Origin of the sequence: Pseudomonas sp. Au-Pse12, assembly GCF_021341665.1 — a bacterium.
Taxonomy (GTDB): Bacteria; Pseudomonadota; Gammaproteobacteria; order Pseudomonadales; family Pseudomonadaceae; genus Aquipseudomonas.
In genome coordinates, this window is record NZ_JAJTTH010000002.1 from 170,696 (window position 1) to 225,153 (window position 54,458).

The 54,458-nt window shown below is 64.9% G+C and carries 55 protein-coding genes and 1 pseudogene (2 of these 56 running past the window's edge); 17 read left to right on the forward strand and 39 right to left on the reverse strand.

From position 1 onward, the window contains the following. A protein-coding gene (locus LXM55_RS05325) for an AraC family transcriptional regulator (protein ID WP_233319325.1) crosses the window boundary here: on the forward strand, positions 1–551 show its 3' portion. The gene continues 226 nt to the left of window position 1, outside the view; only the last 551 of its 777 coding nucleotides appear in the window; its start codon lies beyond the left edge, outside the window; it ends in the stop codon at positions 549–551. A 7-nt stretch (positions 552–558) separates the two neighbouring features. On the opposite strand, the gene LXM55_RS05330 is transcribed toward LXM55_RS05325, so the two are convergent. The 8 genes from LXM55_RS05330 to LXM55_RS05365 all read right to left on the reverse strand — a co-directional run bounded on the left by LXM55_RS05330 (position 559) and on the right by LXM55_RS05365 (position 7,738). Beyond that, a complete protein-coding gene (locus LXM55_RS05330) occupies positions 559–1,332 on the reverse strand; it encodes a GNAT family N-acetyltransferase (RefSeq protein ID WP_233319328.1) in 774 nt (257 codons plus the stop codon). 209 nt (positions 1,333–1,541) lie between these two features. Further along, a complete protein-coding gene (locus LXM55_RS05335; protein ID WP_233319330.1) occupies positions 1,542–2,627 on the reverse strand; it encodes a type I restriction endonuclease in 1,086 nt (361 codons plus the stop codon). A 303-nt stretch (positions 2,628–2,930) separates the two neighbouring features. After that, positions 2,931–3,452, reverse strand: a complete 522-nt coding sequence (locus tag LXM55_RS05340; protein WP_233319332.1) for a DUF4142 domain-containing protein — start codon at positions 3,450–3,452, stop codon at positions 2,931–2,933. Between the two features lie 168 nt (positions 3,453–3,620). Next, entirely contained in the window at positions 3,621–4,970 is a 1,350-nt protein-coding gene (locus LXM55_RS05345) for a sensor domain-containing protein (protein WP_233319334.1), read from the reverse strand. Between the two features lie 104 nt (positions 4,971–5,074). Continuing rightward, positions 5,075–5,713, reverse strand: coding sequence for a LysE family translocator (locus LXM55_RS05350; protein WP_233319336.1), 639 nt, complete (start codon positions 5,711–5,713; stop codon positions 5,075–5,077). A gap of 125 nt (positions 5,714–5,838) precedes the next feature. Then, positions 5,839–6,255 (reverse strand): fosfomycin resistance glutathione transferase, encoded by a 417-nt coding sequence (gene fos / locus LXM55_RS05355; RefSeq protein WP_233319338.1) that lies wholly within the window; start codon positions 6,253–6,255, stop codon positions 5,839–5,841. 3 nt (positions 6,256–6,258) lie between these two features. Beyond that, positions 6,259–6,990: a hypothetical protein gene (locus LXM55_RS05360; RefSeq protein WP_233319339.1), complete on the reverse strand. Its 732-nt coding sequence runs from the start codon at positions 6,988–6,990 to the stop codon at positions 6,259–6,261. A gap of 10 nt (positions 6,991–7,000) precedes the next feature. Beyond that, positions 7,001–7,738 carry a hypothetical protein gene (locus LXM55_RS05365; protein ID WP_233319341.1) on the reverse strand — a complete coding sequence of 246 codons (738 nt, stop codon included), beginning with the start codon at positions 7,736–7,738 and terminating at the stop codon, positions 7,001–7,003. Between the two features lie 200 nt (positions 7,739–7,938). Here LXM55_RS05365 and relB point away from each other — a divergent pair, with 200 nt between their 5' ends. Beyond that, positions 7,939–8,178, forward strand: coding sequence for a type II toxin-antitoxin system RelB family antitoxin (gene relB / locus LXM55_RS05370; RefSeq protein WP_233319343.1), 240 nt, complete (start codon positions 7,939–7,941; stop codon positions 8,176–8,178). Beyond that, a pseudogene (locus tag LXM55_RS05375) lies at positions 8,168–8,451 on the forward strand (type II toxin-antitoxin system RelE/ParE family toxin). The gene relB and the pseudogene LXM55_RS05375 overlap by 11 nt, the downstream one beginning before the upstream one ends. A gap of 75 nt (positions 8,452–8,526) precedes the next feature. Here the strand turns inward: LXM55_RS05375 and yiaY are convergent. Then, positions 8,527–9,675, reverse strand: coding sequence for an L-threonine dehydrogenase (gene yiaY, locus LXM55_RS05380; RefSeq protein WP_233319345.1), 1,149 nt, complete (start codon positions 9,673–9,675; stop codon positions 8,527–8,529). A gap of 158 nt (positions 9,676–9,833) precedes the next feature. On the opposite strand from yiaY, the gene LXM55_RS05385 reads away from it, so the two are divergent. Next, positions 9,834–10,853 carry a DUF4917 family protein gene (locus tag LXM55_RS05385; protein WP_233319947.1) on the forward strand — a complete coding sequence of 340 codons (1,020 nt, stop codon included), beginning with the start codon at positions 9,834–9,836 and terminating at the stop codon, positions 10,851–10,853. Between the two features lie 88 nt (positions 10,854–10,941). On the opposite strand, the gene LXM55_RS05390 is transcribed toward LXM55_RS05385, so the two are convergent. Continuing rightward, positions 10,942–11,484: a helix-turn-helix domain-containing protein gene (locus tag LXM55_RS05390; RefSeq protein ID WP_233319349.1), complete on the reverse strand. Its 543-nt coding sequence runs from the start codon at positions 11,482–11,484 to the stop codon at positions 10,942–10,944. Positions 11,485–11,645: 161 nt separating this feature from the next. Between LXM55_RS05390 and LXM55_RS05395 the strand changes: the two genes are divergently transcribed. Then, complete coding sequence (locus LXM55_RS05395) at positions 11,646–12,428, forward strand: aldolase (protein WP_233319351.1); 783 nt, start codon at positions 11,646–11,648, stop codon at positions 12,426–12,428. A gap of 31 nt (positions 12,429–12,459) precedes the next feature. Then, positions 12,460–13,347 (forward strand): dihydrodipicolinate synthase family protein, encoded by an 888-nt coding sequence (locus tag LXM55_RS05400; RefSeq protein WP_233319353.1) that lies wholly within the window; start codon positions 12,460–12,462, stop codon positions 13,345–13,347. Positions 13,348–13,415: 68 nt separating this feature from the next. On the opposite strand, the gene LXM55_RS05405 is transcribed toward LXM55_RS05400, so the two are convergent. From LXM55_RS05405 to LXM55_RS05455, 11 genes are all read right to left on the reverse strand, one after another. After that, entirely contained in the window at positions 13,416–13,949 is a 534-nt protein-coding gene (locus LXM55_RS05405) for a hypothetical protein (RefSeq protein ID WP_233319356.1), read from the reverse strand. After that, positions 13,949–14,593 (reverse strand): hypothetical protein, encoded by a 645-nt coding sequence (locus tag LXM55_RS05410; protein WP_233319358.1) that lies wholly within the window; start codon positions 14,591–14,593, stop codon positions 13,949–13,951. Before LXM55_RS05410 ends, LXM55_RS05405 begins: the two co-directional genes overlap by 1 nt. Positions 14,594–14,854: 261 nt before the next feature. Further along, positions 14,855–15,193: a YegP family protein gene (locus LXM55_RS05415; RefSeq protein WP_233319360.1), complete on the reverse strand. Its 339-nt coding sequence runs from the start codon at positions 15,191–15,193 to the stop codon at positions 14,855–14,857. Positions 15,194–15,270: 77 nt separating this feature from the next. After that, entirely contained in the window at positions 15,271–16,623 is a 1,353-nt protein-coding gene (locus LXM55_RS05420) for an LLM class flavin-dependent oxidoreductase (protein WP_233319362.1), read from the reverse strand. Beyond that, on the reverse strand, positions 16,616–18,043 hold the full coding sequence (locus tag LXM55_RS05425; RefSeq protein ID WP_233319363.1) for an MFS transporter: 1,428 nt from the start codon (positions 18,041–18,043) through the stop codon (positions 16,616–16,618). Before LXM55_RS05425 ends, LXM55_RS05420 begins: the two co-directional genes overlap by 8 nt. Before the next feature lie 123 nt (positions 18,044–18,166). Beyond that, positions 18,167–18,916, reverse strand: a complete 750-nt coding sequence (locus tag LXM55_RS05430) for a tRNA-dependent cyclodipeptide synthase (RefSeq protein ID WP_233319365.1) — start codon at positions 18,914–18,916, stop codon at positions 18,167–18,169. A gap of 4 nt (positions 18,917–18,920) precedes the next feature. Further along, a complete protein-coding gene (locus LXM55_RS05435) occupies positions 18,921–19,697 on the reverse strand; it encodes a 2OG-Fe(II) oxygenase (RefSeq protein WP_233319367.1) in 777 nt (258 codons plus the stop codon). A gap of 291 nt (positions 19,698–19,988) precedes the next feature. Further along, positions 19,989–20,975: an aliphatic sulfonate ABC transporter substrate-binding protein gene (locus LXM55_RS05440; RefSeq protein WP_233319368.1), complete on the reverse strand. Its 987-nt coding sequence runs from the start codon at positions 20,973–20,975 to the stop codon at positions 19,989–19,991. Between the two features lie 3 nt (positions 20,976–20,978). Continuing rightward, on the reverse strand, positions 20,979–23,447 hold the full coding sequence (locus LXM55_RS05445; protein WP_233319369.1) for a TonB-dependent receptor plug domain-containing protein: 2,469 nt from the start codon (positions 23,445–23,447) through the stop codon (positions 20,979–20,981). A 25-nt stretch (positions 23,448–23,472) separates the two neighbouring features. Beyond that, positions 23,473–23,970, reverse strand: a complete 498-nt coding sequence (locus tag LXM55_RS05450) for a RidA family protein (protein WP_233319371.1) — start codon at positions 23,968–23,970, stop codon at positions 23,473–23,475. Between the two features lie 223 nt (positions 23,971–24,193). Continuing rightward, positions 24,194–25,771 carry a flavin monoamine oxidase family protein gene (locus LXM55_RS05455; protein WP_233319373.1) on the reverse strand — a complete coding sequence of 526 codons (1,578 nt, stop codon included), beginning with the start codon at positions 25,769–25,771 and terminating at the stop codon, positions 24,194–24,196. 323 nt (positions 25,772–26,094) lie between these two features. On the opposite strand from LXM55_RS05455, the gene LXM55_RS05460 reads away from it, so the two are divergent. Together LXM55_RS05460 and LXM55_RS05465 are read left to right on the forward strand one after the other, a co-directional pair. Then, entirely contained in the window at positions 26,095–27,114 is a 1,020-nt protein-coding gene (locus tag LXM55_RS05460) for a MarR family transcriptional regulator (RefSeq protein ID WP_233319375.1), read from the forward strand. After that, entirely contained in the window at positions 27,108–27,860 is a 753-nt protein-coding gene (locus tag LXM55_RS05465) for a hypothetical protein (RefSeq protein WP_233319377.1), read from the forward strand. The genes LXM55_RS05460 and LXM55_RS05465 overlap by 7 nt, the downstream gene beginning before the upstream one ends. Positions 27,861–27,873: 13 nt before the next feature. Here LXM55_RS05465 and LXM55_RS05470 read toward each other — a convergent pair whose 3' ends face one another. From LXM55_RS05470 to LXM55_RS05505, 8 genes are all read right to left on the reverse strand, one after another. After that, a complete protein-coding gene (locus LXM55_RS05470; RefSeq protein ID WP_233319379.1) occupies positions 27,874–29,067 on the reverse strand; it encodes a dipeptidase in 1,194 nt (397 codons plus the stop codon). 94 nt (positions 29,068–29,161) lie between these two features. Next, complete coding sequence (locus LXM55_RS05475; RefSeq protein WP_233319381.1) at positions 29,162–30,124, reverse strand: ABC transporter substrate-binding protein; 963 nt, start codon at positions 30,122–30,124, stop codon at positions 29,162–29,164. A gap of 12 nt (positions 30,125–30,136) precedes the next feature. Then, complete coding sequence (locus LXM55_RS05480; protein ID WP_233319383.1) at positions 30,137–30,946, reverse strand: class II aldolase/adducin family protein; 810 nt, start codon at positions 30,944–30,946, stop codon at positions 30,137–30,139. Positions 30,947–31,281: 335 nt separating this feature from the next. Continuing rightward, positions 31,282–32,220, reverse strand: a complete 939-nt coding sequence (locus LXM55_RS05485) for a D-isomer specific 2-hydroxyacid dehydrogenase family protein (RefSeq protein ID WP_233319385.1) — start codon at positions 32,218–32,220, stop codon at positions 31,282–31,284. Beyond that, a complete protein-coding gene (locus LXM55_RS05490) occupies positions 32,217–33,422 on the reverse strand; it encodes an acyl-CoA dehydrogenase family protein (RefSeq protein WP_233319386.1) in 1,206 nt (401 codons plus the stop codon). Before LXM55_RS05490 ends, LXM55_RS05485 begins: the two co-directional genes overlap by 4 nt. After that, positions 33,419–34,198 carry an ABC transporter ATP-binding protein gene (locus tag LXM55_RS05495; RefSeq protein ID WP_233319387.1) on the reverse strand — a complete coding sequence of 260 codons (780 nt, stop codon included), beginning with the start codon at positions 34,196–34,198 and terminating at the stop codon, positions 33,419–33,421. Before LXM55_RS05495 ends, LXM55_RS05490 begins: the two co-directional genes overlap by 4 nt. Before the next feature lie 3 nt (positions 34,199–34,201). Beyond that, positions 34,202–35,023: an ABC transporter permease gene (locus LXM55_RS05500; protein WP_233319389.1), complete on the reverse strand. Its 822-nt coding sequence runs from the start codon at positions 35,021–35,023 to the stop codon at positions 34,202–34,204. A gap of 201 nt (positions 35,024–35,224) precedes the next feature. Further along, positions 35,225–36,124, reverse strand: a complete 900-nt coding sequence (locus LXM55_RS05505) for a LysR family transcriptional regulator (RefSeq protein WP_233319391.1) — start codon at positions 36,122–36,124, stop codon at positions 35,225–35,227. A gap of 106 nt (positions 36,125–36,230) precedes the next feature. Here LXM55_RS05505 and LXM55_RS05510 point away from each other — a divergent pair, with 106 nt between their 5' ends. The 7 genes from LXM55_RS05510 to LXM55_RS05540 all read left to right on the forward strand — a co-directional run bounded on the left by LXM55_RS05510 (position 36,231) and on the right by LXM55_RS05540 (position 44,016). Continuing rightward, a complete protein-coding gene (locus tag LXM55_RS05510) occupies positions 36,231–36,860 on the forward strand; it encodes a cysteine dioxygenase (RefSeq protein WP_233319393.1) in 630 nt (209 codons plus the stop codon). Then, positions 36,857–38,440, forward strand: coding sequence for a rhodanese-related sulfurtransferase (locus LXM55_RS05515; RefSeq protein WP_233319394.1), 1,584 nt, complete (start codon positions 36,857–36,859; stop codon positions 38,438–38,440). The genes LXM55_RS05510 and LXM55_RS05515 overlap by 4 nt, the downstream gene beginning before the upstream one ends. Positions 38,441–38,694: 254 nt before the next feature. Next, complete coding sequence (locus LXM55_RS05520) at positions 38,695–39,243, forward strand: RNA polymerase sigma factor (protein ID WP_233319396.1); 549 nt, start codon at positions 38,695–38,697, stop codon at positions 39,241–39,243. Further along, the gene (locus LXM55_RS05525) at positions 39,240–40,202 is read left to right on the forward strand and encodes a FecR family protein (RefSeq protein ID WP_233319398.1); all 963 of its coding nucleotides are present in this window, start codon (positions 39,240–39,242) and stop codon (positions 40,200–40,202) included. Before LXM55_RS05520 ends, LXM55_RS05525 begins: the two co-directional genes overlap by 4 nt. A 121-nt stretch (positions 40,203–40,323) precedes the next feature. Beyond that, a complete protein-coding gene (locus tag LXM55_RS05530) occupies positions 40,324–42,885 on the forward strand; it encodes a TonB-dependent receptor (protein ID WP_233319400.1) in 2,562 nt (853 codons plus the stop codon). 210 nt (positions 42,886–43,095) lie between these two features. Next, the gene (locus tag LXM55_RS05535; RefSeq protein ID WP_233319402.1) at positions 43,096–43,386 is read left to right on the forward strand and encodes a hypothetical protein; all 291 of its coding nucleotides are present in this window, start codon (positions 43,096–43,098) and stop codon (positions 43,384–43,386) included. A gap of 9 nt (positions 43,387–43,395) precedes the next feature. After that, a complete protein-coding gene (locus LXM55_RS05540; RefSeq protein ID WP_233319403.1) occupies positions 43,396–44,016 on the forward strand; it encodes a hypothetical protein in 621 nt (206 codons plus the stop codon). A 3-nt stretch (positions 44,017–44,019) separates the two neighbouring features. On the opposite strand, the gene LXM55_RS05545 is transcribed toward LXM55_RS05540, so the two are convergent. The 8 genes from LXM55_RS05545 to LXM55_RS05580 all read right to left on the reverse strand — a co-directional run bounded on the left by LXM55_RS05545 (position 44,020) and on the right by LXM55_RS05580 (position 51,820). Next, positions 44,020–45,228 carry an ABC transporter substrate-binding protein gene (locus LXM55_RS05545; RefSeq protein WP_233319405.1) on the reverse strand — a complete coding sequence of 403 codons (1,209 nt, stop codon included), beginning with the start codon at positions 45,226–45,228 and terminating at the stop codon, positions 44,020–44,022. Then, a complete protein-coding gene (locus tag LXM55_RS05550; RefSeq protein WP_233319408.1) occupies positions 45,228–46,235 on the reverse strand; it encodes a CobW family GTP-binding protein in 1,008 nt (335 codons plus the stop codon). The genes LXM55_RS05545 and LXM55_RS05550 overlap by 1 nt, the downstream gene beginning before the upstream one ends. After that, entirely contained in the window at positions 46,232–46,531 is a 300-nt protein-coding gene (locus tag LXM55_RS05555; protein ID WP_103739597.1) for a hypothetical protein, read from the reverse strand. The genes LXM55_RS05550 and LXM55_RS05555 overlap by 4 nt, the downstream gene beginning before the upstream one ends. A gap of 13 nt (positions 46,532–46,544) precedes the next feature. Then, on the reverse strand, positions 46,545–47,294 hold the full coding sequence (locus LXM55_RS05560; protein ID WP_233319410.1) for an SDR family NAD(P)-dependent oxidoreductase: 750 nt from the start codon (positions 47,292–47,294) through the stop codon (positions 46,545–46,547). A 97-nt stretch (positions 47,295–47,391) separates the two neighbouring features. Further along, positions 47,392–48,153: an SDR family NAD(P)-dependent oxidoreductase gene (locus LXM55_RS05565; protein ID WP_233319412.1), complete on the reverse strand. Its 762-nt coding sequence runs from the start codon at positions 48,151–48,153 to the stop codon at positions 47,392–47,394. Positions 48,154–48,165: 12 nt separating this feature from the next. Beyond that, complete coding sequence (locus LXM55_RS05570) at positions 48,166–49,506, reverse strand: MFS transporter (protein ID WP_233319413.1); 1,341 nt, start codon at positions 49,504–49,506, stop codon at positions 48,166–48,168. A 27-nt stretch (positions 49,507–49,533) separates the two neighbouring features. Continuing rightward, entirely contained in the window at positions 49,534–50,415 is an 882-nt protein-coding gene (locus LXM55_RS05575) for a polysaccharide deacetylase family protein (protein WP_060837914.1), read from the reverse strand. 46 nt (positions 50,416–50,461) lie between these two features. Continuing rightward, positions 50,462–51,820, reverse strand: a complete 1,359-nt coding sequence (locus LXM55_RS05580) for an amidase (protein ID WP_233319415.1) — start codon at positions 51,818–51,820, stop codon at positions 50,462–50,464. Positions 51,821–52,186: 366 nt separating this feature from the next. Here LXM55_RS05580 and LXM55_RS05585 point away from each other — a divergent pair, with 366 nt between their 5' ends. After that, positions 52,187–53,188: a GntR family transcriptional regulator gene (locus LXM55_RS05585; RefSeq protein ID WP_233319419.1), complete on the forward strand. Its 1,002-nt coding sequence runs from the start codon at positions 52,187–52,189 to the stop codon at positions 53,186–53,188. A gap of 44 nt (positions 53,189–53,232) precedes the next feature. Here the strand turns inward: LXM55_RS05585 and LXM55_RS05590 are convergent, their stop codons facing one another. Beyond that, positions 53,233–53,538, reverse strand: coding sequence for a ribbon-helix-helix domain-containing protein (locus tag LXM55_RS05590; RefSeq protein ID WP_233319422.1), 306 nt, complete (start codon positions 53,536–53,538; stop codon positions 53,233–53,235). A 14-nt stretch (positions 53,539–53,552) separates the two neighbouring features. After that, complete coding sequence (locus tag LXM55_RS05595; protein WP_233319423.1) at positions 53,553–54,134, reverse strand: DJ-1/PfpI family protein; 582 nt, start codon at positions 54,132–54,134, stop codon at positions 53,553–53,555. 268 nt (positions 54,135–54,402) lie between these two features. On the opposite strand from LXM55_RS05595, the gene LXM55_RS05600 reads away from it, so the two are divergent. Next, positions 54,403–54,458: the beginning of a DMT family transporter gene (locus LXM55_RS05600; protein ID WP_233319425.1), read on the forward strand. 844 nt of this gene lie beyond the right edge of the window; the window shows 56 of its 900 coding nt (coding positions 1–56); its start codon is at positions 54,403–54,405; the stop codon falls past the right edge of the window.

The following is a 54,458-nucleotide window of genomic DNA, read 5'->3' on the forward strand; positions in this document are numbered from 1 at the left end:
CCTCCGCCGAAGTCTTTCCGGCGGTGCTCGGCCCGGTCTACACCGAGCAGGACCAGCGCGTGCTGCGCCAGGGCATCACCATCAAGGGCCAGCTGGAACTGCACCTGTATGGCAGCCGCGAACCCGGCTGGTGCCTGACCCACAAACTGCCGTTGTACGGGCATGACGGGCAGATCATCGGCATGGCCGGGATCTCCCTGGACCTGCAGGCGGCCCATGACACCCATCCCGCCTATGAACGCCTGGCGGCGGTGGACCGGCATATCCGCGAACACTACAGCGAGACCATCCGCCTGCAGGACCTGACCCGCATCGCCAACCTGTCCATCGCCCAGCTGGAGCGCTACTGCAAGCGCATCTTCCACCTCACGCCGCGGCAGATGATCCACAAGGTCCGCCTGGAACACGCCTCGCAGTTGCTGCTCACCGAAGAACCCATCACCGAGGTGGCGCTGCAATGCGGCTACACCGACCACAGCGCCTTCAGCCGCCAGTTCCGGGCGCTGACCGGGCTCAGCCCGCGCCAGTTCCGGCAGAACGCTGCCCGCTAGCGCGGGCTCATTCCTGGCAGAAGGCGCGGTAGTCGAACAAGCGCTCGAAACCGGCCTTGCGATAGATCGACAAGCCATCGAGCGAAGCTTCCAGCACGCAGATCCTGGCGCCCTGGGCCCGAGCGAACGCCAGCGCCGAGTGGATCAGCGCCGTGGCGTAACCCTGCCCCTGGTATTCCGGCACCGTGCCGATGTCGTCCAGACGCGCCAGCCCCGCCCCGAGGGACAGGGTCAGGGCGCTCACCGGGCGCTGCTCGACATACAGGGTGAAATGCCGCAGGCCGCTGCCGGCCGCCAGCGCCGCCCGATGCCGCGCCAGGTACTGCTCGATCCCCGCGCCGCCAGACTCGAACGCGCTCTGTACCGGCTGCGCCCAATCCTCCAGGCGCTGATCGGTGCAACGTATATCCGCCGCCGGAACCGGCGCCGGCACTGCGCCGTGGCGCGCCAGATCGAGAACCATGCACGTGGTCTTGTCCGCCGGCAGCAGGTGCTGCTGACGCAACGGCTCACTGACCCGGGGCACCTGCGCTTCGGGCACCACCACACAGAACGGCATCCCGGTGCGCTGCAGGAACGCCACGCCTTCGGCCAACTGCCCCGGCTGGTCGGCGCCGCACTCGCGCATCATCAACAGGTTCAGGCTGCTGGCTTCGACTCCCGTGCAATAGGCGCTCAGGCCGCTGCCGAAACGGCGATAGAACTGCGAGATGGAAACGAAGAAATGGTCTTCGGCCTGGTGATACAGGTCGATGATCGAAGCATGGGTAGCGGCTGGCATCGGCGGCCTCCTTGAGCGTCGCGGCGCCTCCATCCGGCGCCTGGTCCGGGCCACGTTAAGCCCGGCACCGCCGCGGCTCCAGCACAATCCTGTTTTATTCTGCGAAGGCATGTTTGCAGTTGTAAGCAGACAGCCAATTGCCTTGCTCCAGCGGCCAGGAAGCCCGGTGCTTCCTGCCGCCTTTGCTGATTGCACTGCGGGCAGATCACCTACTCATAAAAGCCAACGGTCTTCTTCAGGTGGTCAGAGTATTCGTAGATCTCGTCGACGGAGCTGATCGGGTGGCGAGTCTCAACCTTGTCCTGGTCGAAAATGCCGATGTACTTCTGTGATCGATTGAAATGCAAACGGCAAATCGGCTTGCGATTGTTATCGTCAAGCAGGATGCCGAAATAGCTCTGGGTATCGCGTTGCACAATGCGCTTGGCATCGACCACCGAACGCACTACCGCTCGTACGATGTGATACCCCTCAAGCTCTTCCAGCGTGGTGAAGATTTTCTCATCCGAACGTTCCCCCTCATCAACGTCCGCATCATCGTTGAGTGGAGCCGAATGCTGAGCAATCAGTACCTGATTGGTACCACTCATGGCTGACTTCAGGCGGTCATTGATCTGGTCGTTGAGAAACTGCCCAATGGCTTTGCGCGTCAGCTCGTAAAACTGATCCCGGACTTTTTGCGTGATAACGCCTTCATAGACTCGCGATGCGAAGACTTTCACAAAGTCGTCGTCGGGCTTGCTGACTTGGGAAGCGATGACCTTCTTGATCTGGCTGACGTACTTCAACTCGCCCGCTGCGCTGAGAATTGAATCGACGTCAAACGCTGACTTGGTCAGTTTGATCAGCTCCGGCACCGAGTACTCATCGATGTCCAGCAGATCAAGTTCAAGAAAGGGTTTCTCATCCATCTTGTTCGGCGCATCCAGGTCAGTGAAGAACTTGTAGACCTGACCATTGGTGAGGATGGATATGCGTGCGCTGGTCACATGAAAGTAACGAAACAGCTGGGACGCATGGTTGATATGCAGCGGCTCACCGATTTTCTTGCACTCGATAAGCATCTGTACCTCACCGTCCTTGATGATTGCGTAGTCGATCTTTTCGCCTTTCTTGGTCCCGACATCACAGACAAATTCCGGAGTCACCTCCATGGGATCGAAAACGTCGTAGCCCAAGACCGTACTGATAAAGGGCATGACAAACGCGTTCTTGGTCGCCTCTTCGGTTTGGATGGCCGCGCCTTGTAAACGTACCTTGGCAGCGAGACTGGTTAATTTTTCAAGAAATTCCATAAGAGACCTCTGACAGATTCCGATCCGTGAATTAGCGTGATGGCACTTTGAACGCCATTGATACTAGCCACAAACCGGTACAAAGACAGACATCCCCATCAACTCAAGCGCGCGACGCTGCTCAGCATCGGAGTAAAGAAAAAAACACTTCTCATCTACCGCACTCATTTCACGCTGAACGGATGAAATAACACCTACGCCACAACGCCGCTGCCGCCCCACAACGAATGCGGGCGGGTACTGCACGGCCACGACAGCGAGCCGCTGATCATCCATTTCAATCCGTACCGCGAGCGAAACGGCTCAACCGTCCAGGCGATCGGAGCGCCCGGCCTGCAGGGCCTTGGCCATCTGCAGGTGGTTTTGCAGCTTGGGCAGCGTCTCTTCGGCAAACGCCTTGAGCTCCGGCACCTCGCTGGCCTGCGCTTGCTGCTGGATCTGCTGGATGGCCTCTTCGGTGGCCTTGACCTGGCTCGCGGCGTAGGCACGGTCGAAATCTTCACCTTCGGGCACGGAAGGCATCAAGCGCCTGGCCTGGTCCATCACCTGTTCCCGGGGGGCGACAGGCAAGTCCAGTTGCTTGGCGATCTTGGCCAGGTGCTGGTTGGCCGTGGTGCGGTCGTTGATGACCTGGATGGTGTATTCCTTGACCGCCTTGGACGAGGTTTGCTGGTGCGCCAGGCGGCTGGCTTCGATATCGGCCATGCCCTTGGCCGAAGCGTCATCGATGAAATCCGCAGGGGACTGGGCCAGGGCGCGGGTGGCGCCAAGGCCCAGGAGCAGTGCCAGTCCGGCACCACGCATGACAGTGGCGATGGGATTCATGAGGTGGCTCTCCGCGTGCAAATGGATCTGCCGGGAGCCGCGGCTCCCGTCTGCATAGGGAAAAGCCCGGAGCGCAAAGGTTTAGAAAAACCGTCGCCGGCACGACGAACGGTGAATGCCGGCAACAACACAACAGCCTGGCCGGGCCCCTCTGCGCGGCTTGCCGGATCAGGCCCTGGAGCGGCTTTTCTGCGCGCGCTTGACCGCGTACATCGCATCATCAGCGTGCTTGAACAACTGTTTTTCCTCCAGGCCGTGCTCGGGATACAGGCCGATGCCGATGCTGGGCAGGATGTTCAATGAATGGCCGTCCAGGCGCAGCGGCTCGCCCAGCGCCCGATGGATTTTCTCCGCCACCCGCTGGGCATCCTCGCTGTGCTGCACGCTCTCCAGCAAGATCACGAACTCGTCGCCGCCCATCCGCGCCACGGTGTCGACTTCCCGCACGCAGCCCTTGAGCCGGTTGGCCACCGCTTGCAGCAGCATGTCGCCCACCGCGTGCCCGCAGGTGTCATTGACCTCCTTGAACCTGTCCAGGTCGACATACAGCAAGGCCATGCGCCCCGAGTCGCGTCGGGCCCGCGCCAGGGCAGAGCGCAGGCGCTCACGCAGCAGTTCGCGGTTCGGCAGGTGGGTCAGTTGATCGTATTCGGCCATGTAGTGCAGCCGCGCATGCAATTGCTTGCGTTCGATGGCCGTCGCCAGTTGCGCGCTGACGTATTGCAACAGCTCCTGGTCCTGTTCGCTGTAGCTTTCGGTGCCCGGAGCGCTCTTGACCATCAGCACGCCGATGGTGCCCTTTTGCGAATTCAGGGGGACGCCGAGCCAGCAGCGCGAGCCCTGGATAGCCGCGAATTCGCTCCAGAGCTTGCGGTTCATCGGACATTCCGGCGCCAGCAGCAAGGGCTGGCCACGTTGCAGCACTTCGACGCAGAAGCGCTCGATCAAGGTTCCCGGCAGCTCAGGGCTGCCCTCGCAATCATCGACGTGATAGGGAAAGCTCAGGTTCTCGTTCCGCTCGTCATACAGCGCCAGGGAACAGTTCAGGGCCGGCAACCATTCGCCGATGATCCGGTGCACCCGGCGGAACAGCGCCAGCAAGTCTTCGGTGGCATGGGCCGCCTCGGAAATCGCGTACAACGCCGCCTGCCGGGATTCCGCCTGCTTGCGCTCGGTGATGTCCCGGGCCACGGCGATGCGCAACTGATCCACTTCCGACCAGCGCGCCGACCAGAGGATGTGCGCCACGCGCCCATCCTTGCGCAGGTAACGGTTCTCGAAATTCGGCTTGGGCACGCCGCCCATGATTTCCCGGGCCGCCTGCAAGGTGCGCTCGCGATCGGCCGGGTGCACCAGCTCGATCATCGGGCGGCCGATCAGTTCGTCGGCGGTGTAGCCGAAGACCCGCTCACAGGCGGCGCTGACGAAGACGAAGCGACCCTCGACATCCACGGCGCACACGGCGTCCAGGAGCAGGTCGATGAAACTGGCCAGAGGCGCGGAGTTCTTGGTTGCCATCAGAGAAAGCTGCTACCCATAAAAAATGCACTGAGTACCCATCCCTTGAGCCCGGTCGCAGGTCCAAGCCCGCGACAGCACACCGTCGCAACCCGCGCGGCATGTCACGCCTTGTTGCTGACCAGCCCTGGCACTGCATGCGCCAGGGCGTTGATTGCGAAACCGATGAACATCACCCCGCAAACCCGGGTAATCGCCAGTTCGTGGCGCTGGTACCAATGACGCACCTTACGCGCGCCAACGATGCCGATGAGAATAGCGTATGCACCGAGGCCACCAAGGAAACTCAGGGCAATCAGCCCCGGGAGCATTGACCAGGTCAGCAGTTCGGCGCGGCTGGAGAGCAGCGCAGTGAAGGTCGCCACCGCCACCGGGTAGGCCTTGGGGTTGGTCAGGCCGAACAGGATCCCGTGCCAGAACGGGTTGCGCGCCGGCCCCTGGGGCTCATCGCCGTTGCGCCGCTGGCTGCGGATCGCCCGCAGGCCGAGCCAGAACAGGTACAGGCCGCTGAGCACACCGAGGATATTGAACGCATCGCTGCCGATCTCCCGGGCACCGACAATCGCCACCAGGGCCGTGCTGCACCAGACCACGTCACCCAGCATGTGCCCGCAGAGAAACCCGGCCCCCGCCTGCCGCCCGCGGGACGCGCCGATGCCGAACACCGCCAGCACTCCGGGCCCGGGGGTGATCGCGTAAATGAAACCCGAGGCGATTACGGCCAGCAACAGCGATGAGGTCATCAGCAAGACTCCAGAACGATGTGCCTGACAAAAACGCCAGGCACGGGACGAATGTGGCGGATTCTGCACGATCAAGGCACCTTGCCACCAGCCGCTTTCGTCAGCTGCTTCCAGGCAGCGCAACCTCAGTCGGTGGGGTAAAAGCGCATTCGCGCGTAGGGATGTTCGCGGCAGGCGCGTAATCGCGAGACCAAGTCACCGACATGAACCTCCAGTCGATGGCCATCGGGATCGAGAAAATAAAACGACTCGCCCTCGCTGCGGTTGTCGCGCCACTCCTGCACCCGTGCCTCCCGCAGGCGCTGGACCAGCGATGGAAAATCCGCAGCACCGACGCCAAAGGCGTAATGGGTGTAATCGGCAGCGGCCGGCGCCTGCCGTTGCGGGTCCAGGGACAGGCACAACCACAGCCCCGGCAACGACAGGTAGGCTCCGGCTTCCCAGGTGGCCTCCAGACGCAGTTGCAACAGCGCGTGATAGAAGGCCAGGCTACGGGGCAAGTCGCTGACCGCCAAGGTCAGGTGGTTGAGACCAGTGAGCATGGATCACACGCCTTTCAGGGCTTTGGGCAAAGGGTATTGCCGACCGTCATAGTGCAGGGTCACCTGGGTGTTCCTGGGCGGCAGGTCACGGCTTTCACAACCATCGCGGCCCTTGAAATGCTCGGTGCTGACTTCACGGGTACGCACGATCAGATCGGCGTAAGCATTGCGCTGGCCGCTGCCGACTTCCAGGGTCCGGTGCAGGGTCCGGGAGCGGCCCACGCACTCGCCGCCCCAGCCAAACTCGCCGTTGCTTTCGTCCATCACCAATCCTTCCAGCAGCGGCAGGACTTCCTTGTCTTCACGTCGGTACAGGGTCAGCACGCTCTTCTCGTAGGGCATGGCGCTGGAGCTGTGATGGTACAGGACCCGCAGACCAAAGGCCCGCTGCTCTTGGTTCAAGCGGTAGCGCCCGGTATCGATCTGCAACCCTTGCAGAGCCACGGCATCGGAAAACAGCGCGGAATCCTTGTAGTTGCTGGCCAGGGTCCAACCAGAGTCGATGTCCTGCAACGATACGTCCAGGCTGTAGCTGCTGACGTCGCCAGCCTGGCTCCCGGGCATGGGCGTCGCCCGGGCACTGATGCTCAGCTCCGGCTCCGCGGGCCAGGGCTTGCAGACATAGAACTCTCCGGGGGTATCCGTCGTGTTGTCGCACCGTGCCTGCGCCGCCGTGACAACCCCCAGCCAGGCACAAAGCGCCAGGCCCAGGCCGCATGGTTCAAACCACTTCATCAACACTCCTTCAGATACCGCTGTAGCCATTGGGCAGGACATAACGCTGGCCGTCGTAATGCAAAGTGACGAGCACCGGCTTGGCGGTCACCGACTTGGACCGGCACTCCTCGCCGACTTTTTCGCTTCGGGTACTGACGCTGACCGAACGCACGATCAGGTCGGCATAACCGTGGCTGCGGGTCTTGGCGATCTCCAGGGTACGGGTGGTTTTCGTCCACTCCCCGGCACACAGGCCGTCCCATTCACCGTTGTAGGAATGAGCCAGGAACTTCTCCAGCACCGGGCGCAGGGTACTGCCCTCTCGCACATACAGGCTGAGCCAGACCTGACTGAAGGGGTTGACCCGGGACGAGCCCTCGAACCCGGCCCGGACCCCAAACGCCCGCACCTGTGGCGTCAGTTGAAAGCGCCCGGTGTCGAGCTTCACGCTCTCCAGGCGAACCGCGTCGGAAACAAAGGCCGCAGGCTGTGCATAGCGTGCCAGGACCTGCCCGCTGTTGCGCTCCAGCACTGCCAATTGCAGGTTGTAGGTGCCGTCATCGTTGCCGGTGTCGCTGGGATCCGGGACCCTCTCGGACAGCAGGCTGATGCCCTGGTCGGCAAAGGCCGGCCAGTCCTTGCACAGGGAAAAGCCCGGAACTTCGGCATTGCGTGGCGGCGGCAGGCATTGGGCCGCCACCGATGTGGCGCCGGCCAGGACCGCCAGGCCGCCCAGTAGCGGGATAAGGGAAGAGTGACGGAACATTCACGACTCCTTGTGACAGGCGGATACAGCGCGATTTCAGGTCGCACTATCCTCTGCCGCGCGGTCGCTTTCAACGCTGGGAGCTCGCGCTTGGGCGTGGCCTTGCCTGGTAACAACCGCAGGCCTGACGAATGGCCGGCCTCAGGCTAAGGTATGACGAGGTAGTATGTTGTATTACACATCACTACAACGAGACCGCCATGTCCATCATGTCCCTGCGCCTGCCCGATGAGCTCGCTGAAACCCTGGCCCTGCTGGCAAAGGCCACTGGGCGCAGCAAATCGTTTCTCGCCGTGGATGCCCTGCGTGAATACCTGGCGCGGGAAGCCTGGCAGATCGAGGAAATCCAGCAGGCGCTGAACGAGGCCGATGCGGGTGACTTCGCCAGTGCCGAAGAAGTCGCGGCCGTCGCCGGCCAGTGGACCGACAATGCGCATTGAATGGCTGCGTGGCGCCCTGAACAACCTGACGACGAGGCGCGTCATATCGCCCAGGATGATCCCCGGGCCGCGGGAGAGTTTGTCAGGGCGTTGTTGGCCAGTATCGAGCAACTGGCCCGCTTCCCCTCAAGCGGCCGCGAAGGCCGCCTGCCCGGCACCCGGGAGTGGGTGGTACCGGGGTGGCCTTACCTGATTCCCTATCGGGTGCGGGGAGACCGGCTACAGATACTGCGAATCTTCCACACCCGCCGTCAGCCACCGGCGCGCTGGTGATCACTTCGCCGGCCAGCCGGCTCCTGCAGAGCCGGTGACTGCAGAAGCTGGCTGGTCAGCGAATCCCCCTTTTCCTCAGAACGCGTTGCGGAAGATCTCCTCGATCTGCCGCTGATCCGCCGGGCGTGGGTTGGTCAGGCCGCAGGCGTCTTTCAGGGCATTGGCTGCCAGCAGCGGAATGTCCTGCAACTTGGCACCCAACTCACGCAAACCGGCAGGAATCTCCACGTCCCGAGCCAAGGTGCGAATCGCCGCGATTGCCGCCTGAGCGCCCTCTTCCGGGCTGAAGCCACGAATGTCCGCGCCCAAGGCATGGGCCACATCGGTCAGACGCTGGGCGCATACCGTGGCATTGAAGCTCTGCACATGGGGCAGCAGCACCGCGTTGCACACACCGTGAGGCAAGTCGTAGAAACCGCCCAGTTGGTGGGCCATGGCGTGCACGAACCCCAGGGAGGCATTGTTGAATGCCATGCCGGCGAGGAACTGCGCGTAGGCCATGTTCTCCCGCGCCGCCAGGTCGTTGCCGTCGTGCACCGCCTGGCGCAGGTTGGCGCTGATCATTTCCACCGCCTTCAGGGCGCAAGCATCGGTGATCGGGTTGGCGGCGGTGGACACATAGGCTTCCACGGCGTGGGTCAGGGCATCCATGCCGGTGGCGGCGGTCAGGCCCTTGGGCATCGCCACCATCAGCGCCGGGTCGTTGACCGACAGCAGCGGCGTGACGTTGCGGTCGACGATGGCCATTTTCACGTGGCGCGACTCGTCGGTGATGATGCAGAAACGGGTCATTTCGCTGGCGGTGCCGGCGGTGGTGTTGATGGCGATCAGCGGCAGTTGCGGCTTGGCCGACTGGTCGACGCCTTCGTAGTCGCGGATCTGCCCGCCATTGGTGGCGCACAGGGCGATGCCCTTGGCGCAGTCATGGGGCGAACCGCCGCCCAGGGAGATGACGAAATCGCACTGGGCCGCCTGCAGTTGCGCCAGGCCCTGCTCAACGTTGGCGATGCTTGGGTTGGGCTTGGCGCCGTCGAAGACCACCGAATCGATGTCCTGCATCGCCAGTTTCTCGGCCACCATGCTGGCCACCCCGGCCTTGGCCAGGCCGGCGTCAGTGACGATCAGCGCCTTGCGAAATCCATAGTTGCGAATGGCGCTCATGGCCTCGTCGAGACAGCCGATGCCCATGATGTTCACGGCTGGAATAAAAAAGGTGCTGCTCATCAGAAAGTCTCCCGGCGAATGCCGATTTCACGGTGTCGATGCAATGTTTGCCGGACAGGATCGACCGATCGGTCACCGGCGTTGTTGATCTGGCTCAAGGGTCGGTCGTGATAAAGTCGGCGCCCGAAAGACCTCCAGCCTTGAGACCGATGACCGCGATGATGGATTTCCAGGAATTTGATGCCGAACTAGAAGACTGGAACGCCCTGCGCGCAAGCACGCCGTTCAGCGGCTTGCTGATCGGCAACGGCGCCAGCCGCGCCGTGTGGGAAGACTTTGCCTACGACTCGCTGTTCGAAAACGCCCGTACGGTGGAAGAAAAGCCCCTCAGCCAGTCCGAACTCAGCGTGTTCGATGCCCTGCAGACCCGCAGCTTCGAGCAGGTGCTGGGTGCCCTGAAAACCACCAGCCGGGTCAACAAGGCCCTGGCGGTCAGCTCGGCGGCGCCGCGCAATCGCTACTACGCGATCAAGGAAGCACTGATCAATACCGTGCACGCGGTGCACATGCCCTGGCGCCTGGTCCAGGCGCAGAGCCTGGCGGCGATCAACCAGGAACTGCGGCGCTACCCCACGGTGTTCACCAGTAACTACGACCTGCTCAACTACTGGGCGGTGCAGCATGACAGCCAAGGCATCGACGACCTGTTTCACGGCGCCGATCCGGCCTTCGCACTGGGCGCCGCCCCCAGCGCCGCGACCCGCCTGCTCTACCTGCACGGCGGCCTGCACCTGGTGCGCAACCTGGACGGCAGCGCGCGCAAGCTGACCTCCACCGAAGGCACCCTGCTGGGCAGTTTCGCCATCAACAACACCCTCAAGACCCTGGACGACGTGCCGTTGTTCGTCAGCGAAGGGCCACTGGCGGACAAGCTCAAGACCATTCGCAGCTCGGACTACCTGTCGTTCTGCTACCAGCAGTTGCAGGACCACAGCGGCGCGCTGTGCATCTTCGGCCACAACCTGGGGCCCCAGGACAACCACCTGGTGCAGGCGATCCGCCAGTCGACGGCCAAGACCCTGGCGATTTCCATCTACCCGCGCAGCGCGGCGTTCATCCAGCACCAGAAGCGCCACTACGCCAAGCTGTTCGAAGGCCTGGACCTGAGCCTGCGCTTCTTCGATGCCAAGACCCACGCCCTGGGCAACCCGGCCCTGTCGGTGCCCGTCGAACGCTGACCGCGCCGAGCGCGGGCGTTCTGGGGATCGCCGCGGGCCTGCGGCCCGTTCGCAGCCTGCGGCAGCGGCTACAGGACGTGGCCGGGGTTCACTCTTCGTTGCTGTGCACGACGACCAGCAACTGCGCCTGTTCGTCCCCCAGGGAGCGGATGCGGTGGGGTTTCTGCGCGTTGAAATGCAGCGCGTCGCCACGGTTGAGAATCACCCGCTCGCTCATGAAGTCCACTTCCACCTGGCCTTCGTGGACAAACAGGAACTCCTCCCCCAGGTGTTCCTTGAAGGTCTTGTCACTGAACTCCTTGGCCGGGTAGATGATGAACGGCAGCAGGTTGCGCTCGCTGACCTGGTGGGCCAGCACCGCATAGCCCGGAGCCTGGTCGTTGGCCGCCAGCGACTGGCGCTCGTCACTGCGCACCAGGCTGTAGCTGTCGAGGCTGATGCTGTCCTCGGCGAACAGTTCCTCGACCTTGACGTTCAGCGCCTTGGCCAGTTTCAGCGCCGCCGCGATCGACGGGGTGTTCAACCCGCGCTCGACTTTCGACAGATAACTCTTGGTCATCCCGGATTTTTCGGCCAGCGCCTCCAGGGTCACGCCAAGTTTTTTTCTCAGTAATTTCAAACGGATAGACATGTAGAGCGGTTAATCCATCTAGGAAACAACGATTGGCGCTTGCCAATGACACAAAGTGTCATATAGCCTTTTAAGTGTCATCGCGACTCACCCAACGACCTCGCAAGCAGCAGGTGAAGCGCAGATCCGACGTCCATTGCACTTCTCAAAGGACCTTCGACATGGCCAAGACATTAGCACTGCCCAAAGACCAGCTGGTCAAGCAAGCCCTGACCCAGATGCAAAACACCCTGGCGGATAATACGTGGACCGACCGACAAAAGCTGGCCCTGACCTGCCGCATTCTGTTCGAGAACGGCCATGACTCGGGCCTCGCCGGGCAGATCACCGCCCGTGGCCCGCAACCGGGCACCTACTACACCCAGCAGCTGGGCCTGGGCTTCGACGAAATCAGCGCCAGCAACCTGCTGCTGGTCAACGAAGACCTGGAAGTCCTCGAAGGCCACGGCATGCCCAACCCGGCCAACCGTTTCCACAGCTGGGTGTACCGCGCCCGGCCGGACGTGAACTGCATCATCCACACCCACCCGACCCACGTTGCCGCGCTGTCGATGCTCGAAGTGCCGCTTGAGGTGTCGCACATGGACCTATGCCCGCTGTACGAGGACTGCGCCTTTCTCGAACCCTGGCCGGGGGTGCCGGTGGGCAACGAAGAAGGTGAAATCATCTCCGCGGCCCTGGGCGACAAGCGCGCGATCCTGCTTTCCCACCACGGCCAGCTGTCCACCGGCGCGAGCATCGAGGAAGCCTGCGTGATCGCCCAGCTGATCGAGCGCGCGGCCAAGCTGCAACTGTTGGCCATGGCCGCCGGCCGCATCAAGCCGATCCTGCCGGAGCTGGGCCGCGAAGCCCACGACTGGATCTCCAAGCCCAAGCGCCACGGCGCCGCCTTCAACTATTACGCTCGGCAAAACCTGAAAAAACACGCCGACTGCCTGAACTGATCCACCCCTTATGCCTTGCAGGAGTTGCACCATGTCTACCACCAAGATCCACGGCATCATCGGCTACACCGTCACCCCCTTCGGCACCAACGGCGAAGGCCTGGACCTGGACGCCCTCGGGCGTTCCATCGACCGCATGATCGACGCCGGCGTCCACGCCATCGCGCCCCTGGGCAGCACCGGCGAAGGCGCCTACCTCAGCGACGCGGAATGGGACCAGGTCGCCGAGTTCAGCCTCCACCACGTGGCCAAGCGCGTGCCAACCATCGTCAGCGTCTCCGACCTGACCACCGCCAAGGCCATCCGCCGCGCGCGCTTTGCCGAAGCCCAGGGCGCCGACGTGGTGATGGTGCTGCCGACCTCCTACTGGAAACTCAGCGAAGCCGAGATCCTCGCCCACTACCAGGCCATCGGCGCCAGCATCGGCGTGCCGATCATGCTCTACAACAACCCGGCCACCAGCGGCACCGACATGTCGGTGGAACTGATCCTGAAGATCTTCCACAGCGTGGAAAACGTCACCCTGGTCAAGGAAAGCACCGGCGACATCCAGCGCATGCACAAGCTGCAACTGCTGGGTGAAGGCCAGGTGCCGTTCTACAACGGCTGCAACCCGCTGGCCCTGGAAGCCTTCGCCGCCGGCGCCAGCGGCTGGTGCACGGCCGCAGCGAACCTGATCCCGCAGCTCAATCTCGACCTCTACCAGGCGCTGCTGGACAACGACCTGCAGCGCGGCCGGGAGCTGTTCTACCGCCAGCTGCCGCTGCTGGATTTCATCCTCAAGGGCGGCTTGCCGGCCACGGTCAAGGCCGGGCTGGAACTGACCGGGCTGAACGCCGGCGAGCCACGCCGGCCGGTGTTTGCCCTGAACCAGGGCGCACGCCAACAGTTGCAGACGCTGCTGCAGACCCTGGGCTGATGCCCTGAAAAAAAAGCCCGGGCGGCTGACACCGTCCGGGCTTTGACAGGGGCGCGTTCAAGCGGCGCTCAGTGGCTGTTCAGCGCCACCGGGGCCTTGGCCTTGAACTGCGGGTCCTGCAGCATCTGTGCGATGAAGTCGTCGGTGATGCGCTGCACATGCTGGTATTGGCTGCCATCGGGATTGGCCCAACCGCGCCAGGAGCGGGTCTGATTGCTGACCCGATACTTGGCCAAAGGCTGGTCGCCACGGCTGACATGGAACATCACCTGGCTGTCCCAGGTGACCCGGCCCGGCACGATGAAAAAGGTCATCGCACTGAGCAGCCCCATGGGAATGTTCTGCCAGCCATAGTAATCACTGTTGGCCATCACGATCACGTTGTAGCCATCGACGCTGAACCCCGACTGCACCTGCTCGAAGGTGCCGCGCCGACGCAGTTCGTCACGGATCAGCCCGCCGGGGATGGCCCCGATCACACTGACGCTGATCGCCGGCAGCCGCTGCTGATAATCCACCTCGGCCGGCTTGAGACTATGGCTGGTCTGGCAACCGCCAAGCGCCAGCATCCACACCATCAATAACCACACCCGACCGCGCATTACAGATCCCCCGACAGCATGGCCTTGAGCATCGACGCCTTGGGCCCCTGCTCCTTGACGATCAACGCGGTGACTTCTTCCATCTTCTCGAGATCGACCCGTTGCAGGCTCGGCACCTGCGGGTATTTGGCGCGCACCAGGGCGGCGTCGCGCTCCAGGTGGTCGCTGTGCAGAAACACGCACTTGGCCCCTGCGGCCGACAGGCAGCCGGCGCGGAAATCACCCAGGTAATAGGCCTTGCCGGCTTCCAGTTCCAAGGGGATGGAGAAGTCTTCGCGGCTCCAGGCGGTGGCGTTGCCGCGGTCGAAGTACAGGTTGTAGATCTCGTAGCGCCCGGGTTTGAGCGGCATCACGAACAGGCTGCCGATGCCGTGCCAGGTCTCGCGCACATCCCGTGGCGTGCGACCGTAGATCTGGTTGTACAAGCGCGCCGAGGCGAACCCGTCACCGCCCCGCGGGCGAATCAGCAGCCTCTGTTCGTTGGCGGTGTGCACCGCCTTCGGCCAGATACCCACCACGCCCACCACATAGGCCACCCCCGACTGCGAGTCGGGGCGCATGCTCTCGGCGATTTTCGTGGAAGACAGGCTGTAGCAACCGCTCAGCGCCAGCAGCGCGGCGAGTAATACGAGAGGGCGAATCATGAGGTCGCAGATCCCTTGGACAATGATCGATAACGTCAACCCGTGCGCCAGGCATGCCGACCGCCCGGTGACGGGCGCGGAGGATAATGCAAGTGATGGCATTTCGCCAGATTTCAGTCGCCAATCGGCTGGCGCCCGCCTGGGGCTAGACCCCAAGCTCGCCGCCATCGCGGGTGCCCGCTTCAGTCGGGCCGATGGCGGCGCAGCAACACGGCCTTGTCCCTGGTCAGGACGAGCGGCCCAGGCCTTGCAGAACCGGGCTCAAGCGCCCGTCAGGTCCTTGATGTTGTGGCTCGGACCGTTGGCCTTGACGCTGGCGATGCCCTTGTCCCGGGCCGCCTCCGATGAATAGGTTTCACTGCTGCCGATGATCTGGTGATTGGCCGCCTTGAGATTGAAATAGGGCTTGCCGTCCTTGGCGCTCTTGCGCTCGTAGCGCTCTTCCAGGGGGCTGTTGGCCTGCACCGAGGCAATGCCGTTCTCGGCGGCTCCGCGCGTGGTGTACAGCTCACTGGTGAGAATGGTCTCGGCGTTGGCCGCCTTGAGCAGGAAACGAAACTGGCCGCTGCTGCTTTTCTTCAACTCATACCATCCGGACATGCTGTTGCTCCTTGGGTTGTTCGATAGGCGTTGATCGATGGGCGTTGCGCCTTGAGAGTAAAGCCCCATTCGCCGATTCAGCCATTGCCCCTCTGGCTGAAGAATCGGTTTGCCACCCGTTCCAGCCCCAGGTGTTCGCGCAGGCTGTGCCCCGTGTAGCGCTGGCGAAACAGGCCCCGGCGTTGCAGCTCGGGGGTGATCAATTGCACAAAGTCGTCGATGGCCCCCGGCAGGTGGGTGAACAGCACATTGAAGCCATCGGCGGCGTATTCCTCGTACCAGGTCGCCATCTCGTCGACGATCTGCCCCGGCGTGCCCACCAGCACCTTGTGCCCGCTGGCGGACAGGCTGCGCAGCAACTGCGCCAGCGTTGGCCGCTCCCGGCGGACCAGCTCCACCACCAGTTGCCGACGGCTCTTGTGCCGTTCGGTGGGCACCGCATCCGCCAACAGCGGCACCTGGGCGTCCAGGGGCAGGCTCGACAGGTCGATGCCCAGGTCCAACAGGTAGGACAGCGCCTTGAGCTGGGCCTGCGGGTCCTGCAACGCCTGCAATTGCTGGTACTTTTCCTCGGCCTCGTTGAAGCTGCGGCCCACCGTGGGGGCGATGCCTGGGAAGATTTTCAACTGCCCGGCATGGCGGCCGTAAGCGGGAAGTCGTTCCTTGAGCCCGGCGTAGAACGCCTTGGCCTGCTCCAGGTCGGCCTGCGCGGTGAACACCAGCTCGGCGCAACGCGCCGCCAGTTCACTGCCTGGGCCCGAGGAACCAGCCTGGGCGATCACCGGCCAGCCCTGCACCGGCCGTGGTGCGTTCAATGGCCCTTGCACCTGAAAGTGCTGTCCGTGGTGCTGCAACAGGTGCATCCGCTCCGGGCGCAGCCACTGGCCGCTGGCCTTGTCCCGGGGGAAGGCGTCATCGGCCCAGCTGTCCCACAGGCCGCTGACCACGTCGAAAAACTCCTCGGCGCGGGCATAACGCTGGGCGTGGCTCATGGGCACGGGCTGATTGAAGTTCTCGCCGCCGATCAGCCCCGTCACCAGGTTCCAGCCGGCCCGGCCCTCGCTCAAGTGGTCGAGCGAGGCGAACTTGCGCGCCAGGTTGTAGGGCTCGTTGTAGGTGGTGCTGGCGGTGGCGATCAGGCCGATGTGCCGGGTCACCACCGCCAGGGCCGGCAGCAGGGTCAGCGGGTCCCAGCGCAGGCTGTGGGAGCTGCGAGCCAGCACCCGCGGATCGAGATCCCCCACCGCCACGTTGTCGTTGAGAAACAGCGCGTCGAAGCAGCCCCGCTCCAGGGTCTGGGCGTAGTGCCGGTAGCGCTGGAAATTCAACGAGGCATCGGCGTCCGCGCGGGGATGGCGCCAACTGCCGCCGTGGGCTCCGGAGCCGGAGAGAAAGGCCCCCAGCCCCATCTGCCCGCCACGCTCAGCCATGGCTGGCGCCCTCCTCGGCCGCCGCCACCGGACTCGGCGCGGCGCGCAGCAACAGGCTCACCGCAGTCCAGACCAACAGCATCGCCAGCGCCAAGAACAGCATCACCCCGCGATAGCCATTGAGAAAGGCGCCCTGGGCGTCATCCAGCGGCGTGGCGGAAAAGTGGTGGAACAAGCCCACGCCCAGCGCCAGCCCGATGCCGCCGCCAACGTTGTGCAGGGTCATCAGCGAGCCCATGGCCACCGAGCCCACGGCCTGGGGCACCGAAGAAATGCCCAGCACCGTCGACGGCCCGAGAATGCTCGCCCAGCCCAGGCCCATGATGACGAAGGCGCCCAGCAGATAAGGCAGTGAAGTCTGGCGATCGAAGCCGGCCTGCAGCAGCGCCGACAGCACGAACAGCAGCAACCCGGTCTTGATCAGCAGCGCCGGGCCCTTGCGGTCCACCAGCCGCCCCACCAGCGGCGACAGCAGCGCCACGCCCAAGGTGGTGGGCAGTAGCAGCAGGCCGCTGGCCTGCACCGTTTCCCCACGGATCTGCGCCAGGTACAGCGGCATGACGAAAAACGCCACGCAGTAGAACAGCGCCAGGCCGAAACTGGCCGCCACCCCGGCGACGAAACGCCGGTTGGCGAACAGCTTGAGGTCGATGATCGGCGCCGCCACCCGCCGCTCCACCGCGAGAAATGCCCCCAGGGCCAGCACCGCCAGCGCCACCAGCCCCAGGGTCAGGGACGACGCCCAGCCCCAACTGCCGCCCTGGACGATGACCAGCACCAGGCTCGGCAGGCCGATCAGTAACAGCAGCGCGCCCCAGCCATCCAGCCGCGCACCGCTCTCTGCCGAGCGCGACTCCTGCACGCTGAAACTGCAGATGCCCAGGCTCAGCAATACGAAAGGCACGTTGATCAGGAAGATCCACTGCCAACCGAAGGCGCTGGTGATCAGCCCGCCCAGCACCGGCCCGACGGCCAGCCCCACGCCGTTGACCCCGAACAGCACGCCGAAAGCCCGGCCCTGCTCGGCGCTGTCGAAGGTGCTGGAGACAATCGCCCCCGAGGCGGTGTAGAGCACCGCGCAGGCCAGCCCCTGGATCACCCGCGCGCCGATCAGGGTGTCGATCTGCCCCGCCAGCCCGGCCGCCAAGGACGCCAGGCCGAACACGCTCAGGCCGATGAACAGCACCCGCTTGCGCCCATGCAGGTCGGCCAGGCGCCCCACCAGCACCATGAAACTCGACAGCGCCAGGATGAAGCCGTTGATCACCCATTGCAGGGCGTCCACCGAGGCTCCCAGGTCGGCCTGCAGCGCCGGTAGCGCGGTGTTGACGATGGTGAAGTCCACACAGCCGAGAAAACTGGCGATGCTCACACCGAGCAATGCCCACCACTTGCGTTGCTGTTGCGCAAAAACGCTCATGGAAACTCCTTGTCAGTCATGGAAAAACGCTCTGCAGGAGCTGGCCGGCGAACAGGCCCTTGAGCCCTGCACCGCCGGCAGGACGCCGGCGCTGGCACGCCAGCTCCTGCATTGATGGGCAGTTCAGATGGCGATCGCGCCGCTGGCCCAGTTGGGGTGAATGGCGCCGGGCAAGGTGAACGGAATCGGAATCCCGCGCTTCTTGAACTTCAGCGGCAGCCAGCGCACCCGGTCCGGGCTGTGGGGTTCGATCAGCAGCTCGCGGCTGGTGGCCATGGCGCTGGTCATCTGCTGCGGATAGAGCACGTAGTGGTAACCCTCGTCGGCCCACAGCGGCAGGATGATCGGGATCTCTTCCAGGATGTATTCCCGGCACTGGGCCGCCGCCCGTTCGATGTCCGCCTGTTCATCGCGCAAGCGCAGGCGCTCGGTGAACACGCCGATGGTGCTGTCGATGGCCTGGCGCAATTCCTCGCGCTGCTGATAGATCTGGTCCAGTTGCTGGCGCAGTTCGGCGTAACGGTCGCTGGCCAGCTCCTGGTTCCAGCGGGTGATGTGGTACGGCACCCGCAGGCCGTCGAGGATGCTCTGGTTGCGCGCCAGCCAGGCATCGCCGTCGCGGATCGACGCCGACAGCGCCTCGCCGGGAGATTTGCCGTGCTTGTTGTGGCGTTGCAGGGTGTCGGCGACCACCACCTTGACGTGGCTGAAGCCGGACTGGTTGATCAGGTGGATGGTGGACCGCAGCTTCTGGTCCTCGTGGTATTCCTGGCCGACGCTGACCGCCAGGACCACGCGCTTGCCGTCGAATTCGTGCTCCTCGCCGCCCTTGTTGAAGTAGGCCTTGAGGTTGATTTCCTGCACCTTGCTCATGAGTTCAGCTCCAGTAGGCCAAAGGCTGGTGTTCGCCGTAGTAACCGATAAAGACCCCGAGGGTGACCCGGGTGCTGCTGGCCGAAGGGCGTACCGCGTGGATCAGCCGTGGGTTGAGCAGGATCAGGTCGCCGGGCTCGGGCTTGACCACGAAGTCCGGCGGCGGCAGCAGGTGGCGCTCGATGCCGTAGGCCCGTTCGCCCTTCAGGCGGTTGTATTCGTCCTCGTCCGGCTCGATGCCCCAGATCTCCAGTTCACCGCCGTCCTCGGGGATCTCCAGGTAGATGTTGGTCGACAGCTGGGTTAGCAGCGGCGGGCTGTGGCCCTCGGGGGCATTGCGTTCGAGCTTGTCGGTGTGGGGCGTGAGATCGACCCCCGAACCCTGGAAGCGGGCAATGCCGACGAAGCATTTCTGCCCGTCCACCTGCAAAAGGTGCGCGCCCTGGGGCCAGACCTCGTCGAGCAACAGGCGCAGCTCGTCGATGGGCGAGGCCAGAGGCCGGAACAGGTTGCGGATCTTGCGGATGTTGGGCAGGGCCAGGGCGTGGTATTCGGCCCGGCTCTGTTCATCCTGGATCTCGATATAGGCCTTGCCGACCCGGACGAACTCCTGCTGCTGGCTGAAGGCACTGCGCAGTTCCTGCTGGTACAGATGATCCCGCGCCACCTGCAAGGTGTCCGGTGGGCAGAAACCTTTGAGCTGAACGCCGTAAGAGCGTTTTTCCACAACATCGAGGATATGCCGCGCTTCAAGTTTGTCGGCAGTAGTGACTGTGAACATGCAAGCTCCCTTATTCCCTGGAAGTAGCGACGAAGTACAACACTGGCAGAACGTAATAATTTGTTTCAGGGCCACCTTAAGTAGTTGAGAAGGCCTTGTGAAATACCCTTTATCTCTAATCTCCAAACTTAAAAATGTATCGAAAATCAGGCAAATAGCGGCCATTACCGGCACTTTTACAAGGCTGGACCGGCACTATTAAATTTGCTGATAGTCAAGTTAAACAGCGGACATTATTGAAGGGATATTTATTCATTCCTCCCGAGTTCAATTAATAAAAACGCCATCAATTCATTCAACTTCATTGAACTGTTCGTCCATGTAAGCCGCTGCGTCGAACGACTTCTGGATGATGCCTTCCTCGCGATACAGATCAGCGGTGTGCTGCACGTCCGCCACCACCGACGGGCCCACGGCAATGCGTCGCGGCACGGAATAGCGGTTGGAGCGTTCATGGACCTCTACCGGCAGGCCGCTGTAGCCGGCCTGGATGCGGGAAAACTCGGCCTGATGCTGATTGGCCCAGGCATAGGCGCGGTCCAGGCGCCGGAGGAAATCGGCAATCTGTGCCGGCTTGTCATGGATCGCCTGATCATTGGCCACCAGCAGCATGTGCCCGGCGAACAGGCCCTCGCCACTGACCAGCACCCGGGTTCCACCTTCCATCTGCACCATGCTGGTGTAGGGGTCCCAGGTCGACCAGGCGTCCGCCTGACCGTTGCTCAGCAAACTGCGGGACTCGGCCGGCTGGAGAAAGATGAACTGCGCATCCGCGCCGTGCAGGCCTACCGAACGCAACGCCGCCAGGGCCAGGAAATGGCCGATGGAACCACGCGTCGTGGTGATGCGCCGACCCTTGAGGTCGGCGGCATCCCGTAGCGGCGAGTCGTCCCTGACCAGCAGCGCCACCGCCGTGGGCGTGACCTTGAGCTTGATCACCCCCACGGTCCTGATCGGCGCCCCGGCGGCAGCGGCGAACACGAACGGCGCATCCCCCAGGCTGCCGATATCCACCGCTCCCGCGGCCAGGGCCTCGGCGGTGGGCGCAGCGGCGGCAAAGGAAGCGAACTCGATGGGGTACGGCACCTGCTCCAGTTCGCCGGCGGCTTGCAGCAGGATCTTCAGCGACTGCTTCTGGCTGGACACCCGCAGCACCGGCTGCGCTAGCGCATGGCTGCCGAACAGAAGCAGCGCCAGGAGCGCCAGCCGCCGTCTGCTGCGCAGCCGATCGCAGCCTGCGGCAGCGGCTACAGGGGGCTCGTTCGCCTGCTTGATCATCGATCAGAACGCCAGGCTGACGCGGCTGTAGTAATAGCCACCGCCCAGGCCATAGGGCGAGAACATCCCGTATTCATAGGTCCCCGCCCAGGCCTTGAGGCCGATCTTGTCCGGGTACACGTCGAACAGGTTGTTGGCCCCCACGGCCACGGTGAGGTTCTGGGTCACGTCGTAGGCCACGTCCAGGTCGGTGATCCACTTGGCGCTGTAGGTGCGGTCGTTGGCCGGGATGTTCGAGCCTTCGGTGTACTCGCCAAAGCGGGTCAGTTGCAGGTTGGTGGTCCAGTCGCCGACCTTGTAGTTGGTGGACAGGATCCACTTGTCCTTGGGTGTGGATTTAGTCAGGTCGATCTGCTGCTGGCGGTCGAACAGCACATAGCCGGCCCCCAGGCGCGACAGGGCCGCCGGGGTGTCCGCCAGGTCGCGGATGGTGGTCTTGTTGTGGTTGTAGGCCAGGCTCCACTTGGCCGTGCCGTACTCGCCGAACGACTGGCTGTAGTCCGCCACCAGGTCGACGCCCTTGGTCCGGGTGTCGGCGGCGTTGGTGTAGTACTGCCCGGCGAGGTTCGGCGACAGGCCGTTCTCCACCAGGATCTGCGACACCGCCGGGCCCTTGAGGATGCCGGTCTGGAGGATGCGCTTGTCGATGTCGATCAGGTAGAAGTCGGCGGTCAGGCGCAGCCGCTCGGTGGGCTCGGCGGTGAAGCCCAGGCTGTAGTTGCGCGAGGTTTCCGGCTCCAGGTCCTTGGCCCCCAGGGCAATGGCTTCCGGCGAGTTGGGGCGCATCTGCTTGGTGCGCACCGAGCTGGTGGTGCCGCCCGCGCCGAACTGGGTCACGGTGCTGGTGGTGGAGAACACGCTCTGGGCCAGGGACGGCGCGCGGAAACCGTTGCTCACCGCCGCGCGCACCGCGTAGCCGGGGAGGAACTCGTAGCGCGTGGTCAGCTTGCCGCTGGTGGTATCGCCCACCCCGAGGTTGTACTTCTCATAGCGCGCCGCCGCGCCGACGTACCAGTTGGGGGTGATGTTCAGGCCCAGGTCCACATAGGCCGCCTCGCTGTGACGCTTGAGGCTGTAGGCGTCTTCCGGGGTGGTGCCGTTGACCGAGAACAGCCCCGGGTCCGGCACCACGCCGGCAAAGGGGCCGGTGGCCGGCACATAGCTGCCCTGGTTGTAGGAATTGGGTTCGCCCTCCTCCAGGGCGTATTTCTCCCAGCGGTATTCCACCCCGAAGGAGGTTTCCAGCGGGCTGCTCCAGCCGATGTCCAGGGCCCTGGAGAAGTCCAGGTTGTTGGTCCACTGGTCGAACACCAGATTGCCCAGGTGGAAGTCGTGCTGACCGTAGGGGCCGTTGGAGATGTTCAGGTTGTTGGCGGTGTCCAGCACCCCGCGGTCCTTGCCGTAGGTGCTCGACAAGTCCCAGTCCCAGCCGCCCGCCAGGCCCTTGGCGCCGCCGGCGACCTGGAAATCGGTCTCGCGGATCTCCCGCCGCGCCTGGCCGCCGTTGGGGTACGGCGCATTGGGCACCCCCGCCAGGCTGGTGATGTCGGTGGGCTTGCGGTGGCCCAGGTCCTTGTTGCTGTTGCGGTAGCTCAGGGTCGAAAACGAATACAGCTTGAGGTCATCGGCCAGGGGCAGCTCGGCGTTGTAGGCCAGGCTGGTGGTGCGGTCGCGGCCCAGGCCGTATTCGGTGCCCCAGCCCTGGCGATTGCTTTCTCGCGGGTCCGGCGAGCCGTCGGCCTGCTTGAAGTACAGCTGGCCGCTGGCGGCGCTGGAGCGCTCGTAGGGCTCCTGGATCTTGGCGTCCCAGGACAGGTTGAAGAAGCCGCCGTCCTCCCCCAGCTTGTTGCCCCAGTTGAAGGCCTCGTGGCCGGTGGTGCCGTCGCCGTCGTAGTACTGGCCCAGGGTGGTGTCCGAGGTCAGGCCCTCGGCGTTGCGCTTGAGGATGATGTTGATCACCCCGGCAATGGCGTCGGAGCCGTACTGCGCGGCGGCCCCGTCGCGCAGCACTTCGATGCGCTCGATGGCAGCGGTGGGAATCAGGTCCAGGTCCACCGGCACCGAGGCGTTGCCGACCCGCGCGCCGTTGTTGATCAGCGCCGAGTTGTGCCGGCGCTTACCGTTGATCAGCACCAGCACCTGATCGCCACCCAGGCCGCGCATGCTCACCCCGCGCACCAAGAAGGCAGTGCCGCCGCCGTTGATGGTTGGCACGTTGAACGACGGCAGCAGGCGCCCGAGCATTTCTTTCAGGCCGTTCTGGCCGATGCTGCGCAGCTGTTCGCTGTCGATCACATCGATCGGCGCCGGGCTGTTGGTGACGGTGCGCTGCTGGCTGCCACGCACGCCGGTGACCACCACGGTGCCCAGGGTTTCATCGGCGGCCAGCAGCTCCACAGGGGTTGTCAGGCTCAACAGGCCAAGGCTCAGGGGCGCGGCGCCGCGAACGATTTTATGCAAGGAAATACCCATGACTTCAGATCCTTTTGAATGGCGCTCAGCGCGACCGGGCGGCGACGGTTTCGACTTCGATCAGGGCCCCGGGCAGTACCAGCCCCGCCACTTGCACCGTGGTCCGGGCCGGTTTCAGCGGTTGTTTCTCGGTGCCGAAGAACTCGCGAAAGGCCACTTGCAGGCCGTCGAAATCCAGCTTGCCGCCCAGGGCCGGATCGCCCACCAGGTAGATCCGCAGCTGCACCACATCCCCCAGGGTCAAGCCCTGGCTGGCGAGTATGGTTTCCACCTTGCGTAGCACCACCCGGGCCTGGGCCTCAGTGTTGCCGGCGGCATGGACCTGCTCCTTGGGCGCCTTGGGGTCCACCGGATCCGGCAGCAGGCCGGAGAGGTAGGTCACCTCGCTGTTGGCGGGCAAGGTCACCGATTGCAAAATCGGCGAATGGGGATAGGTGGACGGCACGCGCTGGATCCCCGCGGCCCAGCTGCTGCTGGCGGCGCACAACAGCCCCAGCCCTACGACGGTGTTTTTCAAAGACATGCAAAGACGCTCCAAGGTTGTGTTTGCCAGCTTCGGAGGTCCGCTACCCGGCAATGGGTGACTGCTCTGTACGAAAACTGCCTGCGCTTCGATCATGCTGCGTTAAAAGCAGGCTCGGAATGCTCATGTAGGCCCCTACACTCCGCTTCCTCGCCTGCTTTTGCCTTGCCTGATCTTTGCTCGGCGAGTTTTTTGTACAGAGCCAGGTGAGTGCTCGGCTTTTTCAGGCCGTTTGCTGTAGCGACGAGCCTTGCGCCCGTTGAAAAAGGTGGCGCACCACGCGCCGCGCGGCGCCGGCGGCGGCTTCCTGCCAGATGCCCACTCCGCTGTGGGCCAAGCCGTCGCTGGTCAGGTAGACCCGGCCCTGGGGCTGGTTGAGCAGGTTGTAGTCCGGCTCGGCCACTTCATGGCTGATCCAGGGGCCGAAGTTGTAGGGGATCTTGCCCCAGGCAATCACCAGCGGCTTGCGCAGTTCATGGCCATGGCCGGGGTGCAGCAGCTCCACCGCCTGGCGGGAAATCTCGATCTGCTGGGCCAGGCTTTTCTCCCCGAACCTGCGCGCGGTTTCACCGTTGTTGTAGGCCGCCACCAGCACCCCCTCGGCCTGGTTGAAACCGCCGCTGGGGTACCAGAGCCCGGAAGCCTCCTGGTTGATGAACGACAGCCCGCCGTAGATCTGGTACTGGCTTTCCCAGAAGCGCCGCGACTGCCAGGCCACCTTGTTGGCGTAGCCGAACTGCACCGCGCCGATGGCCTGACGCACCGGGGCGCTGAAGTTGTTCTCGACCTTGGCCAGCAACGGCAAGGGCAAGGAACTGATCACGTAGTCGGCCTTGAGGCGCTGGGTGCGGCCGCTGCGGCGATCCAGGTAGACCACCTCGGCACCGTCGGCCTGGTTGGTGATGGAACGCACCTCGCTGTGCAGCCGCAACTGCCCTTGCAGACGCCGGGCAAACGCCTGGGGAATGCGGTCCATGCCGCCCACCGGCTGGAACATGGTGGGCGAGAATTCCGGGTATTCATCGATCATCAGCGCCGTGGTCAGCGCCGGGTTGAGCAGGGTCTGCAACGGCAGCGGGTCGTTCTTCTGCGCCAGCTGGTCACCGGCACCGGGCCAGACCTTGTAGCCGGAGCGCGCCGAGCCCAGGTATTCGAGCTTGTCGGAAAGGTCGCCCCAGGTTTTCAGAAAGCTCAGCAAGTTGCTGCGATCGGCAGCCGTCAGCTCCTGGTCCAGGGCATGCCGGTTGACCGCCTTGGCCAGCAGTTCGGAAAAATGCCCGCGGCTGTCGTTGACCGCCTGACGGATCTGCAACGCTGGCTGATTCAGGTCCGGACGCACCAGGGCATTGCGGCTGGTGTTGACCAGCACCTCCAGCTCCACCCCCAGCTCGCGGCAGTAGCCGAGCATCAACTGGTGATGGCTGGGCAAGCGGCCGGCCCCGGCATTGAGGTAGAAGCCGTCGTCGAACTCGGCGACCTGCACACTGCCGTCGCTGTACTCCACCCGATCGCCGCCGCGCACCGTCCAATTGCGCCCGCCGACCCGGTCCCGGGCTTCGAGCAGCGTGACCTTGAACCCGGCCTTGTTCAGCTCATAGGCGCTGACCAGGCCACCGATCCCGGCGCCGATCACCACCACCGAAGCGCCCTTGCCCACCGCCGCGCTGGGCAGCGACGCATAGTTCTCCTCGAAGGCCTCGGCATTGCCCGAGCCGCCGAACAAGCCCATGACCGCGCTCGCCGCCTGCACCCCGCCGACCGCGGCGATACGGGCGATCAATTGTCTTCTGGTCAGTGGCATGCCAGCGCTCCCTGCTGTGAAATGGATAGTGCGTTCGGTTATAGATCGGCGACTTATGCAGTCACTTGGGTCTATGTGAAGCCATCCTAGGGGCGCTCATTTAATAAGAGAAATACATTTTAAGCATATGCAAATATTACTTTGTTTCATATTCAGGCGTACAGATACTGCACAAGACGCATGAACAACAGTGACTAGCCAGTCGCAAGACAATCCACCTCGGCCAGAGGACCTGCACAGGAAAAAGCCGTTTGTAACATATTTATTGAACGGTAACATTAACAATGATACCGTTCAAAAACCATGTTAAAAGGACACCAACCATGAACTCCGAACTCCAGCACGCGGCCCCCCAACTGCCTGCGCTCGCCTCCTACATCGAGACCGTGCTCGGCGAAACCCCAAGCTTCAGTGCCTGGGATCAGGCCCCCAGCCTTCCCTACTACCTCAACAGCCACTATTGCCTCCTGCACATGACCCTGCTCGGACAGACCTGCGTGGTCTTGCTGGAGAACCCGCAGCAATCGGCCAGCTTGCCGGACGTGAAAAAGCACATGGATACGCTGCGCAAACTGACCCAGGCCCCCCTGATCTTCGTGGCCGAGGCCCTGGCCTCCTATGAACGCAAGCGCCTGATAGACAAAGGCGTACAGTTCATCGTCCCCGGCAACCAGCTGTTCATCCCCGAACTGGGGCTCGATCTGCGGGAGTACTTCCGCGCTCGACAGGAAAAAATCACGCTCATGAGTCCGGCCACCCAGGCCATGCTGATCCATCTGTTGATGAATCCCTCGCCGCCCTCGTTGCAGTTGTCCCAATCGACGCTGGGCGACCCGTTCAAGTACTCCAAGATGACCGTTTCCCGCGCCGTCAAAGAGCTGAAGGACCTGGGCTTGATCGTGGTACACAGCGACCGGCAAGCCCACATCGAGATCCGGATTTCGTCGCATCAACTCTGGAAAGACGCCAGGAAGCACATGCGTTCCCCATTGAAGAAGACCCTGTGGCTGAACCAGATCCCGCACGTGAACAACACTTCGCTGCTGCTCGCCGGCGAGTCGGCGCTGCACGAGCACAGCCTGCTGATGGAACCCCGGCTGCCGGTGTACGCCTGTTCCAGCGAGACCCTGGGCACTCTCCTGAAGGACTCCCCGGCGCTGAGTGAAGTGGCCCCCGAGGACGCCGCCTGCGCCTTGCAGATCTGGTCCTACGAACCCACCGTCTATGCTCGGACAAAGGATGATTGTGTCGATCCTTTCTCGCTGCTCCTGAGCTTGCAGGACAGCAAGGATGAACGGATACAGATCGGCTTGAGCCAAGTGGAAGGAAACTTGAAATGGTAAGGGGGCTGGACCGCTTCCGTGAGTACTTCAGCGACTACGCCGACCGCTACGTGATGATCGGAGGCGTGGCCGCCTACCTGAGCATGGAAGAAGCCGGCCAGGCGTTCAGGGCCACCCGAGACTTGGACATCGTCCTGATCATCGAAGCGCTGGACCCTTCGTTTGTCGCTCGGTTCTGGGAGTTCATACGAGCCGGCGGTTATCAGATCAAGCAACGCAATAACGAAAGGCCGATTTTCTATCGTTTCATGGCACCGGCCGATACCCGTTTCCCTGTACAGATCGAACTGTTCTCACGCAGCCCGGAAGGCATCGATCTGGCAGAGGGCGCGACCTTGAGTCCTATTCCTGTCGACGAAGCCGTCTCAAGCCTTTCGGCCATCTTGCTCAACGACCAGTACTACGACTTTTTACTCGCAGGCATGCAGCAGATCGACGCTATCACCCACATCGGGGCAGACCGGCTGATTCCCCTCAAGGCCCATGCCTGGCTGAACCTGACCGAGCGCCAGGGCAAGGGGGAGCAGATCGACAGCAAGAACATTCGTAAACACCGTAACGATGTCTTGAGCCTCTCGGTCCTGCTTGCCCCCCACTCAACGCACCTGCCCGGCCCGATAGCTGAAGATCTGCAGCAATTCCTGCTGCAACTGGCCGAACAAACCGTGGACCCTGCCGCCATAGGGCTGACAGAAAGCCTGCAACAGCTGATTTGGCGCATCCGGCAAGCCTTTCATCTGACCTGAAACACTCAACCTCCTAGCCAGCGGTAACGGCCTGCGCCGCCGCCAGCACCCGCAGCAGATTCCCACCCCAGATCTTCGCCAGGTCCGCTTCGCTGTAACCCGCCGCCAGCAGGCGCTCGGTGATTCGCGGTAGCTGCGCCACATCCTCCAGCCCCTGCACCCCGCCGCCGCCATCCCAGTCGGCACCAATGCCCACATGGTCCGGCCCCACCACGTCAAGGATGTGCAGCAGGTGGCGCATGTAGTCGTCCAGGCTGGCCCTGGGCTGCGGGTATCGCGCCTCGACCTGGCGAATGCGCTCGGCCAGGTCCGCCACCTGCCCGGGGCTCAGGCTCGCCGCCAGGCGAAACTCGCGGTACAGCGGCCCCAGGGCCTTGTCGCGCTCGGGGTTGGGCGCGCTGTCGATCAGGTCGCTGGGGAAACTGTTGACCTGCACCACCCCACCCCTGGCCGCCAACTGGCGCAGGCGCCGGTCGTCCAGGTTGCGCGGATGGGCGGTGATCGCCCGGCTGCTGGAATGCGAGGCAATGATCGGCGCGCGGGACAGGGCCAGGACCTGGTCGAAGACCTGGTCCGAGGCATGGGACACGTCCAGCAGGATGCCCAGGCGATTGGCCTCGGCCACCAGTTCGCGCCCCGCCGGGCTCAGGCCATGCCACTGCGGCAGGGCGGTGGCCGAGTCGGCGAAATCGTTGTTGGCCGAGTGCACCAGGCCGAGCATGCGCAGGCCCTGGCGGTAATAGGTGTGCAAGCGTGCCGGGTCGGCGGCCAGGGGCTCGGCGTTCTCCATGCTGATGAAGACCACCCGCTGGCCACGGGCGACGATGGCCGGAACATCACTGGCCTTCAGGGCCAGGGCGAAGTCATCGGGGTGGGCGGCGATCAGGTCGCGGATCCGCGCCAGCACCGCCAGCCCATGTTCGCTGGCCTGGGTCCGGCCCTCGGCGTTGAGCGGGCCCTGTGGGGTGAAGATGGCCCAGAACCCGCCGTCCAGCCCGCCCTCTTTCATCCGTGGCAGATCGACCTGGGACAGGTCGTCCCGGTAGCCATGGCGCTGGGTGATGTCCCACCCGGGGCGGGCCAGTTGCATCGGGGTATCGAGGTGGCTGTCGAGCACCGTCAGGCGCTGGTGCAGCGATGGCGCCGGGCTGGCGGCCAGCGCCCAGGGGCTGACCAGCGCCAGGCACAGCAAGGTTCGAGAAAACATGGGGCCTCCTGGCCAATCAAAGAAATCGCCCCTTCGGATCGTGGGCGCTGCATGGCTTGGCGGCCTGTTCGCCGGCAAGCCGGCTGCCACAGGGTCAGGACCAGTGGAAGCTGCGGTCCCACAGCCCGGAAACATCCAGCTGCTGGGGCAGGACGCCGGCTTCGAAGAACAGGTCGGCCACGTCCTGCTGGGATTTCACCGCCGCATCGTCCACCGGTTGCAACAACCGCGGGCCGCTCTGGGCCCGGTACTGGGCGAGGAACACTTCGCGCGGCATGCCGAGGATCTGCGCGCTCTTGGTCGCCCATTCCTCGGGATGGCTGGCGATCCATTGCCAGGCGCGGTACTCGCGCAGGATGTAGTCGGTGATCGCCGCGTGCTTGAGCGGGTCGGCGATGCTTTGCTGGTTGGCGGCGATCACGTAGTTGCCGGACAGGTAGCCCTGGCCGGTCTTCAGCACCCGGGCCCCGGCCCGCAGTTCCGCCAGCTGGATGAAGTAGCCGAAGCTGACCCAGGCATCCAGGGCGCCGTTCTGGAAGGCGGCGAAACCGTCTTGCGGGGTCAGCGCCATGGGCACGATGTCGGCAAAGCCCAGGCCCTGTTCCTTCAGTGCCTTGAGCAGAAAGTAATGCGAGCTGGTGGAGCGGATGTAGCCGATGCGCTTGCCCTTGAGCTCGGCCACCGACTGCACCGCAGAGCCCTTGGGCACGATGAAGGCCTGGTTGTTGACGTCGCCGGTGAGCACCGCGATCAGCTTCACCGGGGCGTGGTTCTTGATGCCGAAGATCGGCGGGATCTCGCTCATCGGCGAGATGTCCAGGGTGCCGCTGACCAGGGCCTCGAAGCTCAGGTTGCCGCCGGTGAACTCGGCGTACCTGACCTTGTAGGGTGGCGGCTCGATGCCCGCCTCGGCAAAGAAGCTCGGCGCCGCGCCCTTGTAGGTGGCGACATTCAGGGTGACCCCGGATAGATCCACGGCGGCCCCCAGGCCCAGGCGCGGCAAGGCGGCGGCCAGGCCGGCCAGGGCCGAGAGTTGGAGAAAGTGACGACGCTGCATGGGCAAGGGTCCTTAATCGAGAAAGTCCGGTTCTTCGCGCACGATCCGCTCGCGGTAAGGCTGGAAGCTGAACCAGCCGCCGAACTCGGTGCCGACCTGGCGCGCGGTGTGGCGCGCCACCTCGTGGGGGATGAGTCGCGGGGTGCCGGCGGCTTCCGCCAGCAGCTGGGCCTGGGCGGCGTTGTCCATGGCGATGAAGCGCCACACCGCCGCCTCGACGGTTTCGCCCACGGTCAGCAGGCCATGGTTCTGCAGGATCAGCGCCTTGTGCCCCTGCAGCGCGGCGGCGATCCGCGCGCCTTCGCTGGCCTCCAGCACCACCCCGGAGAAGTTGTCGAACAGCCCGTGCTTCTCGTAAAAGGCGCAGGCGTCCTGGGTCAGCGGGTCCAGCAGGCGGCCCAGGCTCGACCAGGCCTTGCCGTGCAACGAATGGGCATGGGCGGCGGCCACCACTTCGGGGTGGGCTTGGTGCAAGGCGGCATGAATGGCGAACGCGGCGAGGTTCAGCGCCCCCTCGCCCTCGATCACCGCGCCTTCGGGATCGACCAGCAGCAGGTCCGACACCCGCACATGGCCGAAATACACCCCCACCGGGTTGACCCAGAAATGCTCCGGGCGCCCCGGGTCGCGCACGGTGATATGCCCGGCGCCGCCCATGTCGAAGCCCAGCCGGGCGAACACCCGGAAGGCCGCGGCCAGGCTTTGCTTGCGCTGCCGGCGTTCCAGCTCGACCGTGGCCTGCTGGGGCGGGTGCTCCCAGCGAAAGACCGTATGGCCATCGCGGGGCAAGTCATACACCGCGGGACGAAAATGTGCGGTCATGTCCGCTCTCCTTGAAGTGGTCATCGATACCCTGCGCGCAAAGGCCCGCAGGACCTTGCTTGGCGATCTCCCGCCAAACCTGCAGCAACCTTGAGAACCTCGCGTCCCTTCGGGCCGTTCGCAGCCTGCGGCAACGGCTACACCTATCCCGGCCCGACATGGGCCCTGTAGCCGCTGCCGAGCCTGCGAGGCTGCGCAAAGGCCCGCAGGGCCTTGCTTGGCAATCGCCCGCCGAACCTTCAGCGACCTCAAGCCCCCTGCGTCTCCTGCGGAGCCGTGCGCAGCCTGCGGCAGCGGCTACACGAAGCGCTGCAGGCCAAGGCTGGAACCGTGTGTTAGTAGCCACGCTGGATCTCCACCGGGTTTTCCAGGGGTAAACCATCACTCCAGCGCTGCAGATTGCGCCCCAGCAAGCGGGCGATATTCAGGTAGACCCGCGGCGAATTGGCCGAGGTGTGGGGCGACAGGCGAATCCGCGGGTGGCGATAAAAAGCGTGGCCCGCGGGCAGCGGCTCGGGGTCGGCGACGTCCAGGCTGGCCAGGGCGATGCGCTCACTGTCCAGGGCCTGCAACAGCGCTGGCTGATCGATCAGCGCGCCGCGGGCGATATTGATCAGGTGCAGCCCCGGCTTGGCCGACGCCAGGACATCGGCGTCGATGATCCGCCGGGTCTGCTCGGTCAGGGGCACCGCCAGCAGCAGGTGATCGGCCCGGGCAAACAGCTGGTGCAGGTCGGCCACCGGTTCGACCCCAGGCACCTCGAAAGGCTGCGCCGAACGGCGCAGGGCCAGCACTTGCATGCCCAGGGCCTGGGCCTTGGGCGCCAGTTCGCGGGCGATGCTGCCAAAGCCGAACACCCCCAGGGTGCTGCCGGCCACCGAGGCCAGCGGCCGTGGCTGCCAGTGTTCGGCGCGCTCGATCCACACCTTCGGCAATTGCTTGGCGGCGGCGAAGATCGCCGCCAGGGCAAACTCGGCAATGCTCTCGGCGGTGCTGCCCCGGGCGCTGGCCACCGGCAGATCCTGGAACAGCCAACGGGGGAAGTAATCCAGGCCCGAGGTCACCAGTTGCACGAACCCCAAGCCGAAGGGCCAGCCCGCGGGCGGCTCTGGCGCGTCGCGAAAATCGGCATGGGGCGCGGCCAGCAGCACTTGCACATCCCCCGGCAGCGCGCGGGGCAAGCCCCGGGGCAGGCTCAGGACGTCGATGCCCGGCAACCACTGCCGCAGTTGCTGGTTGAAGGCTTCATCCAACTGGCTGGCAATGCACGTCACACCTGGGCTCCACGGCTGGGCAAGGCAAAGGCGGCACGGCCCACGGCGCCGAGGATCGCGTCGTTCTGCGGGGTGTGGATGCGGCTGCACAGCACATCGCGGTAATGCCGTTCGATGGGGTTGCCCCGGGCCAGCCCGGGGTTGCCAATGGCTTCGATGCCCAGCTCCACGGCGCTGATGGCGTTGCTGGTCACCAGGTACTTGATCTGGGTCGCCTCGCCCGGGGCGATCCGCCCTTCGGCGGCGGCATCGAGCAGCACCCGGTTGTTCAACAGCAAGGCGTCGATGCGCCCGATCAGCTCCTGGAAGCGCGGCAGGCTCGACAGCGGCGCGCCGAGGTTGGCCGGGGCGCGCTGGGCCAGCCAGCCCAGCAGCCAGTCACGGGCGGCGCGGGCCACGCCGTCGTAGATCGCCGACAGCAGCACCGCCAGCCAGAGCACACCCTTGCTGTCCAGTTCCGAGGGGCGCGGAACGTTGGTCGGCTGAATGTCCACCGCGTGCTCCAGGGGTACGAACACGTCGTCGAAGATCACGTCGTGGCTGCCGGTGGCGCGCATGCCCAGGTGGTCCCAGGTTTCCTCGACGCGGATACCGGGGCTGTCGCGGTGCACCAGCCAGGTGCCGACCTGCGGCTCGGCATCGTCGCTGCGGGCCCAGACCGCCAGCCAGGTCAGCCCGGGAATGCCGGTGGAGTAGATCTTGCGCCCGCTGAGCCGCCAACCGCCCTCGACCCGGCGCGCCAGGGTGGCCGGCAAGCCGCCCCGGGCCGGGGTGCCGAGGTCCGGCTCGACCCGCAGCGCATTGATCAGGGCGCCCTCTTGCACCGCCTCGCGCGCCACGCGCTGGCGCAGGTGCAGGGGCCAGGCGCTGTTCTGTTGCAGGCGCGTGTGCTGCAGGTACTGCATCACCAGCACCAGCGCGGTGGAAGGTTCGCCCTGGGCCACGGCGCCGATCACCCGCCGCGCCTGGGCCAGGGTCGCCTCGCTGCCGCCCAGGGCCCGGGGCACGGTCAGGGCCAGCAGGCCATGCTGGTGCAGGCGCTGCAGGTTGGCGTGGGGAAACTCGCTGTGGCGATCGTAATGGGCCGCGCTGGCGGCGAACTCCTCGCTCAGTTGCTGCAGCAGGTCGGCGAACTCGCTGGAGTCCGGATCAGGGACGCGACGGGACACGGACGAAGACGGTTGCACGCTGGAAAGGCTCATCGGCTGGCAGTCCTGCTCAAGGGGTGGGAGATGTTGACTGCCGGTTCGGCCTCGGTTTCCACGCCCAGCAGTTGCAGCAGCCGCGCGCGCAGTGCCTGGAACCCCGGGGTGGAGGCCTGGCGCGGACGCGGCAGGCGGATCGGTAATTGCTCGGCGATTTGCCCGTTGGCCAGCACCAGCACCCGGTCGGCCAGCAGCAGCGCCTCGTCGACATCGTGGGTCACCAGCAGCACCGCCGGGGTGTGCGCCCGCCACAGGCGGATGATCAGTTGATGCATGCGGATCCGGGTCAGGGCGTCGAGGGCAGCGAACGGTTCATCCAGCAGCAACAGCTGCGGCTCGCGCACCAGGGCCCGGGCCAGGGCCACGCGCTGGGCCTCGCCGCCGGACAGGGTGCCGGGCCAGGCGCCCAATCGATGGGCCAGCCCGACCTCGGCCAGCGCCGCCTCGGCCCGCTCACGGACCCCAGCCCCGCGCACGCCCAGGGCAACGTTGCGCCACACGCGCTTCCAGGGCATCAGCCGTGGCTCCTGGAACACCACGGCCATGGCTGAGGGCACCTGCAACTGGCCCTCATCGATGGGTTCCAGCCCGGACAGGGCCCGGAGCAAGGTGGTCTTGCCCGAACCGCTGCTGCCCAGCAGGGCGACGAACTCCCCCGATGCGATGTTCAGGTCCAGGCCGTCGAGCACCGCCTGCCCGGCGAAACGTCGGGTCACCGCGCGGCATTCGACGGCGGCGCGCACGGGGCCCGGCTGGGGCAACAACACAGTCATGGGTCAGTTCCTGATAAAGGTCGGGCGCCAGGCCAGGGCGCAACGTTCGAGGCCGCGCACCAGCCCGTCGATGCCCAGGCCGAGCACGCTGTAGACCAGGAGGCAGATGACGATCACGTCGGTGCGCATGAAGTCCCGGGCGTCGTTGACCAGGTAGCCAATGCCGGCGCTGGCGTTGATCTGCTCCACCACCACCAGCCCCAGCCAACTGATGCCAAAGGCGTAGCGCAGGCCGACGAAGAACGCCGGCAAGGCCCCGGGCAAAATCACGTGGACGATCAGTTCCCAGCGCTTGAGGCCGAGCAGGGTCGCCGCCTCCAGCAGCTTGGGGTCGAGGCCGCGAATGCCGGAAAACAGCGTGAGGTAGATGGGAAAGGTGGTGCCCAGGGCAATCAGCGCGATCTTTGGCGTCTCGCCCACGCCGAACCAGAGAATGAACAGCGGCACGATGGCCAGGAACGGCAGGGTGCGCAGCATCTGCATCGGCGAGTCGATGGCGATCTCGCCGCGCCGCGACAGCCCCGCCACCAGGGCCAGGAGCGTGCCCAGGCTGACGCCGATGGCCAGGCCGCCGAGGGCGCGCTTGAGGGATACCCACAGGTGCCCGCCCAGCTCGCCGCTGCCGAGCATCTGCCACAGGGTGCCGCCGATGGTGCTGGGGGCGGCGATGATCCGCGCCGGCAGCAGCCCGCTGCGCGACGCCAGTTCCCAGAGCAACAGCAGCAACAGCGGGCTGATCAGGCGCAGCGACAGATTGCCCAGGAACTTCACTCCGGGGCGCTCGGTCCAGCGGGCATACAAGGAGAGCGGGGCTTGCGCAGGCATTTCAACATCCCTATTTCAGCGCGTTCGAGCCCCATGCTAACTACATAAAAAACGTCCGTGAAATTCGTTTTGGTTCTAACTTAATATACAAAGAATGCATTTACAGACATTCAAGACATGCAAATCAATGATTAATTTAAACCTGTTGGAGGCGGCTTGCCGGCGAGCAGGGCCTCAAGCTTTGCGCTGGCAAGCCAGCGCCTACTGGGCGGATTTGCCGACGCGGGCGGCGACCATTTCGCCAAACATGCTCACCGGCTCCTGCAGGTTGCCGAGAAAGCGCGGGTGGATCAGCCACAGGTCGATCACCGGCTTGAAGTCGCTGACCGGGACGATCTCCAGCTTGTCCCGATGGCTGCTGTTTTCCAGCAGCGGCAGCGGCACCAGACCGTAGCCCAGGCCATTGGCGATCAACCCCAATTGCAGCTCGGTGCCGAAGGTTTCCAGGTTGATCTGCAATGACAGGCCCTGGGCGCTCAAGGCCCGTTGCAGGCCGGCGCGAAAACCACAGCCGTCGGGGTTCAGCACCCAGCCGCGCTGGTAACAGTCGGCCAGCTTGCACGAGCGTTTGCGCACCTCGCCCTTGGCCGCCACCACCACCAGACTCATGCTGCCCAGGGAACGCCCCACCACCCCTTCGGGGAACACTTTGCCGGCGGGAAACAGCGCGGCCACCACGTCCAGCTCACCGTTCTCGACCTTGCTCAACAGGTGGCTGCCCCAGCCAGTGGCCACCGAGGTCTGCAACTGCGGATAGAGGCTCTTGAGCTGGCTCAGGGCATCCAACAGCACCACATCGCCGATGGTCTGCGGCACGCCGATGCGCAGGGCGCCGCTGGGGGCGCCGTCACTGGCCACCAACTCGTTCAGGGCATCGATGCTGCGCAGCACTTCCAGGCACTGGCCGTAAACCCGCAAGCCCATGCTGGTGGGCTTGAGCGGCTTGGTGTTGCGGTCCAGCAACTCCACCCCCAGGGCTTCCTCGAAATTCTGCACCCGGCGGGTGATGGCTGGCTGGGTCAACTGCAGGGCATCGGCCGCCTGGCTGATGGTCTGGCAGCGGATCACCGCCACGAACGCGTTCAGATCATCTATCTTCATTCTTTTTTCGCATAATAAATGACTGGAAAAATGTTCGATAAGAATAATACCTTTTAGCTCGCCCGTGTAGTTCGCGTCCTTTGCCTTGTGTCCACGGAGGGAGCCCATGCCCCACAACGCCGCAACAGTCGCTATCGATACCCCCAACTTCGCCCGCCTGCGGGACTTCATCGCCGCCCTCGCCGAGCTGCTGGACGGCCATCCCGATGAGGCCCGGATACTGGAGCAAGGCGCCGACCTGCTGCAGCGCCTGGTGAGCCAGGACGACTGGCTGCCCGATGAGTTCGCCCAGCCCGACCCGCAGCACTATCAGCAATGGCTGCTGCATGCCGACTCGCGCCAGCGCTTCTCCATCGTCAGCTTCGTCTGGGGCCCGGGGCAGCGCACGCCGATCCACGATCACCGGGTCTGGGGCCTGATCGGCATGCTCCGCGGCGCCGAAGACAGCCAGGGTTTCGAGCGCCTGGCCGACGGGCGCCTGCAACCGGCCGGCGCAGCGGTGCGCCTGGTGCCGGGGCAGGTGGAAGCAGTGTCGCCACGCATTGGCGACATCCATCAAGTGAGCAATGCCTACGCCGACCGGGTGTCCATCAGCATCCACGTGTACGGCGCCAACATCGGCGCGGTACGCCGGGCCGTGTACACCCCCGAAGGTCACGAGAAGCCCTTTATCTCCGGTTATTCCAACCGCTTGCTGCCTAACCTCTGGGACTTGTCGAAGGAGCCCCCGCAATGACCGATTTCCCTACCCGCAGCCCGGCGCAGATCCGTCAGGCCCTGCTCGACCGCCAGGAACTGGCACTGATCGACGTGCGTGAAGAGGCGCCTTTCGCCGAAGCCCACCCGCTGTTCGCGGCCAATATTGCGCTGTCGAAACTGGAGCTGGAGGCCTACGCGCGCATTCCCCGACGCGACACCCCGATCACCCTTTATGACCAGGGCGAAGGGCTGGCCCAGCGCGCCGCGACCCGCCTGAGGCAACTGGGCTACAGCGATGTCGCCCTGCTCGAAGGCGGCCTGGATGGATGGCGCACCGCCGGTGGCGAGCTGTTCAAGGACGTCAACGTGCCGAGCAAGGCCTTTGGCGAACTGGTGGAAGCCGAGCGCCGTACCCCGTCCCTGGCCGCCGAGGAACTCCAGGCACTGCTCGACCAGCAGGCCGACCTGGTGGTGCTCGATGCCCGGCGCTTCGACGAGTACCAGACCATGAGCATCCCCGGCAGCACCAGCGTGCCCGGCGCCGAGCTGGTGCTGCGGGTACGCGAGCTGGCCCCCGACCCACGCACCCGGGTGGTGGTCAATTGCGCCGGGCGCACCCGCAGCATCATCGGCACCCAGTCCCTGGTGAACGCCGGCATCCCCAACCCGGTGGCGGCCCTGCGCAACGGCACCATCGGCTGGACCCTGGCCGGACAGAAACTCGAGCACGGCCAGAACCGGCGCTTCCGGCCGGTCGACGAAGACCAGCGGGCCCAGGCGCAAACGGCGGCACGGGCGGTCGCGGACCGGGCCGATGTGGCGCGCATCGACCTGGCCCAGTGGCGGCGCTGGCAAGCCGATGCCCGGCGCACCAGCTACCTGTTCGATGTGCGCACCCCGGAAGAATTCGCCGCCGACCACCTGCCCGGTGCCCGCTCTACCCCCGGTGGCCAGCTGGTGCAGGAAACCGATCACTTCGCCAGCGTGCGCGGTGCCCGCCTGGTGCTGGTGGACGACGATGGCGTACGCGCCAACATGAGCGCCTCCTGGCTGGCCCAGATGGGTTGGCAAGTGGCGGTGCTCGACGGCCTGCGTCCCAGCGACTTCAGCGTGCGCGGGCCCTGGCAGGCGCCGCTGCCGGACACCGCGCCAGCCGAAGAAATCAGCCCACGAACCCTGGCCACCTGGCTGGAGCAACCCAGCACCCTGGTGCTGGACTTCACCGCCAGCGCCAACTACGTGCAGCGCCACATCCCCGGGGCCTGGTGGGTGCTGCCCAGCCAGTTGCAGGAATCCCTGGCCCAGTTGCCCCAGCCGGAACGTTATGTCCTGACCTGCGGCAGCAGCTTGCTGGCGCGCTTCGTGGTGCCCCAGTTGCAGGCCCTGACCCAGCGCCCGGTGTTCCTCCTCAGCGGCGGCACCGCGGCCTGGATCGACGCCGGCCTACCCGTCGAGGAAAGCCGCCAGCAGCTGGCCTCACCACGGATCGACCGTTACCGGCGCCCGTATGAAGGCACCGACAACCCGAAAGAGGCCATGCAGGGCTACCTGGACTGGGAGTTTGGCCTGGTGGCGCAGTTGGGCCGGGATGGCACCCACGGGTTCTTCGTGATCTGAGCCTTTGCGGGGTGGCTGTCACGGGCAAGCCCGCGCCTGCACGCTGCCACCCCGCAGGAACCGGCTTGCCGGCGAAGAGGCCCCCAAGCCTGGCACCGCCCTCAAGGCCCCTTTCGCTGGCAAGCCAGCTCCCAAGAGATGGGTTTTGTGCGAGTAGCGGGCGGACGGCTATCATTTCGTCAAAGTGACAAATAGTAATAATTCTCGATATCATTCGCGACCTTGTGCTCACCGCGTCGTCAAGAAGGATATCCATGTCTCGCTCCAAGCCCGACTCCCCGTCGGTGGACTCTGTCCGCGGGTTCTATGCGGACATCCTGCATTTCCTGCGCAAACACACGGACAACGCCAGCGACGCGGCGGACATGACCCAGGACGTGTTCACCCAATGGCTCGATTACCGTGGCCGAGCCCAGGTCGAACAGCCGCGGGCCTTCCTGTTCCAGATGGCACGCAACCTGCTGCGTGATCATTGGCGGCGCCAGCAGGTGCGCTCCCGGGTCCATCAGCAAACGCACCACGAGGAAAGCCCGGGCCACGAACCCTTGGCCGATGAACAGCACGAGCCCCTGCCCGCGGCCCAGCGCCTGCAACGCCTGGAACAGTTGAAAGAAGTCCTTGCGCAACTCTCGCCGCGCCGCCGCGAAGCCCTTATGCTGCACCGCTTCGAAGGGCTGAGCCAGGCGCAGATCGCCGAGCGCATGGGCATTTCCGTGAGCATGGTGGAGAAACACATCGCCTTTGCCCTGCTGCACTGCAAGCAGCACCTACAACGAGAAAATGGCAAGGAGCAGCCTGAATGACCCGCTTTTCCGGCACCCACAGCGACCTCGACAGCGAGCAGATCGATGCCCAGGCCGCCAGTTGGTTCGCCCGCAACCGCAACGACCCGGACCGCGCCACGCGCAAGGCCTTCGACGCCTGGATCAGCCACCCGGCCCACGCCCGGGCCTATGCCGAGTTCGAAGAGCTGTGGGTCGACCTGGCGCAACTGCAGCAACTGAGCCGACCGATCCCCCTGCCGCGGCCCAAGCGCAGCCACTGGCGCCCGGCCCTGGCGACCGCCGCGGCCGTGCTGTGCGCAGTACTGGCGCTCAACCTGGGTACGCCCCAGGCGTCCTACAAGCAACAGGTGGCCGCCCAGGAAAAGGGTGCCCGGGCCTTCAAGTTGCCCGATGGCAGCACCCTGTACGTCAACGCCAATACCCAGGTGAACGTCGATTTCAGCGCCCAGCAGCGCGACATCTACCTGCAACAGGGCCAGCTGTACCTGGAAGTCGCCGCCGACAAGGAGCGCCCGCTGTGGGTGCACAGCGGCGCGGCCAAGGTGCGCGTGGTGGGCACCGCCTTCGACGTGCGTCGTGGCCAGCGCCAACTGGTGGTCAGTGTCGCCCACGGCCAGGTGGCCTTCAGCCCGGACGGCCGGCCCGGCGATCTGACCCTGCTCGGCGCCCGCCAGCAAGCCACCTATGACCTGCAAAAAGGCACCCTGCGCCAGCAGACCCTGGACAGCGATGCCGTGGCGGACTGGCGCAGCGGACACCTGGCCTTTCGCAACCGCGACCTGGCCAGCCTAGTGGATGAGTTGAACCTGTATCGGCGCCAACCCGTGCAACTGGCCGAGGGTTCCCTGGGCAACTACAAGGTCTCGGGCAACCTCGACGTCAACGACCCAGATGCCCTGATCAAGGCCCTGCCAGCGCTGATTCCGGTCAGAAGCGTGCCCCTGGCCAACGGCCAGCTGAAGCTCGAAGCGCGCTGAACCTCTTATATGAGAATATTTTGCATTCGCATATGAGGTTTTTTTTCACTGCCCCGTCTTCCTCCCGTCTGCGATCTGTCCGCAGCGCCTTTTTGGCCTTTAAGCCGCTCTGGGGGAAGTCATGTTTCGCGCGTTCTTGCCTGTTCCGTTAGTCCGTACCCGCCCGACCCTGCTCGCCGCTTGCCTGGCATTCAGCCTGCAAGCCTATGCCGGGCCGCTGCATTTCCAGCTGCCGGCGCAGCCTCTGGCTGCGTCCCTGAGCCAGATCGCCCAACAGGCGAAGATCCAGCTGCTGTTCGATGAGCAACTGCTGCGCAACGCCAAGGCGCCGGCCCTGCAGGGCGAATACAGCCCGGAAGAGGCGATCCGCACGCTGCTGCGCGATGGCCGGTTCAACCTGATGAAGGTCGACAACACCTACATCGTGCGCCCCGCCGAAAGCAACGTCAGCAGCGACTCGGCCTTGCAGCTGGGCGCCATGAGCGTGATCGGCAACGGCACCGAGGTGGACGCGTCGAGTGTCGGCCGTTCAACCCTGAACCAGGCGGAAATCGACCGCCACCAGGCCACCAACGTGGTCAGCCTGATCGACACCCTGCCCGGCGTGAGCCTGGGCGGCTCGCTGAAACCCGGCGGCCAGACCATCAATATCTGGGGCCTGGGGGACGCCGAAGACGTACCGATGAGCGTCGACGGCGCCACCAAGAGCGGCTTCGAACGCTACCAGCAGGGCTCAGTGTTCATCGAACCGGAGCTGATCAAGCGCATCGAAGTGGAAAAGGGCCCGCACTCCCCCGAGACCGGCAACGGCGGTTTCGGCGGCACCGTGCACATGGAAACCAAGGACGCCCCGGACCTGTTGCAGGACGACCGCAACGGCGGCGCCATGCTCAAGTACGGCTACAGCAGCAACAGCCATGAACAGGCCTACACCGGCGCGGTGTACGGCCGCACCGATGACCACCGCTTCGATGCCCTGGCCTACTGGACCCTGCGCGACGGCGACGACATGAAGATCGCCAGCGCCCAGCCCGACCCGAAGAATGCCTATCCGATCAACCCCAAGCGCCTGCCCAACACTGCCCAGGACATGCAGGGCAAGCTGTTCAAGCTGAACATGCAACTGACCGACGAGCATCGCCTGGGCTTCAGCTACATGCGCTCCAACAGCGACATCTGGGCGCCCTTCTCGGCCAAGAGCTACCCGACGCCGCCGAGCCGGAGCGACATCAACAAGTACGGTTATGACGGCGCCACCCGCCGCTTCCTGGCCCAGCGCAATACCATCGACACCACCTGGATCACCAAGTACCAGTACACCCCCGTGGACAATCCGTGGATCGACTTCGAGGCCAAGTACTCCGACTCCACCACCGACCAGACCGACGAACGCGGGCCGAACGCCTACTTCCAGCCGGCATCCGGTGGCCGCAAGATCACCGTGGGCTACAACGACAAGATCCTTGCCCTGAAAAACACCAGCCGCTTCAGCACCGGACCGCTGGATCATGCGCTGACCAATGGCATCCAGATCCGCAAGCACACCCGCGAAGTCGACATGTGGATGCCGGGCAAGACCTATGAAGTGCCCAAATACAACTACGGCCACTACCAGCCGGGCTTCATGCCCCACGGCAAGGTCGACAACAACGCCTTCTATATCCAGGACGCCATGACCCTCGGCAACTTCACCCTGACCCCGTCCCTGCGCTACGACCATGTGCGCAACCGCGGGGAGAAGAACGACGCGCCGATCTACAACAGCCCCGATCCGGTAGCGGGCCACGACTACGGGGACAAGACCTACACCGGCTGGTCGCCTCGGCTGTCGGCGTTCTGGGCGCTAACCCCGCAATTCGCCCTGTTCGCCGACTACAGCAAGACCTGGCGCGCACCGGTGATCGACGAGCAGTACGAGGTCCAGTCAGCCGCCTCCACCCGCTCCGCCACCAGCCGCGACCTCGACCCGGAACGCATCACCGCGTTGCGTGCCGGTAACATCACCAGCTTCGCCGATGTGTTCAGCCAGGCCGACCGGGTGCAGGTCCGCACCACGCTGTTCCACAACACCATCAAGGACGAAATCATGAAGAACCTCGGGATCGGCTGCCCCGAGCAACTCAGCAGCGGCAAGAGCATCGGCCAGGTGTGCAACCAGCCGACCATCGGGGTCTATCGCAACATTGGCGACCTGACCATCAAGGGCTTCGAGGTGGAAAGCTTCTACGACTCGACCTACCTGTTCGGCTCGCTGTCCTACTCGTGGATCACCGGCAAGCATGAAGGGGCCTACACCAACCCCTGGGGGCCCAACGTCTGGGCCCGGGACATTCCGCCACGCAAGTGGGTGGCGACCCTGGGGGTGAAGATTCCGCAGTGGGATGCGCAAGTGGGCTGGCAGGGGCAGTGGGTGCGCCAGACCGACCGGGTACCCAGCGACAGCTATTCGGGCGGCCCGGCCAGCGCCCTGGGCGACTCCTACTGGGATCAGTACAAGAACGACCGCTACAACGTGCACGGCCTGTTCGCCAACTGGAAACCCCAGCAGGCCTACCTCAAGGGCACTGAAGTCAACTTCACCCTGGACAACATGTTCAACCGTGACTATCGCCCACCGCTGAGCGGCGAGAACGCCTCCAGCCTGGGGCGTAACGCCAAGATCAGCGTGACCCGCTTCTTCTGACGGCACCTGGCTGCGGCGCATCGGACGCACCGCAGCAAGCCAGCCGTTGGCCATCACGGATGTATTGCAAGCCTTTAGCCAAGCCCTCCTGCCCGCGCCTGCCGGGCTAAGATCGACGCCCCCCTGAAAACCGCTGAAATGCCTTTGGGCGCTTTCAGTCGACTTCTCATTGATTACGTACGACAAGTATCGTACAAACCGGTAAGCATCATGGACAGAAGCTTCAGGAAGGTCAGGCGGGACCTGATCAATGCACTACAAAGCGGCAACTACCTGCATGCCGCGCGCGGTTCGATCGAGGTCAAGAACCTGCTGGCCACTGGCGAGGTCTCGGCCGGCCAACTGATCGAAGTCATCGGCGCCTGCAAGGGCACCGACCACCGTTGCAGTGCCCACCACAGCGTCCCGGACCTTACCGTCCATGTGCTGAAGAAGGCGGGCTGGTACATCAAGTTCTACGTTATCGAGCCAGATGTGTGGTTCATCAGCGTTCACCGATGAGGGCAACCCATGAAACTCTATCTGCAGGGCGACCGGGGCAAGGCGCTTTGCGAACATTGCCAACAGGTCGTGGGCATCACCTACACCCGCCGCGACGTCCCTTTCAGCGACGGCAACGGCCAGGCCCGGGAGGTCCTGGTGGGGGTCTGCGACCTGTGCGCCACGGTGGTGGCCATCCCGCCCCAGTCGACGCCGGCGATCAAGGAAGCCCGCAAGCAGTCATTGACCTCCATCGAGGCGCGGCTGCCGGCGGTCTACCTCGACGTGCTGGATGCCGCGATGCACTCGGTGGCCGAAGACGCCGGCGTACAGATGCGCAAACTGTTCCTCAGCTACTACTTCAGCGCCCCCGCCGGGCCGGGCCTGGAGCAGGTGCATGAAGGCTTCGCCGCGTACCTGGCGGAACAGGCCGAGGCCCGCCAGGTGCCTGCCGCGCAGGCCATGAAACGCCTGTCGCTGAAGGTCAATCACTATGTGGCCGAGGACCTCGCGCGCCTGCTGCGAGCCACCCGGATGAGCCAGACCGAGCTGCTGAAATCGCTGATCGCGCAGATGCGCCTGGATGTACTCGAAGGCGGCAACCCGGCGGTGATCGCCGACCTGCGCCAGCTGGCGCGCCTGGGGCTCTAGCCCTCAGCCTTTGCCGCGGCCCGCCACCCGGCCCGCACGCAGGAAATCGCCCCAGCGCCGCACCAGGTAGTTGTGTTCGTCCATCACCGAGTTCCACACGGCGATGTGCCCCATGCGCTGCTGGTAGGAACCGCCGTCGCGAGTCTCGCCGATCTCGATCAGCGGCGCGCCATCGCTGCCCGGCAACTCTTCCCGGGCCGGCTTGCCGGCGTACCAGTAATCCCACTCGGCGCTGCTCAGGTGATCACGGGTACGCGCCGGGTTGCCGATGTAGTAGCCCTGGCGCGCCATCACCGCTCCGGGCCAGCCCGAGAGCCACCAGTTGAGATAGGCGTAGGCCGCGTCCAGCACCGCGCCCTGGGCATGGCGCGACAACGACAGGCCGCCGAACCAGGCGCGGTAGCCCTCGCGCGGCACCGCCAGACGGTATTTGACCCCGGCGCGGTGCAGGCGCATCAGGGTCGGCGACCACAGGCTCTGGATATCGATGCGCGGGCTGAGCATCAGTTGCGCGGCTTCTTCGTCGTCCGACCAGAACGCGGCGAAATGCCCTTCGCGCTGCTTGCGTACCAGGATCTGCGCCAGCCGGTCGATCTCCTCAATGCTCAGGTTGCCGATGTCCTTGAACGATTCCAGGCCACAGCCCTGCACCGCCAGGGCGGCATCCAGGGCACCGATCGCGGCGTCGCTCTGCAAGGCGATGCGCCCGCTCCAGGCCGGCTCCAGCAGCCAGCCCCAGCTTTCATTGGCGCTGCTGAACCCGGCCGGCAGGCGCTCCGGGCGGTAGGCAAAACTGTCGGCGTTGTGGGTCAGCGGCAGCATGCTGATGCGCTCGCTGACCGTGCTGCCCAGGCTGCCGTCGTGCTGCACGTAGAGCCGTTCGCTGGGCACGCTGCCACTGCCCAGGCGATCACTGGGCGACAAGCGTCCGCGCTTGGGCAGGTCGTTGATCTCGTGCCACAGGGCAATGCGCCGGGTATCGATAGGCTGGATCGCCTGGGCCGGCCAGACGAAATCGACGTTGTGAAACCACTGGTCGTAGAGGTCGTAGCTGTCCGGCTGCATCACCGCGATGCGCTGGGCCTGTTCCACGTCGTGCACCTGATACACCAGGCGAATGCCCAGGTCCTGCTCGGCGCGCAGCCGCAGGGATTCGAGCAGGGTCACCGAGGTGCCCAGTACCCGCAGGGTGACCGGTTGCGTTGCGGCCATCAGACACTCTCCCCGGCGACCGGGGCGAAGCTGCGGGCGAACACTTCGAAGGAATGGCGCAGCTGCTCGGGCTCAAGCCCGCGCAGGATAAACACCAGCCGCGAGCGATGATCGGCACTGGGCCAGCGCGGCAGGTGCACGGGAGCATGCAGGCAATGCTGCACGCCATGAATGACGATGGGGGCCTGGCTGGCGTTGATGTTGAGCAATCCTTTCACCCGCAGAATTCGTTCGCCGTGGCATCTTAGCAGCATCGACAACCAGACCCCGAAGCCCACCCAATCCAGCGGTTGCTCGAACTCCAGGCTGCACACTTGCGCCGCGCCATGGGACGCAGGAGCGACCGTCAACGGACGCTGCAACTGCCAGCGCGCCACTTCCCGCTCGGCCGTCGCCCCGCGCAGGCCTTCACCCAGCAACAGCTGGTCACCGCTCTGGATCTGCCGGGTCAGCAACAGCGGCGCCCCAGGGTTGAGCCGTTGCAGACGCTCACGCAAGGCGGCCTGTGTCGCCTCGTCGACACAGTCGGTCTTGCTCAGCAACAAGCGGTCCGCGGCCGCCACCTGGGCCAGCCACTCCGGATGCAGGCGCTCCTGCAACGCCGCGTGGCTGGCATCCACCAGGGTCACCAGCAAGCCGATGTGCACCCGCCCACGCAACTGCGGGTCGTTGTTCACCGTGGCCAGGATCGGGGCCGGGTCGGCCAGCCCGGTGGTTTCCAGCAGCACCCGGCGAAAAGCCGGGACCTCGCCCCGGCTGCGCCGCGCCAGGAGCCCGAGCAAGGCCTCTTTCAACTCGCCGCGGATCGAACAGCAGACACAGCCGCTGGGCAGCAACACGGTATCCGGCGCCACCTCCTGCACCAGCAGGTGGTCGATGCCGATATCGCCGAACTCGTTGATCAGCAACGCCGTGTCGCCCAGGCTCTGGTCCTGCAACAGGCGATTGAGCAAGGTGGTCTTGCCGCTGCCGAGAAACCCGGTGATGACGTTCAGGGGCATGCTCATGGCTGTTGCTCCAGGTGTTTGAGAAGCACAGGGTCGAGAGGGTCCAGGGGCCGGCCCAGCATGGATTCGGCCAGGCTCCATAGTTGCTCCAGGCCGCTGGCCAGCTCCTGGCGGCCAGTGGCCCCGAGCAGCAAGTAGGCCGAGCCCTGGAAGTCCTCGACCTTGAGCCGCAACGGCGCCAGTACCCGGTTGATCGCGGCGATCCTGCGCAAGCGCTCGCGGCGCCGGGGCAGTTCATCCCCCAGCGGATCGCTCCAGTGCACGTCTTCGCCCAGCAGCCCGCATAACCCGCACATGTTCAACCCTCCTTCATGGCATGACGTCGCCGGAGTTCGGGCCCAGGGTCTGGCCGACGAACAGGTTGCCCCCCGGCTCGCTGGCCAGCAGCACCGCGGTGGGCGCCACTTCATCGGCGAGGCCGAAACGCCCCAGGGGCAGTTCGGCGGCCTTGGCGGTTTTCCAGGCACTGCTGATGCCGGCCACCAGCGGCGTCTCGATCGGCCCCGGGGCGATGGCGTTGACCAGCACGTTGTCCTTGGCCACTTCCAAAGCCAGGGACTTGGTGAAGCCGATGACCCCGGCCTTGGCCGCGGCGTAGTGGGTCAGCTCGGCGCCGCCCTTGATCCCCAGCTGCGAGGCAACGTTGATGATCCGCCCCCAGCGCTGCGCCAGCATGTGGGGCAAGGCCCGCTGGCTGGCGATGAAGACGCTGGTCAGGTCGACGCGCAGCATGTCGTTCCACATCTCGATGGAGAGGTCGACGCAACGCGCCTGGGTCAGCATGCCGGCGTTGTTGACCAGGATATCGATGCCGCCGAAATGCTCGACGCAGGCATCGACCCCGGCCTGGGCGCCTTCGACGCTGCCGACATCGGCCACGCATTCGACGACTTCGGCGCCCAGTTCGCGGCAGGCTTGGGCGCTCTCGGCCAGACGCGCGGGGTCGCGGTCGGCCAGCAGCAGGCGAGCGCCGGCGACGGCATAAGCGCGAGCGATAGCGGCGCCGATGCCGCTGCCGGCACCAGTGATCACGGCGCGGCGGTTGTGCAGGTGTTGCATGAGGTTGTCTCCTGAAATAACCAGCGGTTCGCCGGCCAGCCAGCGCCCGCGAACGCGGTGAATCAGCGTGCAGGAGCCGGCTGGCTGGCGAATATCTTCAATCCGGCCAGCGCACCGTCAGGCCGCCATCGATGACGATGCTCTGCCCGGTCAGGTAGCTGGACTCGTCGCTGGTGAGAAAACGCACCAGCGACGCCACTTCATCGGCTCGCCCGACGCGCCCCAGGGGAATCGCCCGGGCCGCCTTGGCCAGCCCTTCCGGGCCCAGGGAGTTCTGGCTGTCGAGGGACTGCGGAGTCTCGATCAGCCCCGGGATCACCGCGTTGCAGCGAATGCCCTTGGCCGCCAGCTCCACTGCCAGTGAGCGGCACAAGCCCGGCACCCCGGCCTTGGCCGCGGCGTAGTGGGCGTGGTCCTGCCAGCCATAGACGCCGCCGGCAATCGACGAAATCGCCACCAGCGCACCGCCCTCGCCCATGTGTTTCACCGCCGCGCGGAAGGTGCGCATGACCCCGGTCAGGTCGACATCGAGCATGGCGTTCCAGGCTTGGTCGGTCATGTCCAGCAGCGGCGCACGGCGCAGCAGGCCGGCATTGGCCACCGCGTAATCGAGGCGGCCAAAGTGCGCCACCGCCTGTTCTGCCAGGGCGTCCACCGAGGCGCTGTCGGTAACGTCCAGGGGCCGCATCAGGCATTGCCCGCCCGCCTCGGCCACGAGGTCGCGGGTGGCTTGCGGGTCATGGGGGTCGGCGGGGAAATACCCGCCCACCACCGCCACGCCGGCCCGTGCATAGGCCACGGCCAGGGCCTGGCCGATGCCGCTGGCGGCACCGGTGATCAAGGCGACTTGTCGAGTCATGGATCAGTTTCCTTATTGAACGGTTTCAGGACGTACATGGCGCGCGGCGAACATCAGCGCACCGGAGAGAAAGCAAGGCAGCGCGCCGAAATACAGCGCCGAGGTCTGCCAGTCGCCACCGGCGGACAGCACCTGGGTCGCGCCGAAGCCCGCCACCACTGCGCCGATCGGGCCCATGGCGTGGATGATCGCGCCGCCGGTGGCGCGGATGCTGGTGGGGAAGCTTTCACTGATGAAGAACAGCGCCGCCGAGTACGGGCCGATCAGGAAGAACAGCCCCAGGCTGTAGAGCCCCACCACCATCGGCAGGTTGCTCGGGCCGTAGAGCATGCCGGCGAACGACAGGCCACCGAGCATCCAGCCCAGGCCGATGACGTTGCGCCGGCCGATCTTGTCGCCCATCCAGCCGTGGCTCAGGTAGCCGCAATAGCCCACCAGGTTGGACAGCACCAGGATGATCAGCGAGTTCTCGAAGGAGATGTGGTGCACGCTGACGATCACCGACGTGCCCAGTACGCTGAACACCTGGATCGCCGCCCAGTTGAGCAGGATCGCCGCACCGATCACCAGGGTCGCGCGCCGCGCCGGGCCACGGAAGGCCGCGGCCAGCCCGGCCTTGCTGTGCTCGTCGTAGTCCACGCCGTAAGTCAGCGCCACGGCCTGGGCCTCGCTGACCGAACCGCTTTTGCGCAACTGGCTGATGCGCTGGTGGATCTGGAACTGCGGGCTCTCCTTGAGCTTGCGCGCCATCACCGCGATGACGATGGCCGGGATCGCGGCAAAGATGAAGCAGCCCTGCCAGCCGATGATCGGCAGCAGCACCGCGGTCAGCCCGGCGGCGATCAGCGCCCCCACCGGCCAGCCGCCCTGCACCAGGCTGTAGATGAAGCCCCGGCGCTTGGCCAGCTTCGGATCGTCGGAAGCCGCGTACAGCTCACTGAGGTAGGTGGCGTTCACCGTTTCCTCGGCGTAACCCAGGCCGCCCAGGGAGCGGATCAGGATCAGCGGCGACTTGCCCCAGGCACCGCCGATGGCGGTCAGCGCCGAACAGATGGCCGAGCCGCTGACGGTGAAAATGATGCCCATGCGCCGCCCCAGCTTGTCCACCAGCGGCCCGATGGCCAGGGCCACCACCGCGGTGCCCACCGCTACCCAGGTGGCGATCTCGGCCTGCTCGACCTCGCCCCAGCCGAAGTGCCGGCCGATCTCCGGCAGCAGGGTGCCAAACAGAATGAAGTCATACACCGCGAAGACCCAGGCGAAGAAGGCGATCCAGGTGGCGAAGCGCACTTGGGTCGGGGTCAGCTGCTGGGGTTTCCAGCCAGTCAGGTCGAGCTTGTTATAGATAGACATCAATCACGCCTCGATGAAGTAGCCGGATCAGCGGTTGCGGGGGTGGCGGCGGATAAAGTCGTCGGCGATCTCGTCGAAGGTGACGAAACGCACGCCGGCGTGGCTCTGGATGTGTTCGATCAGGCGTTCGAGCATCAACAGCACTTGCGGGCGGCCGGAGACGTCGGGGTGGATGGTCATGGTGAACACCGCGTGTTCATGCTCGCGGTAGACCCAGTCGAACTGGTCGCGCCACATTTCTTCCAGGTGTCGCGGGTTGACGAAGCCGTGGCTGTTGGGCGCTTTCTTGATGAACATCATCGGCGGCAGGTCGTCCAGGTACCAGTTGGCCGGGATCTCCACCAGGTCGGTTTCCTGGCCGCGCACCAGGGGTTTCATCCAGGTGTCGGGGTGCTGGCTGTAGTCGATCTTGGTCCAGCTGTCGCCGACCCGCACGTAGTAGGGGTGGAAGTCGTTGTGCATCAGGCTGTGGTCATACTTGATGCCCTTTTTCAGCAGCAGCTCGTTGGTCACCTTGCTGAATTCCCACCAGGGCGCGACGTAGCCGGTGGGGCGCTTGCCGGTGACCCGGGTGATCAGCTCGATGGACTTGTCGAGCACGATCTCCTCCTGCTCGGCAGTCATGGCGATGGGGTTCTCGTGGCTGTAGCCGTGCACGCCGATCTCGTGGCCGGCATCAGCCACGGCCTTCATCTGCTCGGGAAAGGTTTCCATGGAATGCCCGGGGATGAACCAGGTGGTGCGCAGGCCATAGCGCTCGAACAGCTTGAGCAGGCGCGGCGCGCCGACTTCCCCTGCGAACAGGCCGCGGGAGATGTCGTCCGGCGAATCCTCGCCGCCGTAAGAGCCGAGCCAGCCGGCCACCGCGTCCACATCGACACCAAATGCACAGAGAATTTCTTTAGCCATGAGCGGCCTCCAGTGATTGCTTGTTGTTGGAAAAAAGTCGTTGGGCTTAGCGCGGCAGCGCCGCCTCCAGCGCCAGGGCCGCGTCCAGCAACTGCCGGTCATGGCCCTGGGGCAGGCTCAGCAGCAACCCGGTGGGCAGGCCCTGGGCATCGCGGCCGCTGGGCAGGGCCACGCCGGGCATGTCGAGGAAACTGCCGGGCATGGTCAGGCGCAGGGTCGCCAGGTTGGTCCGGGCAAAGAGTTCGTCGTCCTGCTCCAGGGGCGCCAGGGGCGGCGCCACATGCGCCACGCTGGGGGTGATCAGCACTGCGCCGTCCAGTTCGTCGTGCATTTGCTGCTGCAACTGGCGCCGCGCCTGGTATAGCCGCAGCAGTTGGCTGGCCGGCATCTGCCGGGCACTTTCCAGGCGCCGGCGTACCCGTGGGTCCAGCTGCTCGGCGTACTCGCTGTCGAGCAACGGCTGGTGCAGGGCGAAGGCCTCGGCGGCACCCAGCCAGCCGTGTTCCTGGATCAGTTGCAGGGTGGCTTGCAGGCTGTGCAGCGGCCGTTGCTCCACCAGCGCCCCGGCCTGTTGCAGGCATTCGACGACCTGCAGCAGGTTGGCGCGCACCGCCGCTTGGGTGCGGCTGTCGTCGAGCACTGGCGAATCGACCCAGAAGCGCTGCCCGGCCAGGCTGCGCGGCAGCGGCAGTTGCCGTGGGTCGCCACCGCGCAGCAGAGCGTCGATCACCCAGGCATCGCGCACGCTGCGGGTCAGCGGCCCGAGGCTGTCGAGGCTGTGGGCCAGGGGAAACACCCCGTCGCGGTCATAGCGCCGGGATGTGGCGCGGTAGCCCACCAGGCCATTGAAGGCCGCGGGGATGCGGATCGAACCGGCGGTGTCGGTGCCCATGGCGATCGGCACGATACCCGCGGCCACCGCCACGGCGGAACCTGCCGAAGAGCCACCGGGAATCCGTGGCTGGGCATCGCTGTGGGGGTTGATCGGGGTGCCGAAGTGCGGGTTCAGGCCGAGCCCGGAATAAGCGAATTCGCTGAGGTTGGTCTTGCCCAGGCTGACCAGCCCGGCGCGGCACAACTGCCGCACGCTGGGCGCATCGACGCTGGCCGGCGGTGCATCGCGCCGCACCTGGGCGGCGGCGGTGGTGATGCTGCCGGCGAGGTCGAACAGATCCTTCCAGGCCAGGGGCACGCCATCGAGCAGGCTCAGCGGCTGGCCGTCACGCCAACGGGCGGCAGCCGCCTCGGCCTCGCGCCGGGCCCGGGACGGGCACAGGGAAATGAACACATGGGGCGTCGCCTCGGCCAACGCCAGGGCCTGCTCCAGGACCTGGACCGGATCGGTGCGGCCCTGGGCGAAGGCTTGGGCCATGGCCGTGGCGTCGTTCAACGAATCAGGGTGCATGGTTCACTCCGTAAATCGATAAAATGTACTAATTATTAAAATGTACATTTTATCCAGAGCAGATTCCGTGCCAGCTCAAGCGCGCGTGCCCCTCATCACCCGCTCTGAAAACTCGGAAATACCCCTGGAATATCGAGCCAGAGTGGGTTGCAGAGGCGGACCGCTCGGCGACCGTTGGAGAAAAGCCTCGCCACTGGCTCCGCCAATGAAATAATGTATCTTTTATTAAAAAGTACATTTTGGTGCAGAAAGGTAACAACCCAGCCATGACGGCCCCAGGACAGGGCAGCCAAACGTGGCACTCAGTGACACTCGGCAACTGTGAGAGAATCCCCGGCCATCGCCGCCCAGCCCCTAGAGGAACCGATGAAAGCAGTGTCAGCAGAGGACCCGCGCACCGCATCGCGCTACGCCATGATCCGTCAGGTATTGCGCGACGCCATCCTCCAGGGCTCCGCCCTGCAGGGCCTGGTGCTGCTGGAAGCGCCGCTGGCTGAACTGTTCGGCACCAGCCGGGTGCCGGTGCGCAAGGCCCTCGACCTGCTGCACGGCGAAGGCCTGATCAGCCGCTTTGACGGCCGCGGCTACCTGATCAACCCCCAGGGCCTGGCGATCGAACCGCTGCGCCTGCCCCTGAGCCATGCCCACCTGGGGCTGGCCAGCGATGAAGAACTGGTGGACACCCGGCCCCTGGGGGAACGGATCTACGAAGAACTGGGCAGCGCCCTCTCCACCTGCATCGCCTTCGGCCACTTCCGCCTCGACGAACAGGCTGCCGCCGAGCACTACGGCGTCAGCCGCGCGGTGGTCCGCGAAGCGCTGATGCGCCTGCGCGATCGCGGCCTGGTGGAAAAGGAGCCCTACTCTCAATGGCTGGCCGGGCCGCTGACCGCCCGCGAAGTCACCGAAGACTACGAACTGCGCGCCTGCCTGGAACCCGAGGCCCTGCGCCAGAGCGCCCCGGGGCTGGCGCGCGAGCACCTGGAACAGATGCTGGAACGGGTGACCCAGGCGCAACAGGCCGAGCATTGCGACCTGGAGGTGCTGGAGCGCCTGGAAGAAGACCTGCACCAGCACTGCCTGAGCGGCTTGCACAACCGCAAGATGGCGGCGCTGATCCGCCAGGCCCAGAGCCCGATGATCATCAACCGGATCTTCTACCGCCTGCTGGGCATCGGCGCCGACCCGGCGATGCTCGCCGAGCACCGACTGATCCTCGAACTGCTGCTGCACGGTGCCTTCGATGCCGCCGCCCTGAACCTCAGGGAACACCTGCAACGCGCCCGCCAGCGCATGCTGCAACGCCTCAAAGTGCTGGCAGTGCTTCCAGAACCGCAACTCCCGGGTTTCCTCAGCAAAATCAGCTGACCCTGTCGCCACTGCCGAGCCCGCGGGGCTCAAGGCCCCCGTTCCTACACGGCGTTGCGCCGCACCAGGCTGAGGTCGGGGGCGGCATTGCGCCGCTGGCTCAGGTAACGGGTGCAGCTGACCCGCAGGAAGGAGGCGAAATTCACCACTTCGCCGCGGTAGTCCATGACCTCTTCATACAGCTTGGCGATCAACTGGTTGGTGGTCATGCCGTCGGCTTCGGCGATCTCGCTGAGGATGTCCCAGAACTGGTTTTCCAGGCGCAAGGTGGTGACCACGCCACAGATGCGCAGCGAGCGGGAGCGGGATTCGTAGAGAATCGGGTCGGCCTTGACGTACAGCTCGCACATGGCGTGGTCCTCGCTTACAGGGTGATCTTTGTGCCCAGCAGGCCCAGGAAACCGGCCAGCCAGCTAGGGTGCGCCGGCCAGGCCGGAGCGGTGACCAGATTGCCTTGAACGTGGCCCTGCGTCACCGGAATATCGATGTAGGTGCCACCCGCCAGCCGTACTTCCGGGGCACAGGCCGGGTAGGCACTGCATTCACGGCCTTCGAGGATGCCCGCCGCCGCCAGCAGTTGCGCGCCATGGCACACCGCGGCAATCGGCTTGCCGGCCTGGTCGAATTCCTTGACCCATTGCAGGACCTTTTCGTTCAGGCGCAGGTACTCCGGCGCACGGCCGCCGGGGATCAGCAAGGCATCGTAATCGCTGGACTGCACCTGGGCGAAATCAAAGTTCAGGGCAAACAGGTGGCCCGGCTTTTCGCTGTAGGTCTGGTCACCCTCGAAGTCATGGATCGCCGTGCGCACGGTCTGCCCGGCACTCTTGTCGGGGCACACCGCGTGCACCTGGTGACCGACCATCAGCAGGGCCTGGAACGGCACCATCACTTCGTAGTCTTCGACGTAATCGCCAACCAGCATGAGGATTTTTTTCGCGGCCATGGAGTGGACTCCTATCAGGGAAATACATGGGCAGAAGGAGTATTCAAGGTAGCCCCATTCCACCGGGCCGGGTAATAACGGGGTACTACGGCGGCAAGCTTCAAGCGGCAAGTGGGTACGCTGATTCTTGCCGCTTGTGGCTTGCAACTTGCCGCTGCTCTTCTCCAACTGTACGGACAACTCTGCAGCCAGCTGTAACAGCCGCACCGGCCGGCTTTATGGCTAGATGCAGGCACCTGTGTCCCTGTACGAATTCTGGTAGCCCCTCATGTCCTCGCGCGAAAACACCGGCATGGCCCTCGGCCTGCTGGGCGTCATCATTTT

What these genes read in the sequence shown, in the direction of transcription:
- LXM55_RS05465 (WP_233319377.1), top strand. Translation starts at nt 27,108, where the DNA reads ATGGTAAGGGGGCTGGACCGCTTCCGTGAGTACTTCAGCGACTACGCC.
- LXM55_RS05550 (WP_233319408.1), bottom strand. Translation starts at nt 46,235, where the DNA reads ATGAGCATGCCCCTGAACGTCATCACCGGGTTTCTCGGCAGCGGCAAG.
- LXM55_RS05475 (WP_233319381.1), bottom strand. Translation starts at nt 30,124, where the DNA reads ATGCAGCGTCGTCACTTTCTCCAACTCTCGGCCCTGGCCGGCCTGGCC.
- LXM55_RS05495 (WP_233319387.1), bottom strand. Translation starts at nt 34,198, where the DNA reads ATGACTGTGTTGTTGCCCCAGCCGGGCCCCGTGCGCGCCGCCGTCGAA.
- LXM55_RS05590 (WP_233319422.1), bottom strand. Translation starts at nt 53,538, where the DNA reads ATGTGCGAGCTGTACGTCAAGGCCGACCCGATTCTCTACGAATCCCGC.
- LXM55_RS05520 (WP_233319396.1), top strand. Translation starts at nt 38,695, where the DNA reads ATGTCTCGCTCCAAGCCCGACTCCCCGTCGGTGGACTCTGTCCGCGGG.
- LXM55_RS05365 (WP_233319341.1), bottom strand. Translation starts at nt 7,738, where the DNA reads ATGTTCCGTCACTCTTCCCTTATCCCGCTACTGGGCGGCCTGGCGGTC.
- LXM55_RS05585 (WP_233319419.1), top strand. Translation starts at nt 52,187, where the DNA reads ATGAAAGCAGTGTCAGCAGAGGACCCGCGCACCGCATCGCGCTACGCC.
- LXM55_RS05580 (WP_233319415.1), bottom strand. Translation starts at nt 51,820, where the DNA reads ATGCACCCTGATTCGTTGAACGACGCCACGGCCATGGCCCAAGCCTTC.
- LXM55_RS05570 (WP_233319413.1), bottom strand. Translation starts at nt 49,506, where the DNA reads ATGTCTATCTATAACAAGCTCGACCTGACTGGCTGGAAACCCCAGCAG.
- LXM55_RS05510 (WP_233319393.1), top strand. Translation starts at nt 36,231, where the DNA reads ATGCCCCACAACGCCGCAACAGTCGCTATCGATACCCCCAACTTCGCC.
- LXM55_RS05530 (WP_233319400.1), top strand. Translation starts at nt 40,324, where the DNA reads ATGTTTCGCGCGTTCTTGCCTGTTCCGTTAGTCCGTACCCGCCCGACC.
- LXM55_RS05505 (WP_233319391.1), bottom strand. Translation starts at nt 36,124, where the DNA reads ATGAAGATAGATGATCTGAACGCGTTCGTGGCGGTGATCCGCTGCCAG.
- fos (WP_233319338.1), bottom strand. Translation starts at nt 6,255, where the DNA reads ATGCTCACTGGTCTCAACCACCTGACCTTGGCGGTCAGCGACTTGCCC.
- LXM55_RS05595 (WP_233319423.1), bottom strand. Translation starts at nt 54,134, where the DNA reads ATGGCCGCGAAAAAAATCCTCATGCTGGTTGGCGATTACGTCGAAGAC.
- LXM55_RS05445 (WP_233319369.1), bottom strand. Translation starts at nt 23,447, where the DNA reads ATGGGTATTTCCTTGCATAAAATCGTTCGCGGCGCCGCGCCCCTGAGC.
- LXM55_RS05535 (WP_233319402.1), top strand. Translation starts at nt 43,096, where the DNA reads ATGGACAGAAGCTTCAGGAAGGTCAGGCGGGACCTGATCAATGCACTA.
- LXM55_RS05330 (WP_233319328.1), bottom strand. Translation starts at nt 1,332, where the DNA reads ATGCCAGCCGCTACCCATGCTTCGATCATCGACCTGTATCACCAGGCC.
- LXM55_RS05565 (WP_233319412.1), bottom strand. Translation starts at nt 48,153, where the DNA reads ATGACTCGACAAGTCGCCTTGATCACCGGTGCCGCCAGCGGCATCGGC.
- LXM55_RS05440 (WP_233319368.1), bottom strand. Translation starts at nt 20,975, where the DNA reads ATGATCAAGCAGGCGAACGAGCCCCCTGTAGCCGCTGCCGCAGGCTGC.
- LXM55_RS05360 (WP_233319339.1), bottom strand. Translation starts at nt 6,990, where the DNA reads ATGAAGTGGTTTGAACCATGCGGCCTGGGCCTGGCGCTTTGTGCCTGG.
- LXM55_RS05525 (WP_233319398.1), top strand. Translation starts at nt 39,240, where the DNA reads ATGACCCGCTTTTCCGGCACCCACAGCGACCTCGACAGCGAGCAGATC.
- LXM55_RS05470 (WP_233319379.1), bottom strand. Translation starts at nt 29,067, where the DNA reads ATGTTTTCTCGAACCTTGCTGTGCCTGGCGCTGGTCAGCCCCTGGGCG.
- LXM55_RS05460 (WP_233319375.1), top strand. Translation starts at nt 26,095, where the DNA reads ATGAACTCCGAACTCCAGCACGCGGCCCCCCAACTGCCTGCGCTCGCC.
- LXM55_RS05540 (WP_233319403.1), top strand. Translation starts at nt 43,396, where the DNA reads ATGAAACTCTATCTGCAGGGCGACCGGGGCAAGGCGCTTTGCGAACAT.
- LXM55_RS05450 (WP_233319371.1), bottom strand. Translation starts at nt 23,970, where the DNA reads ATGTCTTTGAAAAACACCGTCGTAGGGCTGGGGCTGTTGTGCGCCGCC.
- LXM55_RS05395 (WP_233319351.1), top strand. Translation starts at nt 11,646, where the DNA reads ATGGCCAAGACATTAGCACTGCCCAAAGACCAGCTGGTCAAGCAAGCC.
- LXM55_RS05575 (WP_060837914.1), bottom strand. Translation starts at nt 50,415, where the DNA reads ATGGCTAAAGAAATTCTCTGTGCATTTGGTGTCGATGTGGACGCGGTG.
- relB (WP_233319343.1), top strand. Translation starts at nt 7,939, where the DNA reads ATGTCCATCATGTCCCTGCGCCTGCCCGATGAGCTCGCTGAAACCCTG.
- yiaY (WP_233319345.1), bottom strand. Translation starts at nt 9,675, where the DNA reads ATGAGCAGCACCTTTTTTATTCCAGCCGTGAACATCATGGGCATCGGC.
- LXM55_RS05490 (WP_233319386.1), bottom strand. Translation starts at nt 33,422, where the DNA reads ATGAGCCTTTCCAGCGTGCAACCGTCTTCGTCCGTGTCCCGTCGCGTC.
- LXM55_RS05545 (WP_233319405.1), bottom strand. Translation starts at nt 45,228, where the DNA reads ATGGCCGCAACGCAACCGGTCACCCTGCGGGTACTGGGCACCTCGGTG.
- LXM55_RS05420 (WP_233319362.1), bottom strand. Translation starts at nt 16,623, where the DNA reads ATGGCTGAGCGTGGCGGGCAGATGGGGCTGGGGGCCTTTCTCTCCGGC.
- LXM55_RS05430 (WP_233319365.1), bottom strand. Translation starts at nt 18,916, where the DNA reads ATGAGCAAGGTGCAGGAAATCAACCTCAAGGCCTACTTCAACAAGGGC.
- LXM55_RS05345 (WP_233319334.1), bottom strand. Translation starts at nt 4,970, where the DNA reads ATGGCAACCAAGAACTCCGCGCCTCTGGCCAGTTTCATCGACCTGCTC.
- LXM55_RS05410 (WP_233319358.1), bottom strand. Translation starts at nt 14,593, where the DNA reads ATGATTCGCCCTCTCGTATTACTCGCCGCGCTGCTGGCGCTGAGCGGT.
- LXM55_RS05435 (WP_233319367.1), bottom strand. Translation starts at nt 19,697, where the DNA reads ATGTTCACAGTCACTACTGCCGACAAACTTGAAGCGCGGCATATCCTC.
- LXM55_RS05405 (WP_233319356.1), bottom strand. Translation starts at nt 13,949, where the DNA reads ATGCGCGGTCGGGTGTGGTTATTGATGGTGTGGATGCTGGCGCTTGGC.
- LXM55_RS05480 (WP_233319383.1), bottom strand. Translation starts at nt 30,946, where the DNA reads ATGACCGCACATTTTCGTCCCGCGGTGTATGACTTGCCCCGCGATGGC.
- LXM55_RS05455 (WP_233319373.1), bottom strand. Translation starts at nt 25,771, where the DNA reads ATGCCACTGACCAGAAGACAATTGATCGCCCGTATCGCCGCGGTCGGC.
- LXM55_RS05335 (WP_233319330.1), bottom strand. Translation starts at nt 2,627, where the DNA reads ATGGAATTTCTTGAAAAATTAACCAGTCTCGCTGCCAAGGTACGTTTA.
- LXM55_RS05555 (WP_103739597.1), bottom strand. Translation starts at nt 46,531, where the DNA reads ATGTGCGGGTTATGCGGGCTGCTGGGCGAAGACGTGCACTGGAGCGAT.
- LXM55_RS05425 (WP_233319363.1), bottom strand. Translation starts at nt 18,043, where the DNA reads ATGAGCGTTTTTGCGCAACAGCAACGCAAGTGGTGGGCATTGCTCGGT.
- LXM55_RS05350 (WP_233319336.1), bottom strand. Translation starts at nt 5,713, where the DNA reads ATGACCTCATCGCTGTTGCTGGCCGTAATCGCCTCGGGTTTCATTTAC.
- LXM55_RS05390 (WP_233319349.1), bottom strand. Translation starts at nt 11,484, where the DNA reads ATGTCTATCCGTTTGAAATTACTGAGAAAAAAACTTGGCGTGACCCTG.
- LXM55_RS05385 (WP_233319947.1), top strand. Translation starts at nt 9,834, where the DNA reads ATGATGGATTTCCAGGAATTTGATGCCGAACTAGAAGACTGGAACGCC.
- LXM55_RS05415 (WP_233319360.1), bottom strand. Translation starts at nt 15,193, where the DNA reads ATGTCCGGATGGTATGAGTTGAAGAAAAGCAGCAGCGGCCAGTTTCGT.
- LXM55_RS05500 (WP_233319389.1), bottom strand. Translation starts at nt 35,023, where the DNA reads ATGCCTGCGCAAGCCCCGCTCTCCTTGTATGCCCGCTGGACCGAGCGC.
- LXM55_RS05400 (WP_233319353.1), top strand. Translation starts at nt 12,460, where the DNA reads ATGTCTACCACCAAGATCCACGGCATCATCGGCTACACCGTCACCCCC.
- LXM55_RS05560 (WP_233319410.1), bottom strand. Translation starts at nt 47,294, where the DNA reads ATGCAACACCTGCACAACCGCCGCGCCGTGATCACTGGTGCCGGCAGC.
- LXM55_RS05515 (WP_233319394.1), top strand. Translation starts at nt 36,857, where the DNA reads ATGACCGATTTCCCTACCCGCAGCCCGGCGCAGATCCGTCAGGCCCTG.
- LXM55_RS05340 (WP_233319332.1), bottom strand. Translation starts at nt 3,452, where the DNA reads ATGAATCCCATCGCCACTGTCATGCGTGGTGCCGGACTGGCACTGCTC.